This is a genomic window from Mesorhizobium helmanticense (assembly GCF_003034915.1).
GTDB classification, from domain to species: domain Bacteria; phylum Pseudomonadota; class Alphaproteobacteria; order Rhizobiales; family Rhizobiaceae; genus Mesorhizobium; species Mesorhizobium helmanticense.
In genome coordinates, this window is record NZ_PZJX01000017.1 from 1 (window position 1) to 57671 (window position 57671).

The 57671-nt window shown below is 61.0% G+C and carries 53 protein-coding genes and 1 pseudogene (1 of these 54 running past the window's edge); 46 read left to right on the forward strand and 8 right to left on the reverse strand.

The window, feature by feature from the left end; genetic code table 11:
- From C9427_RS07475 to C9427_RS07510, 8 genes are all read left to right on the forward strand, one after another.
- A partial coding sequence (locus C9427_RS07475) for a MurR/RpiR family transcriptional regulator (RefSeq protein ID WP_107648498.1) occupies positions 1-563 on the forward strand: 563 nt, incomplete at its 5' end.
- A complete protein-coding gene (locus tag C9427_RS07480; protein ID WP_107648499.1) occupies positions 547-1437 on the forward strand; it encodes an N-acetylmannosamine kinase in 891 nt (296 codons plus the stop codon). The genes C9427_RS07475 and C9427_RS07480, both read left to right, overlap by 17 nt.
- Positions 1438-1524: 87 nt before the next feature.
- A complete protein-coding gene (locus tag C9427_RS07485) occupies positions 1525-2241 on the forward strand; it encodes an N-acetylmannosamine-6-phosphate 2-epimerase (RefSeq protein WP_107648500.1) in 717 nt (238 codons plus the stop codon).
- Complete coding sequence (locus C9427_RS07490; protein WP_107648501.1) at positions 2238-3254, forward strand: Gfo/Idh/MocA family protein; 1017 nt, start codon at positions 2238-2240, stop codon at positions 3252-3254. Before C9427_RS07485 ends, C9427_RS07490 begins: the two co-directional genes overlap by 4 nt.
- A gap of 65 nt (positions 3255-3319) precedes the next feature.
- Positions 3320-4612, forward strand: coding sequence for an ABC transporter substrate-binding protein (locus tag C9427_RS07495; protein ID WP_107648543.1), 1293 nt, complete (start codon positions 3320-3322; stop codon positions 4610-4612).
- Positions 4613-4693: 81 nt separating this feature from the next.
- Entirely contained in the window at positions 4694-5566 is an 873-nt protein-coding gene (locus tag C9427_RS07500; protein WP_245437019.1) for a carbohydrate ABC transporter permease, read from the forward strand.
- Complete coding sequence (locus C9427_RS07505) at positions 5566-6378, forward strand: carbohydrate ABC transporter permease (protein ID WP_107648503.1); 813 nt, start codon at positions 5566-5568, stop codon at positions 6376-6378. The genes C9427_RS07500 and C9427_RS07505 overlap by 1 nt, the downstream gene beginning before the upstream one ends.
- A gap of 9 nt (positions 6379-6387) precedes the next feature.
- On the forward strand, positions 6388-7449 hold the full coding sequence (locus C9427_RS07510) for an ABC transporter ATP-binding protein (RefSeq protein ID WP_107648504.1): 1062 nt from the start codon (positions 6388-6390) through the stop codon (positions 7447-7449).
- Between the two features lie 292 nt (positions 7450-7741).
- On the opposite strand, the gene C9427_RS07515 is transcribed toward C9427_RS07510, so the two are convergent.
- The gene (locus C9427_RS07515; RefSeq protein ID WP_107648544.1) at positions 7742-9304 is read right to left on the reverse strand and encodes a GMC family oxidoreductase; all 1563 of its coding nucleotides are present in this window, start codon (positions 9302-9304) and stop codon (positions 7742-7744) included.
- A 156-nt stretch (positions 9305-9460) separates the two neighbouring features.
- Positions 9461-10069 (reverse strand): GntR family transcriptional regulator, encoded by a 609-nt coding sequence (locus C9427_RS07520; RefSeq protein ID WP_245437020.1) that lies wholly within the window; start codon positions 10067-10069, stop codon positions 9461-9463.
- A gap of 244 nt (positions 10070-10313) precedes the next feature.
- Here C9427_RS07520 and C9427_RS07525 point away from each other — a divergent pair, with 244 nt between their 5' ends.
- From C9427_RS07525 to C9427_RS07570, 10 genes are all read left to right on the forward strand, one after another.
- Positions 10314-11150, forward strand: coding sequence for an alpha/beta fold hydrolase (locus C9427_RS07525; RefSeq protein ID WP_107648545.1), 837 nt, complete (start codon positions 10314-10316; stop codon positions 11148-11150).
- Positions 11151-11191: 41 nt separating this feature from the next.
- A complete protein-coding gene (locus tag C9427_RS07530; RefSeq protein WP_107648506.1) occupies positions 11192-12331 on the forward strand; it encodes an FAD-dependent oxidoreductase in 1140 nt (379 codons plus the stop codon).
- A 67-nt stretch (positions 12332-12398) separates the two neighbouring features.
- Positions 12399-12992, forward strand: a complete 594-nt coding sequence (locus C9427_RS07535) for an amino acid synthesis family protein (RefSeq protein WP_107648546.1) — start codon at positions 12399-12401, stop codon at positions 12990-12992.
- A gap of 54 nt (positions 12993-13046) precedes the next feature.
- Positions 13047-13484, forward strand: a complete 438-nt coding sequence (locus tag C9427_RS07540) for a YbhB/YbcL family Raf kinase inhibitor-like protein (protein WP_245437021.1) — start codon at positions 13047-13049, stop codon at positions 13482-13484.
- Positions 13485-13554: 70 nt separating this feature from the next.
- A complete protein-coding gene (locus tag C9427_RS07545) occupies positions 13555-14277 on the forward strand; it encodes a class II aldolase/adducin family protein (RefSeq protein WP_107648547.1) in 723 nt (240 codons plus the stop codon).
- 114 nt (positions 14278-14391) lie between these two features.
- Entirely contained in the window at positions 14392-16020 is a 1629-nt protein-coding gene (locus C9427_RS07550) for a GMC family oxidoreductase (protein WP_107648548.1), read from the forward strand.
- On the forward strand, positions 16017-16946 hold the full coding sequence (gene fhmpcd1, locus C9427_RS07555) for a 5-formyl-3-hydroxy-2-methylpyridine 4-carboxylate 5-dehydrogenase (RefSeq protein ID WP_107648508.1): 930 nt from the start codon (positions 16017-16019) through the stop codon (positions 16944-16946). Before C9427_RS07550 ends, fhmpcd1 begins: the two co-directional genes overlap by 4 nt.
- A 130-nt stretch (positions 16947-17076) precedes the next feature.
- On the forward strand, positions 17077-17907 hold the full coding sequence (locus tag C9427_RS07560) for an ABC transporter ATP-binding protein (RefSeq protein ID WP_107648509.1): 831 nt from the start codon (positions 17077-17079) through the stop codon (positions 17905-17907).
- Entirely contained in the window at positions 17904-18719 is an 816-nt protein-coding gene (locus C9427_RS07565) for an ABC transporter permease (RefSeq protein ID WP_107648510.1), read from the forward strand. Before C9427_RS07560 ends, C9427_RS07565 begins: the two co-directional genes overlap by 4 nt.
- A 35-nt stretch (positions 18720-18754) precedes the next feature.
- Positions 18755-19765: an ABC transporter substrate-binding protein gene (locus tag C9427_RS07570; RefSeq protein WP_107648511.1), complete on the forward strand. Its 1011-nt coding sequence runs from the start codon at positions 18755-18757 to the stop codon at positions 19763-19765.
- A gap of 37 nt (positions 19766-19802) precedes the next feature.
- On the opposite strand, the gene C9427_RS07575 is transcribed toward C9427_RS07570, so the two are convergent.
- Positions 19803-20228, reverse strand: a complete 426-nt coding sequence (locus C9427_RS07575) for a hypothetical protein (RefSeq protein WP_107648512.1) — start codon at positions 20226-20228, stop codon at positions 19803-19805.
- Between the two features lie 117 nt (positions 20229-20345).
- On the opposite strand from C9427_RS07575, the gene C9427_RS07580 reads away from it, so the two are divergent.
- From C9427_RS07580 to pldH, 7 genes are all read left to right on the forward strand, one after another.
- Positions 20346-21350, forward strand: coding sequence for a putative B6 ABC transporter substrate-binding protein (locus C9427_RS07580; protein ID WP_245437022.1), 1005 nt, complete (start codon positions 20346-20348; stop codon positions 21348-21350).
- 76 nt (positions 21351-21426) lie between these two features.
- Positions 21427-22995 (forward strand): putative B6 ABC transporter ATP-binding protein, encoded by a 1569-nt coding sequence (locus C9427_RS07585; protein ID WP_107648514.1) that lies wholly within the window; start codon positions 21427-21429, stop codon positions 22993-22995.
- Positions 22992-24089 (forward strand): putative B6 ABC transporter permease subunit 2, encoded by a 1098-nt coding sequence (locus tag C9427_RS07590; protein WP_107648515.1) that lies wholly within the window; start codon positions 22992-22994, stop codon positions 24087-24089. The genes C9427_RS07585 and C9427_RS07590 overlap by 4 nt, the downstream gene beginning before the upstream one ends.
- 3 nt (positions 24090-24092) lie before the next feature.
- Positions 24093-25028: a putative B6 ABC transporter permease subunit 1 gene (locus C9427_RS07595; RefSeq protein ID WP_107648516.1), complete on the forward strand. Its 936-nt coding sequence runs from the start codon at positions 24093-24095 to the stop codon at positions 25026-25028.
- Between the two features lie 48 nt (positions 25029-25076).
- Positions 25077-25883: a 4-pyridoxolactonase gene (gene pldA / locus C9427_RS07600; RefSeq protein ID WP_107648517.1), complete on the forward strand. Its 807-nt coding sequence runs from the start codon at positions 25077-25079 to the stop codon at positions 25881-25883.
- A gap of 26 nt (positions 25884-25909) precedes the next feature.
- Positions 25910-27088, forward strand: a complete 1179-nt coding sequence (gene ppaT, locus C9427_RS07605) for a pyridoxamine--pyruvate transaminase (RefSeq protein WP_107648549.1) — start codon at positions 25910-25912, stop codon at positions 27086-27088.
- A 38-nt stretch (positions 27089-27126) separates the two neighbouring features.
- Positions 27127-27873 carry a pyridoxal 4-dehydrogenase, SDR-type gene (gene pldH / locus C9427_RS07610; protein ID WP_107648518.1) on the forward strand — a complete coding sequence of 249 codons (747 nt, stop codon included), beginning with the start codon at positions 27127-27129 and terminating at the stop codon, positions 27871-27873.
- Positions 27874-28012: 139 nt separating this feature from the next.
- On the opposite strand, the pseudogene C9427_RS07615 reads toward pldH, so the two are convergent.
- Positions 28013-28288 (reverse strand): annotated as a pseudogene (locus C9427_RS07615) (GntR family transcriptional regulator); the annotation flags it as partial.
- A gap of 97 nt (positions 28289-28385) precedes the next feature.
- On the opposite strand from C9427_RS07615, the gene C9427_RS33770 reads away from it, so the two are divergent.
- The 3 genes from C9427_RS33770 (at position 28386) to C9427_RS07625 (ending at position 30672) form a co-directional block, all read left to right on the forward strand.
- A complete protein-coding gene (locus C9427_RS33770) occupies positions 28386-28565 on the forward strand; it encodes a hypothetical protein (RefSeq protein ID WP_146172519.1) in 180 nt (59 codons plus the stop codon).
- A gap of 181 nt (positions 28566-28746) precedes the next feature.
- The gene (locus C9427_RS07620; RefSeq protein ID WP_146172520.1) at positions 28747-29562 is read left to right on the forward strand and encodes a porin family protein; all 816 of its coding nucleotides are present in this window, start codon (positions 28747-28749) and stop codon (positions 29560-29562) included.
- A gap of 99 nt (positions 29563-29661) precedes the next feature.
- Positions 29662-30672 carry an Lnb N-terminal periplasmic domain-containing protein gene (locus C9427_RS07625; RefSeq protein ID WP_107648520.1) on the forward strand — a complete coding sequence of 337 codons (1011 nt, stop codon included), beginning with the start codon at positions 29662-29664 and terminating at the stop codon, positions 30670-30672.
- 63 nt (positions 30673-30735) lie between these two features.
- Here the strand turns inward: C9427_RS07625 and C9427_RS07630 are convergent, their stop codons facing one another.
- Both C9427_RS07630 and C9427_RS07635 read right to left on the reverse strand, forming a co-directional pair.
- Positions 30736-31263: a hypothetical protein gene (locus tag C9427_RS07630; RefSeq protein WP_107648521.1), complete on the reverse strand. Its 528-nt coding sequence runs from the start codon at positions 31261-31263 to the stop codon at positions 30736-30738.
- A gap of 122 nt (positions 31264-31385) precedes the next feature.
- Positions 31386-33101 carry a hypothetical protein gene (locus C9427_RS07635; protein ID WP_107648522.1) on the reverse strand — a complete coding sequence of 572 codons (1716 nt, stop codon included), beginning with the start codon at positions 33099-33101 and terminating at the stop codon, positions 31386-31388.
- A 320-nt stretch (positions 33102-33421) separates the two neighbouring features.
- On the opposite strand from C9427_RS07635, the gene C9427_RS07640 reads away from it, so the two are divergent.
- From C9427_RS07640 to C9427_RS07725, 17 genes are all read left to right on the forward strand, one after another.
- Complete coding sequence (locus tag C9427_RS07640; protein WP_107648523.1) at positions 33422-33730, forward strand: hypothetical protein; 309 nt, start codon at positions 33422-33424, stop codon at positions 33728-33730.
- Positions 33731-33809: 79 nt separating this feature from the next.
- Positions 33810-34586 (forward strand): transporter, encoded by a 777-nt coding sequence (locus C9427_RS07645; protein ID WP_425351635.1) that lies wholly within the window; start codon positions 33810-33812, stop codon positions 34584-34586.
- An 89-nt stretch (positions 34587-34675) separates the two neighbouring features.
- Entirely contained in the window at positions 34676-35518 is an 843-nt protein-coding gene (locus tag C9427_RS07650; protein WP_245437025.1) for a DUF2092 domain-containing protein, read from the forward strand.
- A complete protein-coding gene (locus tag C9427_RS07655; protein ID WP_107648525.1) occupies positions 35515-35850 on the forward strand; it encodes a hypothetical protein in 336 nt (111 codons plus the stop codon). The genes C9427_RS07650 and C9427_RS07655 overlap by 4 nt, the downstream gene beginning before the upstream one ends.
- A gap of 471 nt (positions 35851-36321) precedes the next feature.
- Positions 36322-37614, forward strand: coding sequence for an alpha/beta hydrolase (locus C9427_RS07660; protein ID WP_107648526.1), 1293 nt, complete (start codon positions 36322-36324; stop codon positions 37612-37614).
- A gap of 479 nt (positions 37615-38093) precedes the next feature.
- Entirely contained in the window at positions 38094-40460 is a 2367-nt protein-coding gene (locus C9427_RS07665; protein ID WP_107648527.1) for an arylsulfatase, read from the forward strand.
- Positions 40461-40525: 65 nt separating this feature from the next.
- On the forward strand, positions 40526-42904 hold the full coding sequence (locus C9427_RS07670; protein WP_107648528.1) for an arylsulfatase: 2379 nt from the start codon (positions 40526-40528) through the stop codon (positions 42902-42904).
- Positions 42905-42978: 74 nt separating this feature from the next.
- The gene (locus C9427_RS07675; RefSeq protein ID WP_107648529.1) at positions 42979-43389 is read left to right on the forward strand and encodes a hypothetical protein; all 411 of its coding nucleotides are present in this window, start codon (positions 42979-42981) and stop codon (positions 43387-43389) included.
- Between the two features lie 62 nt (positions 43390-43451).
- The gene (locus tag C9427_RS07680; RefSeq protein ID WP_107648530.1) at positions 43452-43895 is read left to right on the forward strand and encodes a YidH family protein; all 444 of its coding nucleotides are present in this window, start codon (positions 43452-43454) and stop codon (positions 43893-43895) included.
- Between the two features lie 283 nt (positions 43896-44178).
- Entirely contained in the window at positions 44179-45681 is a 1503-nt protein-coding gene (locus tag C9427_RS07690; RefSeq protein WP_107648532.1) for an arylsulfatase, read from the forward strand.
- 238 nt (positions 45682-45919) lie between these two features.
- Positions 45920-46837, forward strand: coding sequence for a formylglycine-generating enzyme family protein (locus tag C9427_RS07695; protein ID WP_107648551.1), 918 nt, complete (start codon positions 45920-45922; stop codon positions 46835-46837).
- Positions 46837-47193 carry a DUF1622 domain-containing protein gene (locus C9427_RS07700; RefSeq protein WP_107648533.1) on the forward strand — a complete coding sequence of 119 codons (357 nt, stop codon included), beginning with the start codon at positions 46837-46839 and terminating at the stop codon, positions 47191-47193. The genes C9427_RS07695 and C9427_RS07700 overlap by 1 nt, the downstream gene beginning before the upstream one ends.
- A gap of 20 nt (positions 47194-47213) precedes the next feature.
- Positions 47214-49172, forward strand: coding sequence for a mechanosensitive ion channel family protein (locus C9427_RS07705; protein ID WP_167434276.1), 1959 nt, complete (start codon positions 47214-47216; stop codon positions 49170-49172).
- Between the two features lie 505 nt (positions 49173-49677).
- Positions 49678-50478: a DUF2092 domain-containing protein gene (locus tag C9427_RS07710; RefSeq protein WP_107648534.1), complete on the forward strand. Its 801-nt coding sequence runs from the start codon at positions 49678-49680 to the stop codon at positions 50476-50478.
- Positions 50475-50687: a hypothetical protein gene (locus C9427_RS34720; RefSeq protein WP_107648535.1), complete on the forward strand. Its 213-nt coding sequence runs from the start codon at positions 50475-50477 to the stop codon at positions 50685-50687. Before C9427_RS07710 ends, C9427_RS34720 begins: the two co-directional genes overlap by 4 nt.
- A gap of 121 nt (positions 50688-50808) precedes the next feature.
- Positions 50809-52251, forward strand: coding sequence for a DUF1254 domain-containing protein (locus tag C9427_RS07720; RefSeq protein WP_107648536.1), 1443 nt, complete (start codon positions 50809-50811; stop codon positions 52249-52251).
- Between the two features lie 45 nt (positions 52252-52296).
- Positions 52297-54738: an arylsulfatase gene (locus C9427_RS07725; RefSeq protein WP_167434277.1), complete on the forward strand. Its 2442-nt coding sequence runs from the start codon at positions 52297-52299 to the stop codon at positions 54736-54738.
- An 18-nt stretch (positions 54739-54756) separates the two neighbouring features.
- Here C9427_RS07725 and C9427_RS34055 read toward each other — a convergent pair whose 3' ends face one another.
- Entirely contained in the window at positions 54757-55074 is a 318-nt protein-coding gene (locus C9427_RS34055; RefSeq protein WP_167434278.1) for a hypothetical protein, read from the reverse strand.
- Positions 55075-55142: 68 nt separating this feature from the next.
- On the opposite strand from C9427_RS34055, the gene C9427_RS07735 reads away from it, so the two are divergent.
- Positions 55143-56315, forward strand: coding sequence for a hypothetical protein (locus tag C9427_RS07735; RefSeq protein WP_146172521.1), 1173 nt, complete (start codon positions 55143-55145; stop codon positions 56313-56315).
- Between the two features lie 119 nt (positions 56316-56434).
- On the opposite strand, the gene C9427_RS07745 is transcribed toward C9427_RS07735, so the two are convergent.
- Positions 56435-57671 carry the final stretch of a mechanosensitive ion channel family protein gene (locus C9427_RS07745; protein ID WP_245437026.1) on the reverse strand. Its footprint extends 1241 nt past the window's final position, so 1237 of the gene's 2478 nt are visible here — the last part of the coding sequence; its start codon lies beyond the right edge, outside the window; its stop codon occupies positions 56435-56437.

Below are 57671 nucleotides of genomic sequence, written 5' to 3' on the forward strand. Positions count from 1 at the left end.
CAGACGACATCCAGCGGCTGGTCGAAACCGCCATCATGTCGCTGCGCGAGACCGAGCAGTTGATCGTGCGGGAAGACATCGCCACCGCCTCGCGTAAGCTTCTCGGCGCGACTGCGGTCGAATGCTTCGGCATCGCCGCTTCCGCCGTGACGGCGCAGTACCTCGCCTACAAGATGACGCGCATCGGCAAGTTCAGCCGCGCGATGGGCGACGCGCATCTGGCGGTGATGGCGGCGGGAACCGCCCAGCCGGGCACTGTGCAAGTGGTGATCTCGAGCTCGGGCTCGACCATCGATGCCGTGCGCATCGCCGAGCTCGCGCGTTCCAAGGGTGCCTTCGTCATCGGCATCTCCAACCGTTCGAAGAGCCCGCTGATCGCCGCCTGCGATCTCGCGCTGATCGCTTCCTGGCCGGAGACGCCGCTCACCGGCGGAGCGTTCCCGTCGAAGATCAGCCAGTTGCTGATCGTCGATGCGCTGGTGGCCGAGATGATCAGGCAGGATCCGAAGCGGCTGGTCGAACTCAGCCGCACGGCGGAGGTCGTGAGTGACCGCAGCTTCTGATTTGCCGGTGCTCGCCATCGACATTGGCGGCACCAAGATCGCCACCGCCGAGGTGAGCGGCGGCAGCAGTATCGCCAACCGGCGCCAGGCGCCGACGCCGCGCACCGGCAGGGGCGACGATCTCATCGCAGCCATCGCCGAGCTGGCGCAGGACGGCGGCTTCGGCGCGGTCGCCGTCGCCACCACCGGCATCGTGCGCGACGGCGCGCTGACCGCGCTCAACCCTCAGACCCTGCCGATCGAGGACGGCTACCCGCTGGCTTCGGTGATCGAACGCGCCTTCGGCATGCCGCCGCTCGTCGTCAACGATGCGCAGGCGGCCGCCTGGGCCGAATACACGCTTGGCGCCGGTAAGGGTTTTCGCAACTTCGCCTTTTTCACCGTCTCCACCGGCATTGGCTGCGGCCTTGTCGTGGATGGCAGGCTGCAAAGCGGCGCCACCGGCCTCGCCGGCCATGTCGGGCATACGCGCTCCGAGCCTGGCGGCATTCTCTGCGGCTGCGGCCGGCGCGGCTGCCTGGAGACCGTCGCTTCCGGTACGGCGCTCGCACGGCTCGGCAGCGAACGCCTCGGCCGCAAGGTCGCGGCGCCCGATGTGTTCTCGGCGGCCGCGAAGGGCAACGGCGTTGCCACCAAGATCATTGCCGGCGCGGTCGATGCGCTGGTCAACGGCTTCGCCGACCTGACGGCTTCGGTCGATGTCGACTGCTTCGCCATTGGCGGCGGCGTTGGCCTCGCGCCTGGCTACATCGAAGCGTTGCGGGTGCGTTCGCTCGATCTGCCGCAAGTCTACCGGCGCCCCATCGTTGCAGCGCAGGCCGGCGCCGATGCTGGGCTGCTGGGCGCAGCCATGCTCGCCCGATTAAGAATATGACGGAAATTTTCATCTAAAATATCTTCTTGACAAAAACTTTCATCAACGTTTGATTGGCGGGGTAATGCTCTACCAGGAGATGCCCCGGTGCAGGCCAAGCAGGGCGATTTGCTCGCCACACTCGTCGGAACGATGGTCGTGTCCTGCCAGGCCGAGCCCGGCATGCCGCTCGACGCTCCCGGCCACATCGCGGCCATGGCATGCTCCGTCGTGCTGGGCGGCGCTTCTGGCATCCGTATCGAAGGCGCAGCGAACATCGCCGCTGTCCGCAAGATGGTGAAAGTTCCGGTCATCGGCCTGATCAAGGCGAAGCGCGACGACACCGAGGTCTACATCACGCCCTCGCTCGACGACGTCGCTGCGGTTGTCGAGGCCGGCGCCGACATCGTCGCCATCGACGCTACCAGCCGGCCGCGCCCGGCCGAGTTGAAGGATATGTTCGCCGCCGTCGCGGCAAGGGGGCGGCTCTCGATGGGCGATGTCGCCACGCTGGACGAAGGCCGGCGAGCGCTCGATTCCGGCGCCGACCTCGTCAGCACCACTATGGCCGGCTACACGGATTACTCCAGCGAGCAGCGCGGCCCCGCCTTCGACCTGATGGAAGAGTTCGCCCGCGCCGGCCTGCCCTTCGTCGCAGAAGGCCGCATCTGGAGCCCGCAGGAAGCCGTCCGCTGCTTCCAGCTCGGCGCCCGCTTCATCGTTGTCGGCGGTGCCATCACCCGGCCCGATGCCATCTCCCGCCGTTTCGCCAACGAAGTCGCCGCCTGGAGCGCCCGGCCGCAACTGAAAAGGAACCCCAAATGATCAAGCGCCGCCGCGTCGCTGTCATCGGTGCTGGCTTCATGGGTTCCATGCATGCCGGCATCTTCGCCAACATGGTGGGCTCCGAACTCGCGGCCATCGTCGACCCCAACCGCGCGCTTGCCGAGGCCGTGGCGGCGAAGGCACCCGGCTGCAAGATCTATGACAGCCATCAGGCGCTGCTCAGCACGGAGCGCGATCTCGATCTCGTCTCGATCTGCACGCCCGACAACCTGCATCTGGCGCCCGCCGTTGCGGTGGCAGAAGCCGGCATCAACGTCTTTGTCGAGAAGCCCATTTCCTCGAAAGTCGAGGACGCCAGGGCCATCATCGCCGCCTGCGAGGCGGCCAAGGTCAAGCTTGGCGTTGGCTATCTCTTGCGCTTCGACCCGCGCTACGCGGCTGCCAAGGACCTGATGATTTCGGGCCGGATCGGCGATCCGATCCACATCTATGCCCGGCGCAACAGCGCCCGCACCGAAGGCCCGAAGCGCTATGGCGGCAAGCTGCCGCTGGCGCTGCATGTCACCGTGCATGACGTCGACATGGTGTTGTGGATGCTCGAGGGCCAGCAGCCGGTCTCGGTCTATGCCCAACAGACCGACAGGCTGCTCGGCAGCTCCGGCACGCAGGACAGCATCGCCGCAATCGTTCGCTTTTCCGGCGGCACGGTGGTCAATTTCGAGAGTGCCTGGTCGCTGCCCTCCGGCGCGCGCCACATGATCGACGCGCGCATGGAACTCATCGGCACCGATGGATCCTTCGAGGTTCAGTGCGGCGACAGCGGGCTCTACTTCGCGAGCAACGAGGGGTCGCGCGAGATCGACACCCAGCACTGGCCTCTGCTCAACGGCCGCATCGACGGCGACCTCGCGCGTCAGCTCAGCGGCCTGATCGACTGGCTGGACGGCGCGGCGATGCCGATCGCCACCGGCCAGGAAGCCCTTCGTTCGCTCGAACTCACCCTTGCGATGATGCAATCGGCCGAGAGCGGCGAAATCGTGCGCCTCGGTTAATCTCAAGCAAACCGATGGCGCGAAACTGAACGAGGCCAAGCGGCCCAACAATGGGAGACGAAAACATGCTGAATAGACGCAATGTGTTGATGCTTACCGCGGCGGTGGCCGCACTTGTCACGGCCTTGCCGGCCGCGGCCGACGAGAAGACCTTTAACGGCGTGCAGATCTCGGTGCTGCTTGAGGGCCATCCGACCACCGACGCTATCCAGAAGATGCTGCCGGAATTCAAGGACAAGACCGGCATCGATGTGGCAATCGAAGTCGTTCCTGAGGCCGATATCACGGCGAAGGAGCTTTTGGAGTTCTCCTCCAAGTCCGGCCGCTACGACGTCGTCCAGAACAACATCATCTATCTGCCGGGTTTCGTGAAGTCCGGCTACATCGTGCCGCTCGATGATTTCCTGGCCAAGCACAAGGAGAATTTCGACAAGGCCGATTTCGTGCCCGGCTACTTCGACACCAACGTGCTCGACGGCAAAGTCTACGGCCTACCGGTCTATGGCGAGAGCACCTTCGTCATGTACCGCAAGGACCTGTTCGAAAAGTACGGGCTGGCGGCGCCCAAGACCTTCGAGGACATCGAGAACGCCGCAAAGACCCTCTCGGAGAAGACCAACAAGGAGATTGCCGGCATCACCATGCGCGGCCAGCAGGGCATCCAGGGCGTCTATGTCTGGGCGGCCTATCTGTGGGGCTTCGGCGGCTCCTTCCTTGGCGCAGACGGCAAGTCGGCGCTGGCGACACCGGAAGGCATCGCCGCGCTCGACGCCTTCACCAAAGTGCTGAAGGACTATGGCCCGGTCGGCGTCGCCAATTTCGGCTGGGAAGAGAACCGGCTGCTGTTCCAGCAGGGCAAGGCGGCAATCACGCTCGATGCCACCGTTAATGGCGCCTACAATGAGGATCCTGCGGTCTCGACCGTGGTCGGCAAGGTCGGCTACGTGCCGGTGCCGATGAAGTCTGCTTCGCCCAAGGGCGGCTCGTCCTCGCTGGCGGTGCATTCGATGTATGTCTCGGCCGAATCCAAGAACCAGGAGGCGGCAGCACTCTTCGCCGCCTGGGCGACCGCCAAGGAGCAGCAGCTGAAGTCGATCGAGACCGATCCGAATTCCGGCGTGACCTCGCTCTCGGCGCTCAACAGCGACAGTTTCGGCAAGCGCTACGGCGCCTTCAAGGAAGGCATGATCGCCGCCATCAACGGCGGCAATCCGCAATATCTGCCGACAGTGGAACAGGCGAACGAGATCATCAACAACACAGGCATCGCCGTCTCCAAGGCGCTCGCCGGAACCGCAAGCGCCGCCGATGCCTTGAAAGAAGCCGACGACGCCAACAACGCCGCGCTCGCCCGCTAAGGGGAAGAGGCGTGCCCTGCCGCGTGCGCTCCCTGTGCGCGGCAGGGCGAGATCAATGGCGAGGTTGATGGATTGAGCACCGTGGCCACAGCGTCGGATCCGACCAGGCATTTCTTCCAGCCGGTTATCGTCTGCCTCACCGTGGCTTCGGTGGCGCTGACGCTGTTCGTGATCTGGATATCGCTGCACGACCTCTCGCTGATGCGGGCAGGGCGGGAAAAATTCATCGGGCTGGACAACTATCTCCGCTTCCTCGGCGATCCACGGGCGATGGCCGCACTCTGGCGTACCGTGCTGTTCACGACGCTGGCCACGGTGATCGAGATCGCCCTCGGGCTTGCGGTGGTGCTTTTCCTCGACCGGGATTTCGCCATGAAGCGGCTGGTGCGGACGCTGCTTCTGGTTCCCATCATCATGACGCCGGTGGTGGTTGGCCTCACCTGGCGCTTCCTCTTCGACCCCGCCACCGGCATGGCGAACTACCTTTTGTCGCTGGTCGGCATCGCCCAGGTCGACTGGCTGGGCAGCCCACGGATCGCGCTGTTTGCGGTGCTGATCGCCGACATCTGGCAATGGACGCCTTTCGTCATCCTTCTGGTGATGGCGGCGCTTGAATCGGCACCGACCGATCCGCTCAACGCCGCCCGCGTCGACGGCGCCCGCGAATGGCAGGTCACCTGGTATGTGCTGCTGCCGATGCTGCGCCGGGCGCTCGCCATCGTCGCGCTGATCCGGGCGATCGACAGCATCAAGGCCTTCGACCTTTTCTACATCATGACCCGCGGCGGCCCGGCGCTGTCGACCGAGACGCTGAACTATTACGGCTACATTGTCGCCTTCACCAATTTCGACATTTCCTATTCGCTCGCCGTCGCCATCATCCTGACCATCTTCACCAACGTCGCGCTCTTGACCATGTACAGCGTGCTGTTCCCCAAGACGGGAGACCGCTGATGGCAAGGCGCGCGCTGTTCTATGTCGGGCTTGTCCTGCTTTTGCTGGCGGTGCTGTTCCCGCTCTATTGGGTGGTCGTCACCTCCTTCAAGACGACGCGCGATGCTTTCGCCATCCCGCCCGTCTGGCTGTTCAGCCCGACGCTCGACAACTACCGCACGGTGTTCGCCAATCGCGGTTTCCTCAGCGCTTTCGCCAACTCCTTCACCATCTCGATCCTCTCAAGCGCTCTTGCCGTGGCCATCGGCTCGATCGCCGCCTACGGGCTGGCGCAGCAGCCGGCCGAGCTGCGCCGCTCAAAGGAAAAATTCATCCTCAGCCTGCGCATTGCGCCGGCGCTGCTTTTCGTCATCCCGATTTACTATCTGGCGACCCGCATCGGCGCGCTGAACAAGCACTGGTTGCTGATCGCCGCCTATGCCTTCGTCAACGTGCCCTTCGCCATCTCGCTGCTGATCACCTTCTTCGACGACATTCCGAAGGAATTGCGCGATGCTGCCCGCGTCGACGGCGCGCGCGAGTTCAGGGTCTTCTGGCACATCTATTTGCCGGCGGCGCGGGGCGGCATCGTTGCCACGCTGATCCTGTGCGTGTTGTTCACCTGGAACGAGTTCTTCGTCGCTCTGGTGCTCACCGGCCGCGACACGCAGACGCTGCCGGTTTCGATAACCTCGTTCCTGACATTCCAGGGTATCCAGTGGGGCGCGCTGACCGCGGCCGCCACCCTCATCATGCTGCCGATGATCGTGCTCGGCGTCCTGGTGCAGGGGCAGATCGTACGCGGCATGACGCTTGGCAGCGTGAAGGGATAGGAAGTTTCGATGGCGCAACTCTCGATCAGGTCGGTATCGAAATCCTACGGCGCGGTTCAGGTTCTGGACGACGTCTCAGTCGAGGTGGAGGAGGGCTCGTTCGTCGTGCTGCTCGGCCCGTCCGGCTGCGGGAAGTCGACGCTGCTACATGCGATCGCCGGGCTCAACCCCATCGATTCGGGCACCATCGTCATCGGCGACCGCAACGTCACCAAGCTTCCCGCGCGAGACCGTGATGTCGCCATGGTGTTCCAGTCCTACGCACTCTATCCCACCATGACGGTGGCGCAGAACATCGCCTTTCCGCTGAAGATGCGTGGCCTCGACCGCAGAACTTCGGACGAGAAGGTGGCGGGTGTAGCGCGGCTGCTGCAGATTGAGCCGCTCATGTCACGGCTGCCGCGCGAGCTTTCCGGCGGCCAGCGCCAGCGCGTCGCCATCGGCCGGGCGCTGGTGCGCGATCCACGCCTGTTCCTGTTCGACGAGCCGCTCTCAAACCTCGACGCCGCCTTGCGCACCGAGCTCCGCGCCGAGATCAAGCGCCTGCACCAGTCGATCCGCCGCACCATGGTCTATGTCACGCATGACCAGACCGAGGCGTTGACGCTGGCCGACAAGATCGTCGTGCTGAAGGCAGGCAAGATCGAGCAGACCGGCACGCCGCTGTCGCTCTACGACGATCCAGACAATGCCTTCGTCGCCGGCTTCATCGGCACGCCACGCATGAATTTCCTCAAGGCGACGGTGGCGGATGACGGCAAGGCACTGCTCGCCGGCGAGGCGAGGGTGGACATAACGCATCTGGCAACGAGGCTGGAAAACGGCCGCGCCGTCACGCTCGGCATCAGGCCCGAACATCTCGACGAGAAGGATGGCGTGACTCTCTCGCTATCAGTTGACGTCACCGAACACTTGGGATCGACCTCCTACGTGCACGGCGCCCTGGCGAGCGGCGAGAGCGTGGTTGCCGAACGGCGCGAGGACCAGCCGGGTTTCGGCGAGACGATCACGCTGCGCTTTCAGTCGACCCGCGCGCGGGTGTTCGATGGAGAAGGAAGCCGCATTCGCTGACGCCCCACCCAGATTTGTGCACAGTAAGTTCGCAAGGGAGAGAGGGGCTTCGGTCTGATCGGCTTAACGTCCGCGCAGCTGCAAAATTTCCGTATCGCTCACCGACGTTGCCGAACCGCTCGCCGCGGCGATCGCGCTCACCGACCGCACGCTGGCCCGCAAGAGCCGCGCGCATCTGCCGTGCCTGCATGTCGGACTCAAAGCAATCTTGTCCCGAAGGACGAGCCTGCAACGGCCGCGATCTTCGCGAGGAATGATGAGATGAACCGGTCAAGAACATCAGCCCTTCGGGTCAAGATTGTAGGGTTTCCCGGTGCCATCGAGCGAAGGTCTCGGCGATCGCGAGGACCGCAGCATGAATCGGTCCTGCGGTTAGGTTGGGCATAATCGACGCATCCACGACATAAAGATTGTCGAGCGCCTTGAGTCGTAGATTTGCATCGACGACGGCGTCCGAGTCCTTACCCATCCTGCAAGTACCGCAGGGATGATGGTGTGTGATAACCGACCGCGCGATGAAGTTGTCCATCTTGGCCGCATTGTTCAGGGTGCCTGGCAGGAGTTCGCGCTCTCGCCAGCCGGCGAGTTCATCTCTATGCCCGATTGTCCGTGCTGCCTCGAGAGCTTGGCGAAACAGCTCGCGGTCCCGACCGGTTTGCAAGTATGCCGGGTCGATTAGCAATCGATCACCGAGCTCAGGCCCGCTTATACGCACGCTGCCGCGGCTCGTCGGATGGGTGATCCCGAACAGCAGCGTGTAGGCCGTGCCGGCGGCAGGCGCTTGGAAGCATTCGGACACGATCGGCGCGATGCCGCAACCAACGACTATTTCAGGCTGCCCGGCAGCGGTGAAGTTGTCAGCTCGCATATAGGCCATCGACTCCGAATGTTGGAGGCGCGATGGAGGAACCGGCTCGCGGGCCGCATAAAGGTTGCCGGCACCAAGCAGGTGGTCCTGAAGGTTTCGACCGATTTCAGGCATATCGATCAGGCAGCCAACGCCCGCGGCATCGAGCACATCGTGCGGACCGATACCCGAACGCATCAGCAAAGCCGGACTTTCCAGCGCTCCGGCACAAAGTACAATTTGATCCGCAAAGACTTCGACCGAACCCTGTCGCCCTACGACCTCGAGGCTGCGGACCTGATTGCCCTCCAAGTTGAGCCGCCGCACCCGGGACCCCGTAAGGATGGTTAGGTTCTTGCGACCTCGAACCGCCTTTGTGAGCCAGGCGTCCGCCGTCGTAACCCGCCGCCCGTCGCGAATGTTCAAGGAGTTCGGGGTGACACCGATCATCTCTCCGCTGTTGTGGCCCTCAAGGCGAGGCAGACCTAACGCTGCGCCTGCCTCGATGAAGGCACGAGCAAGCGGACTTACTTCGTCCGCCGGTAAATGGATCGGCAACGGCCCGCCCTTGCCGTGAATGCCGTCGCCACCAAGCGGGTGGTTTTCAATAGCCTGGAAAACAGACAGCAGTTCATCCCAACTCCATCGGCGATCCCCAGTCGTGTCGACCCAAGCCTGGAAGTCGGAAGGATGACCGCGCATGTAGCCCATCGCGTGCAGGCAACTCGAGCCGCCGATCAACCGCCCGCGCGCCCAGTGGTGCACCCGGCCTGCGGTGCCGGCTTGCGGCTCCGTGCGATAGTCCCAATCATAGCTGCGGCCCTGAAGCGCCGGCCAGGCAGCGGGGTTCCAGATGTCTGGGTCTGCCGCCTCCTCGCCTGCCTCGATCAGCAGAACGCGACTGTCCGGCTCTTCACTCAGTCGCGCGGCAAGCAACGTACCGGCCGACCCACCGCCGACGATGACGATATCGGAATTCGGTTTGCGCTCAGCATTGGCCCCGGTCATCAACACTCCATCTGCCACTTGCTGGCTTCGATAGCCGGCATGTCTGACACCGACATGGTGAAGACCCCGCGCACTGATCTGCGTTCGGCAGATACCCGATCCGAAACGTCATGAAGGACTTCGTGTCTCAGACGGAACTACAGTCTTTCGAAGAACTCAAAGCCCGCTGTCCATGGATATCTTCGCTGCCGCTTTCGCCTTCAAGACATGCTGTTTGGAGGCTTTGCGGGCGGCTTTCTCGTCGCCGGCGGCGATGGATTCGAATATCTCTCTCATCTCCGCCAGGCTGCTTTGTGCTCTGCCGTCCAATGACATCGATCGTCCTCGAAAGAAGCTTATCCTGGCCACCAGACCGCGATGCACTTCCTCCAGGATCGGATTCCCGCAATTCGCGAGTATGATTGAATAGAAGTCTGCGGCGGTCATGACCTGCGCCAGGCTGTCATTGCTGGATGCCGCCTCCTCGAACGCGGAAAGAGATTTCTCAAGTTCACGCAACTGTTCCGGGGAAATTCTCAACGCGCATCGTCCCGCTGCCTCGACTTCCAACAGCTCTCGAACCTCGTAGATGGCGGTTGCCACCTCCCACGAAAGTGCCGGTATCGATGGCCCGCGGTTGGGTACAATCTCGATCAGGCGCTCGGCCTCAAGACTGCGCAAAGCCTCCCTCAGCGAGGGGCGGCTGATGCCGAGTTGTGTGCACAGTTGACTTTCGACAAGGCGGCTTCCCGGCTGGAACAACCCGGAGAAGATGGCGAGCCGCAACTTGTCGACGGTCTCCCGTTGCACGGTCCGTGGCGAAATTCGCAAATTCAAATCTGGGGGCATCGATAACGTCTCATGGGCTTTTGAGTCGCAAGCTGAAGCAGCATACGCCACGCTGTCGAAATTTGACAGCAGGATAGCCAGATTGTCAAATCTGAAGATTGCAAGAATGTCAGACAATCGGCTTGACGCGACCCCGGCTTATATGATCCTTTTGCAAGAGACGGGCAGCGGAGGCGAGATCATGGACATGGCGGCAGACATACCTTCCGACCACTTCATCTCGCGACGCATCGACATTGGCCGCATCACCTTGAACGTGCGCGAGAAGGGCAACGGCCCATCGATGCTGTTCTTCCACGGCATCACCTCCAACTCTGCCGTCTTCGAGCCGTTGATGGCCCGACTCTCGGATCGGTTTACGACCATAGCGGTTGACCAGAGGGGGCACGGTCTCAGCGCCAAGCCCGAAAGCGGCTACGAAGCCGATGACTACGCGGACGACATTGCCGGCCTGTTACGGACTCTCGACCGGGGCCGCGCCATCCTGGTCGGACATTCGCTCGGTGCTAGAAATTCCGTCACGGCCGCAGCGAAATATCCGGACCTGGTACGGTCGGTCGTCGCGATCGACTTCACGCCGTACATCGAGACTGAAGTGTTCGACGCGCTGGAAGCGCGAGTAGTCGCGGGGGACCAGCTTTTCGATAATGTGGCGGCCGTCGAAGCGTATCTCGCCAGGCGCTATCCCAATATTCCCGCTGATGCCATCAAGATCAGGGCCCAAAGTGGCTATCAGACGGTCGAAGGGGGGCTGCGGCCACTAGCCTCCGCCGCGGCTATGGCTCAGACCGCCAGGGGCCTTCGATCGGACCTAGCGGCGGCCTTTCGGGAGGTCACGAAACCTGTTCTCATAGTTCGCGGCGAGGCCAGCAAGCTGGTCTCGGCGGCGGCGTTGGCGAAGACAAGTCGGCTGCGGCCTGATCTGCCTGTCGTCGTCGTTCCGGGCGCCGACCATTACGTCAACGAGGTCTCTCCCGAGATCACGTTGAAAGCCATCACGAACTTCATAGACGCCTGACGGCCAAGCGCCGTCTTCTTTTACGCAGCAGGATCCAGACAATGGCCAACGTAAACAAAACTTCGGGCAAAGCGCGTCGTGCCGAGGTCGCCGGTGGCGGCTTTGCCGGTCTGACAGCCGCCATCGCTCTCAGGCAGAACGGTTGGGATGTCAGGCTGCACGAAAAGAGCGCGGAGCTCCGGGCATTCGGAGCGGGCATCTATCTCTGGCACAATGGCCTGCGCGTGCTCGAAGGGCTGGGCGCCCTGGACGAGGTTCTCGAAGGCTCGCACACGCCTCCCACCTACGAGACCTGGATGCATAACAAATCCGTTTCCAAGGAAACGTTCAATGGTCTGCCCTGGCGGATCATGACGCGCAGTCACCTCCACGACGCTCTCGTCAATCGCGCCCGTGCCCTGGGTGTCGACATCCGCGTCAATTCCGAAGCAGTCGCCGCCAATCCGGACGGACGTGTAACCCTCCAGAACGGCGAGGTTCTCGAAGCAGACTTGATCGTCGGCGCCGATGGCGTTGGCTCCAAGGTCAGGGATTCCATCGGCTTCAAACAGGATCGATGGGTTTCAAAAGATGGTCTCATCCGACTGATTGTCCCGCGCATGAAGAAGGAGCTCGGTCATGGCGAGTGGGACAACACGATCGACATGTGGAATTTCTGGCCGCGCGTTCAGCGCATTCTCTACTCGCCCTGTAATGAGAATGAGCTCTATCTGGGCCTCATGGCTCCGGCCGCCGATCCTCGCGGATCAAGCGTTCCGATCGATCTCGAAGTCTGGATCGAGATGTTTCCTTTCCTGGAGCCATGCCTGATCGAAGCGGCGAAGCTGAAAACCGCCAGGTACGACAAGTACGAAACGACCAAGCTGGATAGCTGGACAAGAGGCAAGGTCGCCCTTGTTGGAGATGCCGCACATGCAATGTGCCCGGCTCTTGCCCAGGGCGCTGGTTGCGCGATGGTCAACGCCTTCAGTCTGTCGCAGGATCTGGAGGAAGGCTCTTCAGTCGAAGATGCGCTCGTCGGGTGGGAGAAGCGCGTTCGCCCGATCACGGATCGCTGCCAGGCCCTGTCTGGCGACTATGCGGCGAACCGCTCGCTCTCGAAGGGAAACATGTTCACGCCAGCGGCGCTGGAAGCTGCGCGCTACGATCCGCTGCGCCGCGTCTACTCATGGCCGCAATGATGCCGGGGAAGCCGGTGGCCAATCATTGGGCGTGCAGAAGCTGCGCGCTCCCCTTCAGGAGATGAAGATGCATTATTCCAGTCAAGTCGAACGAGATTATGATGTCCGGGGATGGTACTCCTCGGTCCAGGAATGCCGGCATGACGGCGGCGCGCCCGGCGAAACCCTCGTCAAGGTCGCGACCGGCGTTGTTATACGCAATCCGTTCGCCGGGAAGTTCGTCGCCGAATTGTCCGATCTGACCGACCCGAGTGCAGCGATCGGTCATGCGCTGGGAGAGCGGGCCGTCGCGCTGCTCGGCAACCGGCCTGTCGAAAGCTATGGCAAAGGTGGCATCGCAGGGACCGCCGGCGAGCAGGAACATGTCGTCGCCTGCATCACCACTGTGTTCGGCGATCCGCTGAGGCAGCAGGTGGGCGGTGGCAAAGCCTGGATCTCTTCGGTCAGCAAGGTGGCCGTTGCCGGGACCGCCATCGATATTCCGCTTGCCCACAAGGACGAGCTTTACATCCGCTCCCACTACGACGCGATCACCTTTTCCGTGCCGGATGGCCCGCGCCCGGACGAGCTTCTGATCTGCGTGGCTGTCGCATCGGGTGCGCGCGTGCATCAACGCGTCGGCGGCAAAACCGTCGCCGACCTCAAGGCAGCCGCCGTCTAGTTCGATCGAAATTGGTGAAAGGACGAAGTTTCCATGCCGCTTAATATCAAGGACTTGAAGATCACCTCGTCGGATTTCCAGCCGCTCGGGAAATTGCGCGACGAGCACGCCGGCGACAAAGGCAATGTATTGCCTAAGCTAAAGGTCAGCGGCGTCCCCGCAGGAACGAAAGAGCTCGCCGTCATCTGCCACGATCCGGACGCGCCATTGCCCAACGGTTTCACGCACTGGGTCGTCTACGGCATCGATCCGTCGACCTCTGATCTTTCGGACGCGCAGGAAAAGTTTCGCGTTGGCCCCAACGGCGCCGGCGGCATGCAATATTACGGGCCTCAGCCGCCCGCTGGCCATGGAGAACATCACTACTACTTCTGGGTCTATGCCCTGGACACGAAGGTCGAAGGGACGCCCACCAGGGAGGAGTTCCTCCAGAAATATGCCGGAAATGTCATCGAGCAAAATCGGATCGTCGGCATCTACGAAAACAAGTGAATTCCCGCATCGGCGATCAATAACAACAATAAATATGATCGCAGATGCCATGAAACGGGAGAATTTGAAAATGACAGAGAATAAATCCGCTCACGACAAGATTTTCGAGGAGCTGGTTACGGCCACGAAAATCCTCATAAACGAAGGGATCATGGATACATTCGGCCATATCAGTGCCCGTGTTCCGGAGGATCCTCAAAGCTTCTTCCTGGCGCAGAAGCTTGCTCCGAGCGTGATAACGGTCAATGACATCCAGCGCTTCAACCTTGACGGTGAGACGTCAGACAACCGCCCCTCCTATCTGGAGCGCTATATCCACAGCGAAATCTACAAGGCGCGTCCCGACGTTCAATGCGTGCTCCACACCCATTCTCCGGCTGTCCTGCCTTACTGCTTCGTCGATCAGCCGCTTCGGCCAGTCACCCATATGGGCGCTTTTCTCGGCGATGCCGTCCCCGTCTACGAGATCCGCGACAAGCACGGTGACGACACGGATCTCTTCGGCGGCAGCCCGAGCGTCTGCCGGGACATCGCCGAAAGCCTCGGAAGCTATCCTGTCGTTCTCATGGCGCGTCATGGCGTCGTTAATGTGGGCAATTCCGTCAGGGAGGTTGTCTTCCGAGCCTTCTATCTCGAGCAGGAAGCGGCAGCGCTTACGGCCGGCCTGCGGATCGGCACGATCAAGTATCTGTCGCCGGGCGAGATCAAGACGGCGGGAAAGCTTGTCGGCGCGCAGATCGATCGGGGATGGGATCACTGGTCGCAGCGTCTCAGGCAGGCCGGCCTGGCTTAGTGCCGCTGCCCTGAAGATTACCCCGAGCGTCCTGGTCTTTTGCCAGGATTTTCCAGGCTCGGTTTCAATAGTTCCCTGACGCAGGAGCGCCAGACGAAGGCAATGAAACACACCATGCCGCACGCGGAAAGTTACGATTACATTATCGTTGGGGCCGGATCAGCCGGTTGCGTGCTCGCCAACCGGCTGAGTGCCGACCCGAGATGTTCGGTGCTGTTGCTGGAGGCCGGCGGCTGGGACCGCGATCCCATGATCCATATACCGCTTGGATGGGGTAAGATCCTGACCGAGCGGCGCCATGACTGGATGTATTTCTGCGAGCCGGAAGACAATGTGGGCGGACGCAGGGTCGAGTGTGCGCGCGGGAAGGTTGTCGGCGGATCATCGTCTACCAATGCCATGGCCTATGTGCGGGGAAATCGCGGGGACTACGATCGTTGGGCAGCGACTGGGCTCAGCGACTGGTCGTATGACAAGGTGCTGCCGTATTTCCGCAAGCAGGAAAGCTGGGAAGGGGGCGAGAACCAGTATCGTGGCGGCAACGGCCCGGTCAGCACCCAGTTCTGCCGCTACAGGGACACGCTGATCGACGCCTTTGCGCAAGCCAGCGTGCAGGCCGGCTATGCGCAGACGAACGACTACAATGGCGAGCGGCAGGAAGGGTTTGGCCGTCTCCAGATGACGATTTCAAAAGGCCGGCGTTCCTCGACAGCGTCAGCCTATCTGCGGCCGGTGTTGAAGCGGCCCAACTTGACCGTTCTGACGGAAGCGAGCGCAACGAAGATCGTGCTGGAGGGCGCGCGCGCCACCGGCGTCGCCATCAACCATCGCGGAGGCGAACGCACGGTCGTCGCCCGTAAGGAAGTGCTGCTTGCCAGCGGTGTGATAAACACGCCGCAACTCATGATGCTGTCGGGCATAGGGGCGCAGGATGAACTTGCTGCGCACGGTATCCAGACGCGGGTCAATCTGCCGGCGGTCGGCAAGAACCTGCAGGATCACGTCTCGGTCATCCTGATGTACCGGCGCCGGACCCCGGGTCCGTTCATGCGGAACATGCGCGCCGACCGTATCGGATTGGACTTCCTCAAGACTTACCTTACCGGCCGAGGTTTTTCGGCGGACGTGCCCGGCGGGGTCGTCGCCTTCCTGAAGAGTGGTCCGACACGGCCCTTGCCGGATGTGCAGCTCTTGTTCACGGCCGCTCCGCTAGCCGCATGGCCCTATTTCAAGCCATTCAAGGCGCCGTTCCAGGATGGCTTCGCGACGCGGGTGGTGGCCACGCAGCCTGAAAGCCGCGGGACCGTCAAACTCGCGTCGGCCGACCCGACGGCGGCGCCGCTGATCCATCAGAATTTCCTCGCCTCGTCGAAGGATTGGGAGTCTCTCAGGGCCGGCTTCCGGGTGGCGCGCGATCTCGCGGCACAGCCGTCCATGCAGCCTTTCATCGAGGCGGAGTTCTTCCCCGGCCCGAAGTGCCAGAGCGACGATGAGATCGACGAGCATATCCGCAAGACCTCCATCACAGTGCACCATCCGGCCGGCACCTGCCGCATGGGGGCCGATGCGGCCTCTGTCGTGGACCCGGAATTGCGGGTTCGCGGCGTCGCCGGCCTGAGAGTGGTCGACGCATCCGTCATGCCCGACCTCGTCTGCGGGAATATCAATGCGGCGGTGATCATGATTGCAGAGAAAGCCGCCGACCTGATCGTCAGCTCAAGAGAAAGCGGGAAACTGCAATGATCCAGCGTATCGCCATCATCGGTTTGGGTACGATGGGACCGGGCATGGCCGCCCGGCTCGCCAGGGGCGGCCTGCAGGTGGCTGCCTACGATGTTGCACCCGTGGCCATTGAGCGCGCGCGATCCATGCTGGGCGTGGCGGACTCGGTTCTCGACGCGTTGGGCATCGCGCCTCCCCAGGCCGGCGTTGGAACCGTCCGCTTCACGGACGACCTCGGCGATGCGGTTTCCGGGGCCGACCTCATCATCGAGAACGTGCCTGAAAACATCTCCGTCAAGGCCGATGTCTACCGCGCGATCGACAGCCTGATAGCATCCGACACGATCGTCGCTTCCGACACGTCGGGAATCCCGATCACAAAACTGCAGGAGCACATATCGCATCCCGAGCGGATGGTCGGCATGCACTGGTCGAACCCGCCGCACATCATCCCGATGATCGAGGTGATCGCCGGCGAGAAGACCGCGCCGCAAACCGTGACGACGATCCGCGACCTGATCCGCTCCATCGGCCTGCTGCCGGTCGTGGTGAAGAAGGACGTTCCCGGCTTCGTCGAAAACCGTGTGCTCTATGCGCTGCTGCGTGAGGCGGTCGACCTTGTCGAGCGCGGCGTCATCGATCCTGAAGATCTGGATACCTGCGTGTCATGGGGCATCGGCTACAAGATCGCCGTGATCGGTCCGATGGCGCTGCTCGATATGGCGGGCCTCGACATCTACAAGTCCGTCTCCTCCTTCCTTAACGCGGATCTCTCCAATCGGGACGATGTCGCGCCCATGGTGCTGGAAAAGACGAACGCGTCGAAGTTCGGCATCAAGTCGGGCGAGGGCATGTTTTCCTATACCCCCGAGCAGACCAAGGCGCTGCAAGGCGAACGGGCGCGCAAACTCGTCGCGGTGCGGCGTATCCTCGAAGGCCGGGGGTAGCCAATGGTTCATCGTGATCACAAGGCCGGCTGGGTTGGGGAGTTCGTAACGGCGGCTGTTAGTGCCAAGCGCGCCCTCACGGACCGGACGGTGCGGCCACGGTTGACGACAGCGCATGGGGTGGCAAGCCATGCGCGTTGAAACCATTCGAGCAGCCGGCGGCCGGCCGGCCCATATCCGCCATGACGACCTGATCTCCGCCAAGGGCGTTTCGGTGGTCATGGCCAGGCAGCTGGTTCTGCAGAATATCGATCTTTCGGTACCGAAGGGGTCGTTTGTCTCCCTTATTGGTCCTTCCGGTTGCGGCAAGAGCACCTTACTCAAGGTTCTGGCCGGGCTTGTAAATCCGACGAGCGGCAGCGTTTCGATCGCCGGGCTTTCGCCGGTCGAGGCGGCGCGCAAGCGAATGATCGGCCTCGTTTTCCAGGACGCCAATCTGCTTCCCTGGAAGAATGCCGTCGACAACGCATCGATGCTGCTTGGCATCGCCGACAAGTCGCTCTCGCGCGCGGATTTGCGGGCGCGCGGGCAGGAGATGCTGGAACTGGTGGGGTTGGGCGACAGCGCCCACAAGCGCCCCCATGAATTGTCCGGCGGCATGCGCCAGCGCGTCGCTATCGCGCGGGCCCTGGCGCTCGATCCGGCCGTGCTGCTGATGGACGAGCCGTTCGGCGCGCTCGACGCCATTACCCGCGATTCGATGGGCCAGTCGCTGCTGGAGATCTGGCAGCGCACCGGCAAGACCATCGTGCTCGTCACCCATTCGATAGACGAGGCCATTCATCTGTCGCGCCATGTCCACGTGATGGGGATCAAGCCTGGGCGCATCACCGAGAGCCTCGACATTGGTCTGCCCTATCCGCGCGATCTGTCGGTGGCGGAAAATCCGGAGTTCGTCAGGCTGGCGGTTCAGCTGCGGACTATGCTGCGCGCCAGCCATCAACCGGGAGGTGCGTCGTGAGCGATCAAACTGTCGCCAATTCCTCCGGGTCGCGGCTTGTATCAAGCTGGGGTGCCGCAACACGCAGCTGGCTTCCAGCGGTCATTCTTCTGCTGGCGACGATCGTGATATGGGAAGCCGTGGTGCGGATTTTCGCCATATCCGCCTTCATCATTCCCGCCCCGTCCGAGATCGCGCGATCGCTGGTCGCGCAATGGGGAACGCTGATGCAGGCGACACTGGTGACGGCGGGTGAGATCCTGTTTGGATTCCTTGTCTCTGTCGTGGTTGGCATTGCCATTGCGCTGGTCATCGTGCGCTTCGACTGGCTGGGACGAGCGCTTTATCCGCTGGTGGTGCTGTTCCAGAACGTGCCCAAGGTGGCACTGGCGCCGATCTTCATCCTCTGGTTCGGCTACGGGCTCGCACCCAAGATCGGCCTCATCCTGGTCATCGCCTTTTTCCCGGTGACATTGTCGATGCTGGCGGGCATGCAGTCGGTCGATCGCTCGCTGTTGTCGCTGATGAATTCGGTCGGCGCCAGCCCGACGCAGATCCTGTTCAGGATTCGCGTTCCGCATTCGCTGCCGAACCTGATGGCTGGAACCAAGATCGCCGCGACGCTCAGTGTCATCGGCGCCATCGTCGGCGAATTCGCCGGCGCCTCGGATGGGCTCGGCTACGTCATCCAGTTCGCCTCGACCCAACTCGACACCGCGCTGGTCTTCGCGGCCCTGCTCCTCGTCTCGGTGCTGGGCATCGCCTTTTACTACGCAGCCGAAATTCTCGAACGCATCGTGGTGCCATGGGCACCGAAATTCAGCCAGTCCTAGTTTCCGGGACGGTCAAGTCAGGAAGGAACGATCAAATGCTGAGACGCTCACTAATCAAGGCAGCCACGCTTGTAGCCTTCGCCGGCACTGTCGGCCTGTCCGGCGTCGCCTTTGCGGCGGACAAGGTCAACGTCCAGCTCGACTGGGTGGTGCGCGGCAACCACGCCATGTTCTTCGTCGGCAAGGAAAAGGGCTTCTTCGCCAAGAACGACATCGACGTCGCCGAGATCCGCAAGGGATCCGGTTCTCCGGACGCCATGCGCCTGGTGGGTAACGGGAACGCCGATTTCGGCTTCGGCGATCTTCCCACGCTCGCCGTCGCACGATCGCAGAATGTGCCGGTCGTGGCGCTGGCCGCCGTCAACCAGCATTCGCCGCTGGCGATCATCTCGCTCGCCAAGACCATGAAGCTTACGAAGCCGGCCGATCTCAAGGGTCTCACCATCGGAATTCATCCCGCGGGATCGACCTATATCTTCTTCAAGGGTTTCCTTGCCGCGAACGGCCTGACCGAAAAGGACATGACGCTGAACAGCGTCTCTCCACCCTACGAAAGCTACCTGCTTCTGGGCCGCGTGCAGACCGTGGTCGGCTATGTCGACGCCGAGGTTCCGGAACTGGAAGCCAAGGCCGGCGGTCCCGGTTCGCTCAGCATCATGATGGGCGCCGATCACGGCTGGAAGGCTTACGGCTCAGGCCTGTTCACCTCGCAGACGATGATCAAGGACAAGCCTGAAATCGTCGCCCGCTTCGTCAGGGCATACAGGGAGGCATTCGACTATGTCGTGGCCCACCCCGAAGAGGCCGCCGAGATCACGGCCAAGGCCGCACCCGGCTACGCCGACAAGAAGGATGTGCTGCTGGCGCAGATCAACGCCGATATCGCGTCGACCTTCAACAGCCCGGACACCAAGGAACACGGCCTCGGCTGGATGACGAAGACGCAGTGGGAGGAAACGCTGAAGACGTTGACCGATCAGGGCGTGCTCAAGACGGCTCTCTCGGCCGACGATGTCTTCACCGATAAATTCCTGGCCAAGGAGTAGGTCGCGCAATGGCGCGGGCCAACGAATCGATGAGCGCCTACCGGCAGACCAGACTGTCCTGCCCCATGACGCAGGACACGGCGCGTTCGCCTTTCGCCGCGTCGGTGCGGTCGAGCGTGATCTGCACGCGAGTGGCATATGCGCGACCCGCCAGGCCGCACCACAGTCGCTCGACGGGCAGGTTCTCGCGCTTGTCGTTGAGGATCGTGAACGTGCCCGTCTTGGGGTCGAACCAGAGTTCGAGGCGAGCGCTCTTGCCCGGCTCGACCGTCGCGATCCCGGCCGAATACCAGTGGGCGAAGTCGGCATTGCAGGACAGCCCTTCATTGCCTGCGTTCGAAATCGTCAACGGCACCATGTTGAGCCCGTCGGTGCCCTTTCGGACAATGACATGGTGCAACTCAACCGCGCTGGCGAAGGATGTGAACGCCAGCGCCACAGGGAAAACATAACGAATCTTCACTTTGCCTGAGCTCCAATTTTCTCAGGCAGTCTACCTCGCATGTGCGCAATAACAACAAGAATATTGATTGGTAAATCAAACAGAGAGGGTAACATGTTAAAGATCCTGAAGAGTAGTGTGAGTGCAGCTATACTGAGCGGCGTCTTGCTGGGCAGCGCGCTTGCCGGCGAAGTCAAGTCGATCGCCATCCTGACACCTGAAGAAGGCACCGATTTCGGCTGGAACCAGCAGGGCATCGATGCCGCCAAGGCGGCGGGCAAGGCCGCCGGCGTCGAAGTGGTCGTGGCCCAGGGCCTCGGCTATGGCGATGTTCGTCCGACGCTGCGGGAACTCGCGTCCGACGGCGCCAGCTTGCTGATCGCCCACGCCAGCGGTTACAACACCTCGGCACCTGAAATCGCCAAGGAATTGAAGGTTCCGGTGGCGATCGTCGATACACCGACCGGCCTGGAGAAAGGCCTCGTCGCCGACTACACGCTGAGCGGTCACCAGGGCGCCTATCTAGCCGGCCGTCTTGCCGCCAAGATGTCGCGCTCCAAGTCGGTCGGCATCGTCGTTTCGGGCGAGCCGCCCTCGTGGAACTCTCAGTCGGCGGCGTTCGCGCAGGGCGTGAAGGCCGAGAACCCGGATGTCAAGATCACCTATGCGGTGATCGGTCCCGCCGCCTATAGCGACGCAGCAGGCGGCAAGCGCGTCACCGAAAGCGTGATCGCGTCGGGGGCCGACATCATCTTCGGCCAGGGCAACGGCTCGAGCTTCGGCATGCTGCAGGCGGTCGAGACGACCAAGGCCGGCGACGGCGGCAAGGTCTATTTCATCGACGTCATCGGCGACAAGACGCCGATCGACAAGGGCTTCCTGCTGTCGTCGGTGGTCTGGAACATCGAGCCGGTCTATGCGGCGATGATCGCCGACCTGAAGGCCGACACGTTCGGCACCAAGAGCTACTCAATCGGCCTCAAGGACGATTCGGTCAAGCTTCTGAAGACCGCTGCGATCCCGGACAATGTCTGGACCGAGATCCAGGCGCTGCGCGATGACGTCATTTCTGGCAAGATTCCGGTCGAGCCGGTCTATGATGCAGCGGCCGTCAGGGCGCTGATGACAAGCGTCGCCCAGTAGGGCGATCAAGGTCGGCCGCCGGAGGGGTGATCCGTTCATCCCTCCGGACGATTCCCATTTTTTGTGCTGGGCTTTCATGAGCAGTCTTTCTTCATCGTCCGTTGCCGCGCGCGACATCGTCGCGCTTGAAGGCGTGACCAAACGGTTTCCCGGCATCGTCGCCAATGACAGCATCGACCTGTCGATCCGTCCCGGCGAGGTGCATGTGCTGCTCGGCGAGAATGGCGCGGGAAAATCCACCTTGATCGGCATGCTGTCTGGCCTGCTGCAGCCCGACGAGGGACGCATACTGGTCGACGGCAAACCGACACCGATCACCTCGCCACGCCATGCGCTGGCGCTCGGTATTGGAACCGTCTTCCAGCACATGATGCTGGTGCCGGCCCTGACCGTGGCCGAGAACCTTTTGCTTGGCGGGCCCTGGTGGCAGCGCCCCAGGACCGGGGAGCTTGAGGCGCGCGTCGCCGAGATCACCCGCAGCCTCGGCATCACGGTGAAGCTGCATGCCAAGGTGTCGGAGCTTTCGCTTGGCGAGCAGCAGCAGGTGGAGATCCTGCGCGCCATGGTGCGCAACAGCCGGCTACTGATCCTCGATGAATCCACCTCCATGCTGACGCCGAAGGGCATCGACGAACTGGGCGCGCTGATGCGCCGCCTCGTCGAGCAGGGACTGGCGATTGTCTTCATCACCCACAAGCTCAAGGAGGCGGCGGCCTTCGGCGACCGCATCTCGGTGCTGAAGCTCGGCCGCAAGGTCGGCGAGATTCCGCCCGAGCGGTTCCGCGCGCTGGGCGAACAGGCGATCATCTCGGAGATCGTGGAATTGATGTTCGGCAAGCAGAAGGACGATCCGGAAGCGGTCGAGCGCCCCATCCGCACAGTCCGCGCCGAAGCCGCTCCGCTGCTTCAGGTCGCGGATCTCGCGGTCGCGCCGACGGACAACGCGCCGGGCCTGTCGTCGATCTCCTTTGACATTCGTCCAGGCGAGATCCTTGGCATCGCCGGCATCGATGGCAACGGCCAGAAGCAGCTGGCGGAGGCGCTGGCCGGCCAGCGCGCGGCGACTGGCGGTTCGGTGCGGCTGGAGGGCGTTGCCATAGAGGCACTGAGCGTCGGCGAACGCCGTCGGCGCGGTCTACGCTACCTGACCGACGACCGGCTGGGCGAAGGCACCGTCGGAACCTTCCCGGTCTCGATAAACTTCTTCCTCAAGCAGGTGGGCGCCGCTCCGTTCTGGCGCAACGGCTTCGAACAGCGCGCCGAGATCGACAAGCGCGCCGCCCAGCTCGTGCGTGAATACGACGTGCGGACGCCAAGCCTGAAGACGCCGGTCGCGCGGCTTTCCGGCGGCAATATCCAGAAGGTGCTGCTGGCGCGCGAACTGGCCGAAGGCGCCAAGGTGGTGATCTTCAACAAGCCGACCTATGGGCTCGACCTCGCCAACACGCTGGCGTCGCGCCAGCGTATCCGCGACACGGCGGCACGCGGCCTTGCCGTGCTCTTGATCTCCACCGACCTCGAGGAATTGTTGAGCATATGCGACCGCATAGCCGTCATCGCCAACGGAGCGCTGGTCGGCACCGTCGAGAACGTAGACGACGCCCGCACCAAGGTCGGTCGCCTGATGATCGGACTTGCCGCATGAGCATCGACACCGCACCCACCGTCAGCGCCACCGCACTCGATGCCACGAGCGGAGCGGCGACGCGCCGCGACATCCTGCACAGGCTGCTGATGACGCTCGGCCCGATCCTCGCCGCACTGGTCATCGCCGGTTGCATCCTGCTTGCCGTCGGCGTCGACCCGCTCGCCTATTATGGCTATGTGCTGGAAAAAGGCCTGTTCTCGCCGCTTGGCATCCAGCAGACGCTGACGCGCATGGCGCCGCTGCTGTTTCTTGCCGCCGGCCTGATCGTGGCCTTTCGCGCCGGCATGTGGAATCTGGGCGGCGACGGCCAGTTCCTGCTTGGTGCCGTCACGGCGGCCGCCAGCGCCCCGGTGTTCGTCCAGTTGATGCCGGCCTGGCTGGCTCTCATCTGTTCGTTCCTGATTGCCGCGGTCGTAGCGATGATCTGGTCGCTGGTGCCGGCGCTGCTGCGGGCCTATCAGGGCGTCAACGAGATCATCACCACGCTGATGATGACATTCCTGGGCACCTCGCTCGCCAATGTTCTGGTCAAGCTTGTGTTTCGCGATCCTGGCACGACCGTCCCCCAGACGCGCACGCTACCGGTGGAAGACCGGCTGCCGCGCCTGTTCGATACGACCATCACCAGCGGCCTGCTGCTCGGCCTGGCAGCAATCATCATCGTGCATCTGGTGATGACGCGCACGGCGTTCGGGCTGAAATTGCGGATCGTCGGCGCCAATCCACGAGCGGCGGTTCATGCGGGGCTGGGCGTGCCTGGCCTGACGATTGCCGTCTTCGCCATTTCCGCCGGGCTCGCGGGCCTTGCCGGCGCCGTCGACATCATCGGCGTGCAGGGCAATGTCCGCGCCGACTGGAATCCCGCTTACGGGCTGGCGGTCATTCCGGCCGTGTTCCTCGCCCGCATGAACGGTTTTGCCGCGATAGGTTTCGTGTTCCTGCTTTCGGTGCTGTCGATCGGCGGCGAAAGCGCTGCACGGCGGCTTGGCGTGCCCAATCATTTCACGCTGGTGCTGGTCTCCATCGTGCTGATCGTGCTCGCTCTCGCCGAGTATATCGACCATCGTTACAACCAGTCGCGAAAGGCTTAGGGCATGACCGGGCTGTTCAGCGAAGTCTTTCTCAGCGCGCTCCTGTTCGGCGCCGTCACCGCGGCTCTCCCGCTGCTGCTTGCCGGACTTGGCGAGCAGATGTCGGAAAAGGCGGGCGTGCTCAATATCGGCATCGAAGGCATGATGCTGGCCGGTGCCTATCTTGGCTTCGTCGGCGCCTTCTATTCCGGGTCGCTATGGCTGGGGTTCCTCACAGGGGCCGCCGGCGGCGTCGCGGTGGCGCTGATCATGGCGCTGCTCTGCGTGCGCATCGGGCTGAACCAGATCGTCATCGGCATCGCGCTGACGCTCGGTCTCGAAGGCCTGACGGCGCTGCTTCATCATTTCCAATTCTCACGCAGCTATCCCCGTCTGCCCGCGGCGGACGCCACCGTCATTCCGCTGCTGTCGGATATTCCTGTCATCGGGCCCGCCTTCTTCAAGCATCACCTGATCGTCTATCTGGCGGTCGCGTTGGTGTTCGGCATGGGCTACCTCTATCGGCGCACGCAGCTCGGCCTCAACCTGCAGGCAGCGGGCGACAAGCCGGCCGCGCTCGACGTCGCCGGTATCGACGTCATCAAGACCCGGACCATTGCGGTGCTGACGACCGGCGCGCTGGCCGGGCTCGGCGGCGCCTATCTCGCCAATGTCGGGGCGGGCCTGTTCATTCCGTTCATCACCAACGGCGCCGGCTTTCTCGGCATCGTGCTGGCCATGCTGGCGCGCGGCCGGCCGGTCTGGGTGCTGTTCGGCGCCCTTTTGTTTGGCGTCTGCCTGTCGCTGACGACGGCCATGCAGGTGGCGGGCATCAACATACCGACCGACGTCATCCAGATGCTGCCGTTCCTGGCGGTGATGATCATGCTGGTGTTGTTCGGCCGGCGGGCCAGTCTGCCGGCGGCACTTGGCATTCCATACGAGCGCGGTGCGCGCTGACAACAATCAGATGCGCGGAAGGGACCCGCGCCAAAACAGGAGGCAAAAATGTCGGATACCAAGGTCTACCTGCTCGACGGCGGCTCGCTCGTTCTCGACGGCTATCACGTGTTCTGGAATCGCGGCCCTGGCGGCGAAGTGCGCTTTCCGGTCTATTCGATCCTGATCGAGCATGCCGAGGGCCGGTTTCTGGTCGACACCGGCTACGACTACGATCACGTCATGAAGGTGCTGCCCTTCGAGAAGCCGATCCAGGAAAAGCACCAGACCATTCCCGGCGCGCTTGCCTTGCTCGGGCTCGAGCCGAAGGACATCGACGTCGTTGTCAATTCGCATTTTCACTTCGACCATTGCGGCGGCAACAAGTATTTTCCGCATGCCAAGAAGATCTGTCACCGGAGCGAGGTGCCGCAGGCCTGCAATCCCCAGCCTTTCGAACATCTTGGCTATTCCGACCTGAGCTTCTCGGCTGAAGCGGCGGAGGCGCGTGGCGCGACGGCGCAATTGCTGGAGGGCACGACGCGCGCCAACTCGACCTTCGAGGGCGTCGACGGCGACATCGACCTCGCCAGGGGCGTCAAGCTGATCGCGACGCCCGGTCATTCGATCGGCCACTACAGCCTGCTGGTGGAGTTCCCCAAACGCAAGCCGATCATGTTCACCATCGATGCCGCCTACACCCAGAAGAGCCTTGAAACGCTGTGCCAGGCATCCTTTCACATCGATCCGGTGGCGGGCGTCAATTCGATGCGCAGGGTGAAGAAGCTCGCCGAGGACCATGGCGCCGAACTGATTTATTCGCACGACATGGACAACTTCAAGACCTACAGGACAGGCACGCAATTCTACGGCTGATGCCTCGCCAATCCGGAGACAAGATGATGCGCTATCCCGAACACGCCGATCCGGTCATCACCCTGACCGCGGGGCCGGTGAACGCTTATGCCGAAGTGCTGCGCGGCCTCGGTCGCACCGTGCTCTACGACTACGACCCGGCGTTCCAGCTCTTCTACGAGAAAGTAGTCGACAAGGCGCAGAAAGCGATGCGGCTGTCGAACAAGCCGGTCATCCTGCATGGCGAGCCGGTACTCGGCCTCGAGGCGGCGGCGGCGTCGCTGATCACGTCCGACGACGTCGTGCTCAACCTTGCCTCCGGCGTCTACGGGAAAGGCTTTGGCTACTGGGCAAAACGCTATTCGCCGCATCTGCTGGAGATCGAAGTGCCCTACAACGAGGCGATCGATCCGCAGGCGGTCGCCGATATGCTGAAGGCACATCCCGAAATCACCATCGTCTCCGTCTGCCATCACGACACGCCGTCGGGCACGATCAACCCGATCGACGCCATCGGCGCCCTGGTCTCGGCGCATGGCGGTTATCTCATCGTCGATGCCGTCTCTTCCTTTGGCGGCATGAAGACGCATCCCGAGGATTGCAAGGCCGATATCTATGTCACCGGCCCCAACAAATGCCTGGGCGCCCCTCCCGGCCTCACCATGATGGGCGTCAGCGAGCGGGCCTGGGTCAAGATGAAGGCAAACGGGGCAGCGCCACGCGCGTCGATGCTGAGCATCGTCGACTGGGAAGATGCCTGGTCGAGGGACAAGCCGTTCCCGTTCACGCCATCGGTTTCGGAGATCAACGGGCTTGATGCCGCGCTCGACCTCTACCTCAATGAGGGGCCGGAGGCGGTGTGGGCGCGCCACGCGCTCACCGCCAAGGCCATGCGCGCGGGCGTCACCGCGATGGGCCTGTCGATCTGGGCCGCCAGCGACAGCATCGCATCGCCAACCGCGACCGCCGTTCGCACCCCCGAAGGTGTCGACGAGAAGGCGCTTCGCCAGGCTGCGCGCGCCCGCTACGGCGTGGTGTTTTCGTCGGGCCGTGGCGAGACATTGGGGAAGCTGACGCGCATCGGCCATATGGGACCGACCGCCCAGCCGATCTATGCGATCGCGGCGCTGACGGCACTTGGCGGGGCCATGAACGCGGCCGGCCAGAAACTGGCGATAGGCAAAGGCATCGAGGCGGCGTTGGCCGTTATCGACACCGACGCCTGAACAGACACCATTGGATCACGGATCGAGGGAGCATTTTCATGACTGAACGACTCGCGGGAAAGACGGCCCTGGTTACTGGCGCCGCGCAGGGTATCGGCAAGGCGATCGCGGCGCGGCTTGCCGCCGACGGTGCGACCGTCATCGTTAGCGACATCAACGCCGAAGGCGCCAAGGCAGCGGCCGCGAAGATAGGCGGAAAGGCGAAGGCGATCGCTGCCGACATTTCCGATCCGGCATCCGTCAAAGCGCTCTTCGCTGAAATCCAGGCCCTGACCGGTGGCGTCGATATCCTGGTCAATAATGCCAGCATTGTGCCTTTCGTCGCCTGGGACGACGTCGATCTCGACCATTGGCGCAAGATCATCGACGTCAATCTGACAGGGACCTTCATTGTCACCCGCGCCGGCACGGACCAGATGCGGGCGGCAGGCAAGGCCGGGCGGGTGATCAGCATCGCCTCCAACACCTTCTTTGCCGGCACGCCGAACATGGCGGCCTATGTCGCGGCCAAGGGCGGCGTCATTGGCTTCACCCGGGCGCTGGCCACGGAGCTTGGCAAATACAACATCACGGCGAATGCGGTGACACCCGGCCTGATCGAGAGCGATGGCGTCAAGGCGAGCCCACACAACGAGGCGTTCGGCTTCGTCGAGATGCTGCAGGCGATGAAGGGTAAGGGCCAGCCCGAACACATCGCCGATGTCGTATCGTTCCTGGCGAGCGAGGACGCCCGCTGGATCACCGGCCAGACACTGAATGTCGACGCCGGGATGGTCAGGCACTAGGGCCAATCGCGCTTTAAGTCATTGTTTATGCATGTCGTTGTCTCAAAACCGTCGCCCCTTTTGAGCGACACGCTCCAGCATTGCTGGATCGGATCAGAAGCGTGTTCGCTTGCGTGCGCGTGAGATAATTGTGGCCCCGCTACTCGACCCGCGTTAGGTAACCGGCGGTCACACTCGGGCCTGGAATGATCGCGACGATTTTCATCTGGGCAATCATCCGTTTCATCGCGGCGTCGAGATGTGTTTCCAGCATCGCGGCCGCGGCTGTCACTGCACCGCGGATGAGAAGCTCCACAATCAGACGCAGTTCGGTGATGACCGTCGGATCGCCGGGAAGCCCGAGCTTGCGCAGCAGCCGCTCGGACGCGCCGACGGGAAGCAGGTTGTTGCGGATAAGCTCGCGCAGCTGCTCGTTCGCGATACTGCTTTGACCTGAGTTGCAGTGGGCACTGACCCTACGACCGGCGTGGAGGCGACGCGACGCCGGGATCAAGACCTTTGAGGAGACCGCAATGCGATCGCTGTTAATTCAATTGACGCTGGCAGTCGCGATGCTGAGCACGACTTTTTCGGTGGAACCGAATCGCCTGTTCTCGGTCGACGTGGGATCAGAGATGCCGGTCGATCCCGCCAACCCGAAGGCGGCAGACAATCGTCGGGTTCAATTGCTCAATATCGGACTGGTCAAATAGGTCGGATTTGGGAGGAGCCTTTCAAGGCCGCTGCCCTGAAGGCACCGTGATGCGATGTCCGCACGAAGATCTATTTGGCTGCCATATTGGCTAAGCTGCGAATACGTATATGTTGTGACTGCCGTTCAAGACGATCGCATCGGATAAGAAGTTAAAAAGCGGCAGGAGAGGGGACTTCGATATGGGAATCTTCCGAGCTTTCGTGTCGGCCTTGGCAGGGATGGCGGCAGTGCTGATTGCGGCGCCAGCGATCGCGGCGGACGCTGGGACGCAACTTCCTGAAGCCGCACCCGCCCCTGCTGAAGCTGCGCCCGCTCCGGTCTGGACCTTCACGGCGGAGCCTTATTTCTGGATGGCAGGCATGACCGGCAGGGTCGGCGTCAGGGGCCTGCCGCCGGCGGATATCGATGTCGATTTCAGCCAGATTTTTGACCACATCGACTGGTCTCCCCCGCCGGTCATGTTTGCCGGCGAGGCGCGCAATGGCCGCTACGCTCTTTTCACCGACTTCATCTACCTCGGACTCGAGGCCGATGGATCGTCGCCCGGCCCGTTGCCTCTTTCGGCCAATGCGGACATGAACACGGTGGTGTGGACCTTCGGCGGCTCCTATCGGGTCGTCGATACTGGCACCGCGACCTTGGACGTTCTGGCCGGCGGACGGCTCTGGTACCTGGACACGGATTTGACCGTTACTGGCCCTCTCGCCGTAAGGCAGGCCAGCGGCAGCAAGACGTGGGTCGATCCTCTGGTTGGTATTGCCGGCAATGTTGCTCTCGGCAACGGATTAAGCCTCCACGGCGAGGCGGATGTCGGTGGCTTCGGCGTTGGCGCCGACATCGATTGGCAAGTGCTGGGCACCCTTCAATACCGGTATAGTGACTCGGTCACGCTGGAAGCGGGCTATCGCTACCTTGCCGTAGACTACGAGGACGATGGATTTGTGTTTGACATAGCAATGCAAGGACCAATCATCGGCGCCAGATTTCGGTTCTGATCGGATCTCTGCCTGCCACCAGACAGACTTCCCGCAAGACCTGTCATCGTAGACCACGCGCATCCGCAGGAACGTTGCCGTCCGGCTGAAGGAGAATGAATGCGTCGGGTCGCGCGAATCTCACTTGCCGTCATCCTTTCATTGGCCGTTGCAATCTTGACTGCCTGGGCCGGACTTGCCTTGTGGTACCGCCTGCCTGTGGAACAGCTTGGTCGGGCTGCAGCCGGTGCCCTTTTCGTCCTGTTCGGCTGCGGCATCGTCGTCGCGCTATTCAGCCATTTTCGTATCAAGGCGTTTGTGCTGTTCCTGGCCGCGTTTGCCGCGATTCTGGTTTGGTGGAGCACGATCAAGCCTTCGGGCGAAGCCGACTGGGCGCCGGATGTCGCCCGTCAGGTTACGGGCAAGCGCGACGGAAATCTGTTGACGATAAAAGACGTGCGCGCCTTCGAATGGCGTAGCGATACTGACTTCACCGAAATCTGGACAACGAGGACCTACGATCTCTCCAGCGTCCAGAGCGTCGACCTCTTCATGTCTTATTGGTCCGGACCCAAAATCGCTCATGTCATCATGAGCTTCGGCTTTGCAGGAGGTGACTATCTTGCTTGGTCCATCGAGGTGCGGCGAAGTAACGGTGGCAAGTTTTCGCCCATGGCGGACCTGTTCAAGAGCAATCCTCTGGTCATTATCGCGGCCGATGAGCGAGACGTGATCGGCGTCAGGTCGAATGTCCGGGGAGAGGACGTGCAGATCTATCGACTAAAGGCGTCGCCGGATGCAGCCCGGACGCTCCTTCTGGAATATCTCTCCGACGCAAATGCGCTTTCCGCGACTCCAGAATTCTACAATTCCATCACCACCAACTGCACGACCACGATCGTCAAGATGATGAGAGCGGTTGGTGACGTGATCCCTCTCGACTGGCGCCTCATCGTCAACGGCTATCTTCCCGACTACGCGTATGCACAAGGTGCGCTCGACACTCGCTTGCCATTGTCGGACCTGAGGGCGCTGGCCCACATCGACGGCCGTGTGCGAAAGTCAGGCATTTCGGCCGATTTTTCGCAATTGATCCGAATTGGCGTACCGTCTCCGGACCGGAGTGAGTAGGGGACAGGCGTTATTGCCGCACGACGGTTACAATTGTCCTCGGCGCAGCGGCCGGGCGGTCGGTCATTGCTTGAGGCACTTGCGGCCCATTGCCATTGCCTTGTAAGTGCCCTTCAGATCGACGACAAAGGCCCCCTTGGTTTCCGGAAACACGATCATTGTATATTTCTTCGCCACGTCGCGCTTGAATTTCGGGTCGTCTGTCAAGATGTAGCCGCCAGAATACCCGCCCTTGAGTTCGCCGCTCAAGCTAGTGGCCACACCCTCATAGAGATGGCCGTCGATGGAGACGAAGATTTGTGACTGGTTCCCGTTCTGAAGGCCGATATCCACCTTCGTGAACACGCCAAGATACCCGACCTCCTGATTTGTGGTAACGCCCATTTGCACCGAACTTGGCCCGTCTTGGCGCACGATCAAGCAATCTCCGCGGGTTTGATTCGCATAGACCGTCCAGCCCTCGATGTCGTCCCCGTATCGGACAAGCACGTCGCTGGCCTTGGGAAGGGGATTTTGATTTTGTGCGTAGGCTGCCGTCGCGGACGACATTGCTACTGACGTTGCCGCGATGAGTGTCATGAAATTTCGCATGAATATTCCCCTCTCGTGTGCAGGCTGGGCCCGTGTGGGTGATTAGAATTTTGGCGCCCACTCAAACTGCTGCCATTCCGTTCTTTGGGGAAGGTAACTAACCGTATGCTACCCGTATTAAATCAATCGGTGATTTCCAGCCCAGCTTTCCTCAGGGACCCCAGGAAGAATTCGACATCTTGCGGCCGTCCCAAACGCTTCGAGACTTCCTTGCGAAGGTTTTTTACCAGGTCTGGACTATTCTGCTCCAGCCAGATGCGCTCCCGGTTGGCTTCGGTTGCGTTTCCGGCTTCACCGAGCACAGCAGCTCTGACCAAATGATAGAGAGGGTGTGAGAGAGATGGAGATTTCGCCAGCCACGCAGCTGCTTGCTGTTGATCGCCGGCGAAATACGAGCAAAGCGCCAGATCCGTCTCATAGTAAGCCGTGGCCCCGGGATTCTGTTGGCGCGCCTCCGTGACTAGCGCACATCCGTCGTGCCAATTTCCGGAAAGAGCTAGGCGCTCTCCATATTCGCTTATGAACTCAGTGTCATTGGGATTGATTTCCAGGCTTTGCTTGCCGAGCTTCAATGCCGCGTCGATATCCTTGTTGAAATAGAGCGCAAGCATCTTGGCTTGGCGCGCCCGTATGTTTGAGGGGTCAAGTGCCATCCCTTGGCTTGCTGCGTCCAAGGCACGCTGGAGCGTTGCTGATGACGACGCAGGATCGGCTGCAAACTCGAAACGATAGTCGTCTATGTAAATCAACGAGAGAAGGCCCCATGCAGTCGCGTAAGCCGGAAATCGGTCCACGGTCTTCTCGAGACAAGCCCGCACCGATGAACGGCGTTGCGCATCGACTTCTATCCGATATTCAAAAAAGGAAAGGGTGCAGGCGTAGGCGGTCCAATCGTCTGGGGCGTTGTTAACGTCGAGATTCTGGTCCGCCTGGAAGATTATGCCATAAGTTTGAGCCAGGTTCCTGGATACGTTGCGCGCAATCTCGGCTTGGGCATCCACAAACGCCGTGACTTGCAACGGACCATTGTAGCTGTCTGCCCATAGAATTGAATTATCGGCGCGATTGATCAATCTGACCCGAAGCAAAAAGTCATCGGGCGAGAGGACAACACTTCCGGCAACCACAAATCGTGGTGGCGGTATCGAGGTATCGCCGGCCTTTGCGGCGGACTCCATCACCAGGATGTCTCCAAACTTGGAAAGCTGTTGGACAATCTCCTCCTTCAATCCAACAGCCACCGCGCGTGCGCCATCGGTGCCGGCCGGATTGTCAAACGCTTCCACCAGCACTCTAGGCCTTTCTGGTGCAACCGATCTATCGAATGTCCACCACCAGGCCGCTGATGCAGCGACTGCAAGAAGCACCACAAGGACAGCTGCCATCAGCAATCGCGATTTTGTCCACCGGACGGCATGCTCCGTGACTTGGCGCGAAACGACCGGGGCCGGAAGTTCCGCCAGGGCGGTCCGCTCGCGGTACGAGAAGACAGGCACGTAGCCGCCCTTTGGTATCGTGATGAGAATAGGGTCGGCTTGTCCGGAGGTCAGGTAATAGCGCTCGATCGCCCGACGAAGGTGACCGGCCTCGATGCGCACGATCGGATCCGACTGAGGGTCGAAGGACTGACCGCGACCGAACACTTCGACCGCAATCGAATAGGCCTTGATACGATCGCCCCGTCCAGCCAGCGTTTCTTCCACGACGTAGCTAAAAAATCGATGTTCTCGGCCTGTAGCGTCGAAATCTGTACTATTGAGAATGCGGGCAAGCTGGATGCGGCAATCTCCCAAAAAGAGATCTTGCTCTCTGGCTGTGGCTGTCCCCGGTTGTATCACGTTTCCCCGCGTGCCCAGACGCCCGTTTATCGGGCTTTTCCTTGGACAACATACTCCTCAAAGTAATTTACACCTCGCGGATAGATCGTGACAACATAATTCGGCGGATCGATAAATGAAGGCAATCCGAGAGCGGCTATCCCCAAGAAATGAGATATTTTTCTCTCGCTATGGTTGTCCACGGTTGTGGCGCCGGATGTCTGCCATGCCGCGCGCTTTTTTGCCGGCTTTTCCGCGGGCGATTACACACTTCTCCACGTAACTTACATTCCGCAGCTGGCTCCCGCCAATATAATTCGGCCAGATCATTGAATTGTGCCATGGCCACACAAAACGGACAGCCCAGAAAACATAGTGCGGCCTCGGCGGCGGTGCGTCGATTTCCGCGGTTCGAACTGACGATTCATCGTTTGATGGATCGCAACGAAAGCTTTCGCGAGATGTGCGAGGAACTCGCGGAGGCAGAGCTTGCACTGTCAAGGGTAGATCTGGTCGCGCCGGAATTGCGCGAAGCCAGGCGAATTGAATGGCAGGAACTGGTGGACCGGTTGATCGGTGAAGTCGGTGCCGTCGTCCTGGAATCAGAGGCTGCCCGACGAGCTGGCTTCAATCCCGGTTCGCGGCGTTGATCGGCTGCGATCACCTTTGTCGAACGGAGGGTTGGCTTTGAAAGTTCTGTCCAGCGATCGGCAGCTGAAAATGGCCGCGATGCTGCTCTCTGCGCTGCTCGTCGGCACGGCCGCCCGGGCCGACGATACCCAGGACCTTGCCAAGAAGCTGTCCAACCCGATTGCCTCGCTGATCAGCATTCCGATCCAGTTCAATTACGACAGTGGCTACGGCCCGAACGATGGCGACAAGGCCTATGTCAATGTCCAGCCGGTCATCCCGTTCACGCTCAACGACGACTGGAACCTGATTTCGCGCACCATCGTGCCGATCGCCTGGCAAAATGACATTGCGGGACCATCCGGCGAGCAGTTCGGTCTCGGTGACATCTCCGAAAGCCTGTTCCTCTCGCCTTCCAAGCCCACCGCCAGCGGGATCATCTGGGGTATCGGTCCGGTGTTTCTTTTGCCAACGGCGACGGATGCGTTGCTTGGCGGTCAAAAATGGGGAGCGGGACCGACTGCCGTCGTCTTGAAGCAGTTCGATGGATGGACGGTTGGCATGTTGGCCAACCACATCTGGTCGTTTGCCGGCGACAGCGATCGCAGCGACATCAACTCCACATTCCTGCAGCCGTTTGTCTCTTACACGACGACGGACGCCTGGACGTTCACGCTGAACACCGAGAGCACCTACAATTGGGAGGCGCATCAGTGGTCAGTCCCGGTCAACTTCCAGATCTCGAAACTGGTCGTGATCGACAAGCAGCCGATCAGCCTGACTGCGGGCGTGCGCTATTGGGCGGAAAGCCCTGACAGCGGTCCTGACGGTTTCGGCTTCCGCACCGCGATCACGTTCCTTTTTCCGAAGAAATGAGCTCGGAGGCGAACGGTTGGTCAAGAAGGATGAAGGGTACCTGTGCCGGCCTCAAAGCCTGCTTGGGAGTAGTTCGGGAGACGCATGCAGTGGCAATCGCAAAGTGGGTGAAGACGATGAACAGGACCAAATTGAGTTCCAGCTTGGTATCGAGACTTCAGCCTAGCGGCAGAAGCCTGCTGGCGGCGTCTGTCGGATTGGCGCTGTCCTGCGCTCCGGCCTGGAGCGAGAACGCGATAGACAAGGACGCGAACGAGATCCTTGCCGCCTCGATGACCTACTTGAAAGGTCTGAAGACCTTCAGCGTCGACTATGACACCGACCACGAGATCGTCGACAAGGCCGGTCAGAAGATCCAGTACAGCGCCTCGGGCTCCCTTACGGCCTCGCGTGGCGGAGGGTTCCGAATGACCCGGAAGGGTCCCTATGCCGATGTCGAAGTAACCTTCGATGGCAAGGTCATCTCGCTCTATGGCAAAGCCATAAATGCCTTTGCCCAGATTGACAGCCCCGGTCCGAGCATCGACGAGGCGGTCGAGGAATTCAGGGTGTCGACCGGGCTGGATGCTGCCGGCGCGGACCTGATGTCATCGGACCCCTATTCGGTCCTCACCGAGGGCGCCACGGAAGGCAAGTTGGTCGGCGAGGCCGTCATCGGCGGCGAGATCTGCGATCATCTGGCGTTCCGCACGGAAGACGTCGATTGGCAGATCTGGATCCGCAAGGGCGACCAACCGCTGCCGCTCAAATACGTCATCACCACCAAGTGGGTGACCGGAGCGCCACAATACGCACTAAGGCTGAGCAACTGGAACGTCGCCCCCAAAATCGACGCCAAGCTGTTTTCTTTCACGCCGCCGGCAGATGCCAAAAAGCTTGAAAATATCTATTCGGATGAGATCGGCGAACTTTCCCTGGAGGACGCAAAATGAAACCCTTGGCACAATATCGGAGATTCGCATTGGCCTTGGGCTTCGTCGTGGGATTCCTTGTTGCTGATGGTCTGCTGGACAGTCGGTTTGTTTCCCTCGGTTCGTTCGTTTCCAACGCCGAAGCGCGGGTTGGCAGACCGATGACGCCGGGAAGTGTCGCCGGCGTTGCCCGTCGCACGACACGCCGCGTGGTTCGACGGTCGACCGTTTACGTAGCCGCACTGCCGCCAGCCTGCGTAACAGTGACTATAAATGGCATGAGGCTGTCGCAATGCGGTGGGGCTTACTACCAGCCCTACGGCGGTCGCTACGTCGTCGTCTACGTCGATTGACGACTACACTCTTCAACCAATGAAGCTGGCACTGCGAGCCGAACCCATGGTTGGTGCAGGCGTGCCAATGTCGACTGGGAAGTCGCAGCCGCGCTTTGGTTACAGGTTCAACGACCGATGGCTTTGTCTTCGGTGTCGTGCAGCAGGGGCCCGATGGTAGGTCTGGTCATGCGCTTTGGAGTGGCTGTTGGCGCTGACCTAAAGACGGCCGGCTGAAAGCCAGATTTGCACCAGCCGCTGCGGCTCAGCCCGTAGCATACAGTTAGTTACCTTCCTTATGGGAAGGCACTTCTCCAGTTTCACCCCAGGGCAATGCTGGGAAGCAGCAATGCCGGGAAGACCGGCACACGCCGGTGCATGTCCAAGGCTAGGAGAAGAGTATGGACACTCGATTCCGTCGGTGTCTGCGGAAAGAGACAGGCCGCCTGCCGGATACGGACGGCAATGTCAAATCCGTGGAGCCAGCCTGATATGCGTCGTTTTGATTTGGGGATTGGTTTGTTGGCGAGATGCTTCCTCGTCTCTGCACTGTTGTTCTCGATCGCTGGATGTGCGTCCCGACCAACCAACGTGCTGCTGCCAGTGGCCGATACGTCGCCTTCGTCCAGTAGGGTCGAGATGTTGGTGGCGACGACCCGCAGTCGTTCCTCCAATCCGGCCGAGATGTATACGGGTGAGCGCGGATTGGCCCCGTCGTTTGCGGATATTACGGTGTCGATCCCTCAGGCATCGGCGCGCAAGATCGGCGAGGTCGCGTGGCCCAAGAAGCTGCCATCGAACCCGGCTAAGGATTTCGCGGTTCTGAAAGCCCAGGAATTATCGGTGGAGGGCGCGAAGGCGTGGTTACATGCCTCGGTGAGAAAGAGCCCGGACCACAGCGTCCTGGTCTTCATCCATGGCTTCAACAACCGCTTCGAAGACTCCCTATATCGTTTTGCCCAGATCGCCCACGATACGGGCACCGACAGCGCTCCGATCTTGGTCACATGGCCTTCCCGAGGCAGTACGCTGGCCTATGGCTACGATCGCGAAAGCACCAACTACACGCGAAATGCGCTCGAGACGCTGTTCCAGTACCTGGCTCGCGATCCTGACATAAAGGAGGTTTCGATCCTCGCCCATTCAATGGGCAACTGGCTTGCGCTGGAAGCCTTGCGCCAGATGGCAATCCGCAATGGCGGCCTGCCGGCGAAGTTCAAGAACGTCATGCTGGCAGCACCTGACGTCGACGTCGACGTGTTTCGCACGCAGATTGCGGACATGGGCAAGCAGCACCCGCAGTTCACCCTTTTTGTTTCACAGGATGACCGCGCGCTGGCGGTTTCAAAACGGGTCTGGGGCGATATCCCGCGGCTCGGATCGATCAACCCGGAGCAGCCTCCCTACAAAGAGGAATTCGCGACAAACAATGTAACCGTCATCGACCTGACCAAAGTCAAATCCGGAGACAAGCTAAACCATGGCAAGTTCGCCGAGTCACCGCAGATCGTGCAATTGATAGGGGCGCGGATGGCCAGCGGCCAGAATCTCACCGACAGTAGGGTTGGCCTGGGCGACACGATCATTCAGGCAACCACCGGAGCAGCAGCTGCAGCTGGCAGCGCAGCAGGGCTGGTGATTTCGGCGCCCGTTGCGGTGGTCGATCAGAATACGCGCGACAACTATGGCAAGCACGTTGAGTCACTGGCCGGCTCCAACAAGTCAAAACCCGCAGCCGGTATTGCCTGTGACAGTCGCAAGGCGAAGGCGCCTCAATGCAAGTAGTGACGCCCGGCGTTGAGATCAAAACCAACTGGACCAACCGACGCGGCGTCCCCAATGACCCTTTCCATGCCGAACGGTCGGATGCCTTCAAAGCCCTGCATGAGGAAGAGCCCAAGCTGTTTCCGGCGGATACGCCTGGGTCGACGCGTCACGGAGCGGGTTGGTCAAGTGGTTGTTTTCCATGTCTATCAATACGTTCAGGCCATCTGCCTGCCGCGCTTACACTTTCCACCACGTAACTTACGTTCCGCCGCTCTCCCCAAGCAATATTCTGGCCCCGCCAAATAGGCACAAACAAGATGCCACTTAGAAAGTTGCCTGCCACAGGCCCGCTAGCCACGACCGACGTTTAGCGCAGGCGATTTATCGGCTGCGGGGAGTGGAATTGTACGCCGAAGTTCACGGATGGGCAGCATTGATCCAACGCCGCCGCTCAATTCCGCCGCCAGGGTACCAAGCATCGGAGAGGAGAACGACCTATGAGCGACGAGAAAGACACGATCAACCGCGGCATCCTTCCGATACCGGACCCGCAATATGTCGGACTGACAACTTACGATGCGAAGGACCCGGATACTAAATTTCCACCGATCGAGCCGTTGCGGCCGCCGAAAGGGGCGCCCAACGTACTCATCGTGCTCCTCGATGACGTTGGCTTTGCCGCGTCGAGCGCGTTTGGCGGTCCGATCCACACGCCAACCGCCGAACGCCTCGCCAAGAACGGCCTCAAGTTCAACCGCTTCCACACTACGGCGCTGTGCTCGCCGACGCGATCCGCGCTGCTGACGGGCCGCAACCATCACTCGGTGAACATGGGTGGCGTCACCGAGATCGCCACCTCGGCGCCCGGCTACAGCTCGATCTGGCCGAAGGAGAAGGCACCGATCGCCATGACGCTCAAGCTCAATGGCTATTCGACGGCACAGTTCGGCAAGTGTCATGAAGTGCCGGTGTGGCAGACGAGTCCGATGGGACCGTTCGACCAGTGGCCCACGGGAGGTGGGGGCTTCGAGTATTTCTACGGATTCATCGGCGGCGAGACCAACCAGTGGTACCCGGCGATCTACGAAGGAACCACGCCGATCGAGCCGGAGAAAACGCCCGAGGAAGGCTACCACTTCACCGAGGACATGGCGAACAAGGCAATCAAGTGGGTGCGCCAGCAGAAGGCGCTGATGCCCGACAAGCCGTTCTTCATGTATTTCGCGCCCGGTGCCACCCATGCGCCGCACCACGTGCCGAAAGAATGGGCCGACAAGTACAAGGGCAAGTTCGACCAGGGCTGGGATAAGCTGCGCGAGGAAATCTTCGCCCGACAGAAGCAGCTCGGGGTCATCCCGGCGAATGCCGAACTGACGAAGAGGCCGGCCGAAATCGTTGCCTGGGACGAGACGCCGGAGGGAATGCGCCCCATCTTCGCGCGCGAGATGGAGGTGTACGCCGGGTTCCTCGAGCATACCGACCACCACGTCGGGCGCCTGGTCGACGCGCTGAAGGAACTGGAGGTGCTCGGCGACACGCTGATCTACTACATCATCGGCGACAACGGCGCCTCGGCCGAGGGCACGCCGAACGGCTGCTTCAACGAGATGGCTGTGCTGAATGGCATGGGGACCCTCGAGACGACGGAGTTCCTGACGTCGAAGATCGATGAGTTTGGTGGGCCAAATGCCTACAACCATTATGCAGTGGGCTGGGCGCACGCCATGGACACGCCCTACCAGTGGACCAAGCAGGTCGCCTCACACTGGGGCGGCACGCGCAACGGCACGATCGTGCATTGGCCGAACGGCATCAAGTCGAAAGGCGAGGTCCGCAGCCAGTTTCACCACGTGATCGACATTGCGCCCACCATCCTGGAAGTGGCCAAGATCCCCCCCCCGATGATCGTCAACAGCGTGCAGCAGGCGCCGGTCGAGGGCGTCAGCATGCTCTACGCATTCAACGACACCAAGGCGGCGGAGCGGCGCGAAACCCAGTACTTCGAGATGTTCTGCAACCGCGGCATCTACCACAAGGGCTGGACTGCGGTGACGCGGCACGGCGTCCCCTGGGTGGGAGCGTACAAGCGCAGCTTCGACGAGGACGTCTGGGAACTGTACGACACGAGCAAGGACTGGACACAGGCGCACGATCTCGCCAAGGAGAACCCTACGAAACTCGCCGAGCTGCAGCGGCTCTTCCTCATCGAAGCCTGCAAATACCACGCGCTGCCGCTCGATGATCGGACCTTTGAACGGTTCAATGCCGACCTCGCTGGCCGTCCCCAGTTGATCAAGGGCAAGTCCCAGATCCTCTTCGGCGGCATGGGTCGGCTTTCCGAGAACTCGGTTGTCTCGACCAAGAACAAGTCCTACTCGGTCACCGCTGATGTCGAGGTACCGAAATCGGGCGCCGAAGGCGTCATCATCGCGCAGGGTGGCAACACGAACGGCTGGAGCCTCTACGCGAAAGGCGGCAAGCTCAAATACTGCTACAACTTCTTCGGCATCAAGCTCACCTTCATCGAGTCGACGCAGTCCATCCCTGCGGGCCACCATCAGCTGCGCGTAGAGTTCAAGTATGACGGCGGCGGCCTCGCCAAGGGCGGCGACATCACGCTCTACGTCGATGGCAAGCAGGTGGGTCAGGGCCGTCTCGAGCAGACGGTGCCGATGGTCTACTCGGCCGACGAGACCTGCGACGTAGGCAAGGAAGGCGGCTCGCCGGTGTCGCCGGACTACGGGCCGACAGGCAACGAGTTCAGCGGCGAAGTGAACTGGGTGCAGATCGATCTCGAAAAGGACGATCACGACCACATGATCTCGCCGGAGGAGCGCTTCAAGGTCGCGATGGCGCGGCAGTAAGGCAACGCCAGCAGCCCGCAATGGCGACGTTGTTCGCGTTGCGCATGCATCAGAGGAGAACAACCATGAGCAATGAGAACGACAAGATCAACCGTACCGCCCTGCCGATCCCGTCGCGGGCGCGAACGGGCCTCGTCACTTACGACGCCAAGGACCCGGACACCAAATTCCCGCCTATCGAGCAGTTGCGTCCGCCTGAGGGGGCGCCCAATGTCATCGTAGTCTTGCTCGATGATGTCGGCTTCGGCGCCTCCAGCGCCTTCGGCGGACCGTGCAACACGCCGAACGCCGAGCGCCTCGCAGCACGGGGCCTGAAGTACAATCGCTTCCACACGACGGCGCTGTGCTCGCCGACGCGCCAGGCGCTGCTCACCGGCCGCAACCATCACTCGGTCGGCATGGGCGGCATCACGGAGATCGCGAGCGGCTCGCCCGGTTACTGTTCCGTGTTGCCCAACACCATGGCCCCGCTCGCCAAGACGTTGAAGCTGAACGGCTATGGCACTGCGCAATTCGGCAAATGCCATGAAGTGCCAGTTTGGGAGACGAGCCCCGCCGGCCCGTACACAGCATGGCCGACCGGCGGTGGCGGCTTCGAGTATTTCTATGGCTTCATCGGCGGCGAGGCACACCAGTGGTATCCGTCACTCTACGAAGGCACGACGCCGATCGAGGTGAAGAAGACACCCGAAGAGGGCTATCACTTCATGGAGGATATGACCGACAAGGCGATCGGGTGGATCGGCCAGCAGAAGGCGCTGATGCCCGACAGGCCCTTCTTCATCTATTTCGCGCCGGGCGCCACCCATGCACCGCATCATGTGCCGAAGGAATGGGCCGACAAGTACAAGGGCAAGTTTGACCAGGGCTGGGACGAGGTGCGCAAGGAGACCTTCGCGCGCCAGAAGAAGCTGGGCGTCATCCCCAAGGACTGCGAGCTGACCGCTCGGCACGAGCAGATTCCCTCCTGGGACAGCATGGACGAGAAGATGAAGCCCGTGCTGCGCCGCCAGATGGAAGTCTATGCCGGCTTCCTCGAATATGCCGACCATCATGTCGGCCGCCTGTTGGACACGCTCGACCAGCTCAAAATCGCCGACGACACACTGATCTACTACATTATTGGCGACAACGGCGCCTCGGCCGAAGGCACGCTGATCGGTTGCTACAACGAGATGGCGAACTTCAACGGCCTCGCCGCGCTCGAAACGCCGGAATTCCTGATGGAGCGTCTCGACAAGCTGGGCGGTCCGGAATCCTACAACCACTTCGCGGTCGGCTGGGCGCACGCGATGAACACGCCCTACCAATGGACCAAGCAGGTCGCTTCCCACTGGGGCGGTACGCGTAACGGCACGATCGTGAGCTGGCCGAACGGCATCAAGGCCAAAGGCGAGATTCGCTCGCAATTCCACCACGTGATCGACGTTGCGCCGACCATTCTCGAGGCGGCGGGCCTGCCGCATCCGGTGTCGGTCGAGGGCATCCAGCAGGCGCCGATCGAGGGCGTCAGCATGGTTTACTCGATGAATGACGCGAAGGCACCGGACCGTCACGAGACGCAATATTTCGAGATGTTCGGCAATCGCGGCATCTATCACAAGGGCTGGACGGCGGTGACGCGGCACAAGACGCCGTGGCTGCTGCACGGCGAAAACGTGCCGGCCTTCGACGATGATGTCTGGGAGCTCTATGACACCAGCAAGGACTGGAGCCAGGCGAAGAACCTCGCAAAGGAGATGCCGCAGAAGCTGCACGAACTGCAGCGGCTCTGGCTGATCGAAGCGACACGCTACAATGTGCTCCCGCTCGACGATCGGGTGGCGGAGCGTATGAACTCCGACATGGCCGGCCGGCCGGTGCTGATCAAGGGCAACACCCAGATCCTGTTCGGCGGGATGGGGCGTCTATCGGAGAATTCCGTCCTCAACATGAAGAACAAGTCGCACTCGGTGTCGGCGGAGATCGACGTGCCCGAAGGCGGGGCGGAGGGCGTCATCATCGCACAGGGCGGCAATATTGGCGGCTGGACGCTCTACGTGAAGGACGGCAAGCTGAAATATTGCTACAATCTGATCGGCGTGAAGCACTTCTTCGCCGAGTCGAACGGCAAGATCCCCTCGGGTTCGCACCAGATCCGCATGGAGTTCGACTACGACGGCGGCGGCGTCGCCAAAGGCGGCAAGGCGAACCTGTTCATCGACGGCAAGAAAGTCGGCGAAGGGCGGGTAGATGCCACGGCGCCGACCGTCTTCTCCGCCGATGACGGCACCGACGTCGGTTGCGACACCGGCGCGCCGGTCTCGCCCGATTACGGTCCGCGCGGCAACGAGTTCAACGGCAAGATCCGCGGTATCCAGCTCGCGATCGGCGGTGACGCCAATCACCCCGACCACCAGGTCTCGCCGGAAGAAGCTCTCCGCGTCGCGATGGCTCGGCAGTAGAGGAAGGACGGGCGGTGCAGGCAGACGCACCGCCCGTCCCCAAGCATATGGGTTCTCCAGTAGGACTGAAGAAAATGGTAATCGCCGATATCCTGCAACGCTTCTGGGAGAATCTTCTCGAGCGCCCCAGTGGACCCTTGGCACTCAGGTTCCTGCTTCAGCCTGCAATGGCAACGCTTTTTGCAATACGCGACGGCATCAAGGACGCGCGCGAAGGGCGATCGCCGTATTTCTGGACGGTCCTGTCCAAGCCTGACGAACGCCGCCAGCGGCTGAGCGAAGGCGTGAAGTCGACAGGCAAGATCATGGTGCTCGCGCTGATCCTGGACGCGGCCTATCAGCTTATCAAACTCGGCACCTTCTATCCGTTCGAGGCCGTCTTCGTCGCGATCGTTCTCGCCTTCGTTCCCTATCTGCTGATCCGGGGTCCGGCGGCGCGCATTGCCCGTTGGTGGAGCGGACGCGTTGAGGACCGCCGATCGTGACTGACCGAAAAGACTCATCTGGGGAAGGGCGAACGAGCCAATCGACAGAGAAAGGTATCAGAATGGCGAGCCAGCCTGTGGAAGATAATCAAGCGAGGTTCGCGGTCCATGTCACGGCGGAAAGCCATTTCTCCTGGCTGCGTACACGTCTCAGCGTCGAGCGCACGATGATGGCCTGGATTCGCACGTCGATTGCTTGCATCGGCTTCGGCTTCACGATCGTTCAGTTCTTCGATCGTCTTGATTCCATGCAAGGAGTCGCCGAGGCGCTTCGCCCCCAAGCTCCACGATACGTCGGGCTCGCCCTCATAGCCGCGGGGATATTGGCACTGGCGATCTCGCTCATCCAGTATCGCTGGGGCGTCCGCTATCTGTGGAGCGCACCGTATCGCCCCATCGCAGGAGCTCAGGCCCACGAGATGCGAACGCCGATCCTCGCATTGGCGGTCATATTGATGCTTACCGGGCTGCTTGCTTTTGGCGTGGTGCTCTTCCGCGTAGCTTAGGCAGTCAAGGAGCTAAAGGATGAACTCCATCGGCACGAAATTCGACTTCAGCATCGCGGACGGCAGTGGTTGCGACAATACTGAGGTGTTTCCATGAATGGCTCTGTTGGCACCAACTGCGACCGAGATTTCGCGCCAGCGCCTTTTGAAAACATGGTTTGGGTTCCCGGTGGCAATTTCCAGATGGGGTCGGATCACCATGTCATCGCCTACAACCAGGGCATGAAGGCAAGGATGGCGCGGCATCCGAGTGGCAACACGAAAATATAGGGAGGAGACGAAAATGGCAGACAAGAAACCGAACATTCTCATCATGTGGGGCGACGACATCGGTCAGTCGAACCTCAGCTGCTATACCAAAGGCATGATGGGCTACCGGACGCCCAACATTGACCGCATCGCCAACGAAGGCATGATCTTCACCGACTCCTATGCGGAGCAGAGCTGCACCGCTGGCCGCGCGTCGTTCATCACCGGCCAGTGCGGGCTGCGCACTGGCTGCACCAAGGTGGGCCTTCCCGGCGCCGAGCTTGGCCTCAAGGCCGAGGACATCACCATCGCCGAAGCGCTTAAGCCGCTGGGCTATCGCACTGGTCAGTTCGGTAAGAACCACCTCGGTGACCGCGACGAGCATCTGCCGACGATGCACGGCTTCGACGAGTTCTTCGGCAATCTGTATCACCTGAACGCCGAGGAGGAACCCGAGGAAGTTGATTATCCAAATGCGAAGGACTTCCCTAACTTCAAGAAGAAGTTCGGGCCCCGTGGCGTGCTCCACTGTTGGGCCGATGGGAAGGGTGGCCAGAAGATCGAGAACACCGGTCCTCTGACCAAGAAGCGGATGGAGACGTGCGACGATGAATTCATGGCGGCCGCCAAGAAGTTCATCCAGAGCGCCCACGACGCCGGCGAGCCGTTCTTCGTGTGGTTTAACACGACGCATATGCACGCATGGACGCACGTGAAGCCGGAAAGCCGTGGCCAGTCCGGCCGTTGGCAATCCGAGTACCACGACGTGATGATCGACCACGACAAGTGTATCGGCGAGATGCTCGACTTCCTCGACGAACTCGGCATCGCAGATGATACGTTCGTGCAGTACAGCACCGACAACGGGCCGCACATGAACACCTGGCCGGATGCCGGAAACACTCCCTTCCGCAACGAGAAGAACTCGAGTTGGGAGGGCGCCTATCGCGTGCCCTGCATGGTCCGCTTCCCCGGCAAGATCAAGGCCGGCTCGGAATCAAATGAGATCGTTAGCCACCTGGACTGGTTCCCGACCATACTGGCGGTGGCCGGCGACTCCGACATCGCCGCGAAGCTGAAGACTGGCCACAAGGTCGGCAACAAGACCTTCAAGGTGCATCTCGACGGCTACAACCTGCTGCCTTACCTCACGGGCAAGGAGAAAAAGAGCCCCCGCGAGCTTTTCATCTACTTCACCGACGATGGCGATGTCGCAGCGCTCCGCTACGACAATTGGAAGATCCTTTTCATGGAGCAGCGCGTCCAGGGCACGCTCAAGATCTGGCAAGATCCGTTCGTGACGCTGCGGGCGCCATACATCTTCAATCTGCGGATGGATCCTTACGAGCGCGCGCAGATCACGTCGAACACCTACTACGATTGGATGTTCCGACACATCTACCTGCTGGTGCCCGCACAGGTCCTCGTCGGAGAGTTCCTGGCGACCTTTAAGGAGTTTCCGCCGCGACAGAAGGCGGCAAGCTTCAGTCTTGACGAGGTGATCGCGAAGATGGCGGAAGCGTCGAAAGGCGGGTAGCGAACGCGGTGAACGTGCGGACCGCGGCGGTCGACCGCTTAGGTTCGAGAATGGGGTGCGCCGACGATGAAGGAGTGGCTAACGCCATGACAGAGCATGCGGTCGTCATCATCAACGCCATGGCGTTGATGATGATCGCCTTCGGCAGTTGGGACGACACAAAAGGTGCTATGTTGTGAATGACTCTGTTGATCTGACCACGCTCGATCGAAACAACGGCGTGCCGCCTTTCGAAGGCATGGCGTGGATTCCTGGCGGTACGTTCCTCATGGGCTCGGACGACCATTACCCGGAAGAGGCGCCGGCTCACCGTGTCAAGGTGAACGGCTTCTGGATGGACTGCCACACGGTAACCAATCGCGAATTCGAACGTTTCGTGGCAGAGACCGGCTATGTGACGCTGGCTGAACGTCCGGCAGATCCCGCAGACTACCCCGGAGCGATACCAGAACTTCTGGTGCCGTCCTCCTCCATGTTCAAGAAGCCGGCTCAGAAGGTCGATATCCGGAACTCCTACAACTGGTGGGTCTATGTAGGCGGCGCCAATTGGCGCCATCCGCGCGGCCCAGCGAGCTCCATCAGGAAGCTGGGCGACCACCCAGTGGTCCATATCGCGTTCGAGGATGCCGAAGCCTATGCGAAATGGGCGGGCAAGGAACTGCCGACCGAAGCCGAATGGGAGTTCGCCGCCCGCGGTGGACTAGACGGCGCCGAATTTGTCTGGGGTAACGAACTGACGCCAGGCGGCACACATTTGGCCAACACCTGGCAAGGCGAGTTTCCCTACGAAAACAGCAACGAGGATGGCTACGAGTGGACGGCTCCGGTCGGTTCGTTCCCGGCCAATGGCTTCGGGCTCTTTGACATGGCAGGCAATGTCTGGCAGTGGACCAAGGATTGGTATCAGGAGCATTCGCGGATCGACAGCCCGTGCTGTACGATCGACAATCCGCGGGGCGGCCAGCGCGAAGCTAGTTTTGACCCTCATACCCCTGAGATCACGATCCCGCGCAAGGTAACCAAAGGCGGCTCTTATCTATGCGCGCCCAATTACTGTCGGCGATATCGGCCTGCAGCGCGGATGTCGCAGCCGGTCGATACATCGACCTGCCATCTCGGCTTGCGCTGCATCGTTCGTTCACTCGTGAGGGAGTGATGCAAGAGGGCTTCGTCGTCATCACCGGGTATGCCGTCCTGCTTATCGATGCAATCGCCCTCGTTGCAATCGTGTATGGAACAATCGAGGCATTCGTCGGCGCCATTCGCGCCGTGCTTTTCCCTTCGACGCGCACGCAGGGACCCGTCGTCTGGCTTCGCTATGCACGTTGGCTGGTGGCGGGCCTGACTTTCCAGCTTGCGGCCGACATCATCCAGACCTCGATCGAACCAACTTGGGACGAGATTGGACGCCTGGCGTCGATTGCGGTGATCCGAACGTTCCTCAACTATTTCCTTGAGCGGGATATGTTGGAGGTCCGCGAAGATCCAGGCGCTCGAGAGAAGACATCTTAACATAAAATGGGACGAGCAACGTGAGCGACAATCCAACGGCGGGTGCGGACGTCACCTCATTCACCACGGCACTGGAGGAAGTTTCAGGACGCTTCGTGGAGGGCGTGCATGCGCGATACCTGGCTTGGTTCGAGGCGCCAGCCGAATTCGATAGCTTGCGGAGCTCGCTCGCCGCAGCGTCGACATCGTTTATTGGCCTTTGCTTACAAATCATTCTGGTTTCAGGGATCGTCGCCGGCACATTCGTACTGATAAGCCGGCAGGCGAAGCCGGAGAGTGCCGAGGGCAGCAGATGGCGCCGCTTTCTATACCGTTCGGCTGCGGCTGTCGCGGCTTTGGTGGTCGGCCTGCTCGTCGCACAGCTGCTCGCCGGTCCGGGCCTGCCTCTGCGGACGTTGCGGCTCTGGACAGTCTTGATCGTTGCGGCATGCATCATGATCTTCGCCGTGCAGGCCGTCATCCTCGCAAAAGTCCGCCCTGAATTTCGCGACCGTCCAATCCATCTCGCGACCCAGGCGAGGGATCTGACGTTCGCGCTCATATGGGCGCTTGGCGGCCTTTCGGTGGTTGCCACACTGCGAATGTGGAGCGCGGGACCAGGCATAACGGATTTGATTGGAACGTCTCTGGTGACCATCCCGACCCTGGTCCTGCTGATCAGGGCGGTTTGGCGCAATCGGCGAACCATGGCTGGATCGGTAGCGGGCCATCGCCCCAGAGGCCGGTGGCGGGCGGGATTCGCGCGCATATGGCCTGCAATCGTGATTGGCATTCTGCTTTTCATCGCGGCTAACGCCCAGATCGCGCGTACTTTGGGTGTGGCGCTTCCAGGTTTGGCGGTGCTGTCGAGCGCACTGATGGTTGTTGCCATTCCGCATCTGGACGCCATCGTTTGGGCTTGGGCCCAGCGCGGTTTGGAATCCCGGAGCACCTCGACCGCCGCTGTGGCTTCGCGCCAGACCGCCAGATTGGCGCTGGTTATCGTGATGGTTGCTTTGCTTGGGACGATATGGGCGACGCCTTTGGCGGTCGGCTTCGGCATCGATCTCAGATCGGTCGCCCGCGAGGCTTTTGGGGTCGCGTTGATCGCGCTGATGGCCGCTTTCCTGTGGAATCTCATCTCAACGGCGATCGACAGGATTTCGCGCATTGACGGCCTACCCAATCCAAGCGGCCTACCCAATCCAAACATGCCGCGCTCGAGGCTTGGAACACTGGTTCCCCTGTTGGGAGCGATCGGCAAGTCGAGCGTTCTCGTCATGGCTGCGCTTTCGATCCTGGTTTCGATTGGCGTCAACGTATGGCCATTGATAACCGGGCTTAGCGTCTTTGGGCTGGCGATCGGATTTGGTTCTCAGACCTTGGTCAAGGATATCGTTTCCGGTCTGTTTTTCCTGATCGACGATGCGTTTCGGGCTGGCGAATACATCGAAACAACTGGTGCCAAGGGTACTGTGGAGAAAATCTCCGTTCGATCCATGACGCTGCGCGGCACCCGAGGCTCCCTGGCGACAATACCTTATGGTCAAATGGGCAAAATCGAGAACTTCAGCCGTGACTGGGTTACCGACAAATTCAACATCACCGTTGGCTATGACACCGATATCGACTTCGTTCGCAAGCTGATCAAGCGAGTCGGCCTCGAACTGGCGGAAGATCCGGAGTTCAAGCCTTGGGTGCTCGAGCCGATCAAGATGCAGGGCGTACAGGAGTTCGGCGAGTACGGTATCGTATTGAGGGTCAAGGCCACAACCCGACCCGGAGGCGCCTTCGCTATGAAACGCCAATTCTATGTACGCATCCGCCAAGTCTTCAAGGAGCAGGGCATCGAACTCCCATTTCCGACCGTCCACATCGAGGGGCTGCAGAACCCGCATGAGGCAGAGAATGAGCCGTTGGAGATCACACCCGAGCTAAAATTGGCCGTCGCCCAGTCGCACACCAATCGGCGCAGAAAAAAAGCTAGCACAACGGAGTAGGAAAGCTGTGACACCTGCCGGTAACCTTACGCCGGATCGGCGAACTCCATGCCGTCGAAGCCGACGTTCGCGGTCAATCGCCCGCGCATCGGGTTTCACCTCGGCGCAGCCGCCCGAAAACAACTGTCGACGCCATGCGGGTCTGGCTCGAAGCGCAACCGCCGCTGTTGCCGGGACATAGCACGCAGCAGGCCATATATTTTCGTCAGATCTGGCGTTTTGCTTCGGCCGTTCAACCGCTCTGGACAGATCGCCAATTTCCATCGCTGACGCCCCAGCGGCATCGATCAGAAACGGCATTCTGTCGACTCACGAAGGTGAATTACCTAACCCCCACGTAACTTACATTCCTCCGTTCGTCCCCTCAGGGTAGGCTTTTGCAACGGTAAGGCACATCGCGGGCCGCAATTATAACCGGCATGGCAGGCGATTGCGTGACCTACGAACGCCAGCCCTGCCGGCACAGGTCGCCAAGGTGGGTGCGGCCTCAACGGAGGAATTCCAAATGAAGAAGAAATCGGTCGGGTTCGCCAGGGCAGCGATGTCCGCCACGGCTCTGGTTCTCCTGCTCGGCCTGGGAGCGCCCACCGCCGCACGGGCCGACGAGACTCACGCCAAGACCATGCTGAAAGCCATGTCAGATTATCTCGCAGCGCAGCAGATGATTTCGTTCGGCTACGACACGAACCTTGAGGTGGTCACCAAGGATCAGCAGAAGCTTCTGTTTGCGAGTTCGGGCACCGCAGCCCTCAGCCGCCCCGACAAGATTCGCGCCACACGCGAAGGCGGCTTCGCCAGTGTCGAGATGATCTTCGACGGAAAGACGCTCACCCTGCTGGGCAAGAATGCCAACCTCTACACCCAGGCCGAAGTGCCCGGCGACCTTGATCATCTGGTCGATGAGCTGCGAGATAAGTTCCATAGGCCCGTTCCGGGTGCCGATCTGCTTACGTCCAATGTCTACGACGTGCTCATGGACGGCGTCACCGACGTAAAGGATCTCGGCAGCGGCGTGATCGGTGGCACCGAATGCGATCACCTGGCATTTCGCGCCAAGGAGGTCGACTGGCAAATCTGGATTGCGCAAGGCGCGAGTCCCTATCCCTGCCGCTATGTGATCACCTCCAAGGAGGTTGATCAGGGTCCGCAATACAGCGTCCAGGTCAGGGACTGGAAGGCCGGGAGCGAGGTCGCGGCCGACGACTTTGCTTTCAAGAACACGACCAATGCCAAGAAGGTCGATGCAACTGAGCTCAAAGATACGGATGAATTGCCGGATCAGTTTGCTCCAGGAGGAAACCAATGACCATGACAATCAAGCTGAGACTCATTCTCCTCGCCGCAGCGGTCGGAGTTTTCGGGATCGGAGGCTCGGAACGGCTTACGGTCCCCGGTTCGTATGGGTTCGTCTCGAGCGCCGAGGCCAGGGTAGGGCGCCCGCTCACGCCAGTCAGTGTCGCCGGAGTGGCGCGGCGCACGGTGCGGCGCTGCGCGGTCGGCGTCTATTATTGCTAGAAGTGAGGCCGGGCAGCTTCCGCTATGCCGGTTTCGCCGGGCGCTCGTTCCGATGTCTGGTTCTCTAGCCGCAGCCAACGCCTTTCTACACTCCCCCAACCCGTCCAAAGGAGAGAGCATCATGTCCGTTTCGCGTCGCACCGTTTGTCTCGGAGGCGCCGGCCTGCTAGCCGCGACCTCGCTCAACACGACGACCGCATTCGCCGAAGGCCTGATCTCCGACCTGATGGAAGGCTCGGACGAATTCGGCCTCGCCGTCGAGGCCTACACCTATGGCTATCCTCTCGTCACAATGGAGATGACCCGTCGTGTCATCACAAATGTCGTTGAGCCCAAGGGGACGAAAGGTCCGATGGGCCACCTCATAAAGGTGCGTGAATATCCGAATGCGGCGTTCCGGGACGTGACCGCGCCGAATGCGGACACGCTTTATACAACGGCTTTTCTCGATGTCGGCAAGGAGCCCTGGGTCGTCAGCCTGCCGGATCTGCACGACCGCTATGCCCTGTTCCCGATGCTCGACGGCTGGACGACTGTCTTCGACGTTCCGGGAAAACGGACCACCGGCACCGGCGCGCAGACCTTCGTCGTCACCGGCCCAGGCTGGGAAGGCACATTGCCGGAAGGCGTCAAGCAATACAAATCGCCGACCAGCATCGTCTGGCTGCTCGGCCGCATTTACTGCACCGGCACGCCCGAGGATTATGCTGCGGTTCACAAAATCCAGGATGAGGTAAAGCTCTATCCGCTCAGCGCCTATGGCAAGGAATGGACGCCGCCCCCGGGCAAGGTGGACCCCTCGATCGACATGAAGACCGCGGTACGCGAGCAGGTCAACAAGATGGACGCGGTCGAATATTTTTCGCTGCTCGCCGAACTTCTGAAGACCAACCCGCCGGCCGAGGCCGACGCGCCGATGGTCGAAAAACTGGCCCAGATCGGCATCGTGCCGGGGCAGGATTTCGACACGACGAAGTTCGATCCCGCTTTCGCCAAGCGTGTCCCGCAAATCGCCTTCGCCCGCATCATGCTACATTTCAAGTTCAGTGGCGGCGACGTCCAGGATATTGACGGCTGGGGCTTCACGACCAAGACGGGTCTCTACGGCACCAATTATATCCAGCGCGCCCTCGTCACCGCCATCGGACTTGGCGCTAACCGGCCGCAGGACGCGATCTATCCGACGTCGATGAAGTCCGACAGCGGCCTCATAAAGCGAGCCTACAACGGTTCGGAAAAATACGTCCTGACCTTCAAGAAGGGCCTGACGCCGCCCGTCTCAGGTTTCTGGTCGCTGACCATGTATGACGAGAACTACTTCTTCGTCGACAATCCTCTGAACCGCTATTCGATCAGCGCCCGCCAGCCGCTCAAGGCCAATGCGGATGGTTCCATCGACCTCCTGATCCAGAACGAATCCCCGGGTGCCGACAAGGAATCCAATTGGCTGCCGGCGCCAAAGGGCAAGTTCGTGCTGATGATGCGGCTCTATTGGCCCAATGAGAGCAATCCATCGATCATCGACGAGACGTGGAAGATACCGCCTGTGAAGAAGGTAGGCTGATTATCTGCAGGATACCGACCCTGTAGAAAAGGGAGTAGACGAACAATGATGAAGCTTCAGAATTTCCTTCGGCAGGGAGCCTCGTTCGGCCTGCTAGGCGCGGTGTTGGCGATCTCGCCTATAACCGCTATCGCCCAGGAAGTGACGGGTACGCTGGGTTCGCCCGGCGCCACCGCGCCGATCGACGGCAAACAGCTTCCGCCGCCGCCGCCACCTTTCGGCGGGGTGATCAAGGAAAAAGCGTCCGAGTCGACGCCCTGGTGGGCGCCCCGCGTCGTGCCGCCCAAGGGCGCCCCCAACGTGCTTCTCATCATGACGGATGACCAGGGTTTCGGCGCACCAAGCACTTTTGGTGGTGTCGTACCCACTCCGGCCATGGATCGTATCGCGAATCAGGGACTGCGTTTCACCAATTTCCACTCGACGTCGCTGTGCTCGCCCACACGGGCGGCGTTGATCACGGGACGCAACCATCACTCGGTCGGTTTCGGCGTGGTCGGCGAGATATCGACGGGATTCCCAGGTTACGATTCGATCATACCGGTCGACAAAGGCACGATCGGCACAATTCTGAGGGACAACGGTTACGCCACGTCCTGGTTCGGCAAGGACCACAACACGCCCTCGTTTGAGTCGAGCCAGGCCGGACCATTCAACCAATGGCCGACGGGTATGGGGTTCGAATATTTTTACGGCTTCGTCGGTGGCGATGCCAGCCAGTGGGAGCCCAACCTCTACCGCAATACGACGGCCATCTACCCGTTCGAGGGCAATCCGGGCTGGAACCTGACCACGGCGATGGCCGATGACGCCATCCAGCATATGAGGCAGTTGAAGGAGCTCGCTCCCGACAAGCCTTTCTTCGTCTACTACGTTCCGGGCGGCACCCACGCCCCGCACCATCCGACCCCGGAATGGGTGAAGAAGATCGGCGACATGCACCTCTTCGACGAGGGTTGGAACAAGGTTCGCGAGACCATCTTCGCCAATCAGCAACGGCTGGGCATCATGCCCGAGAACGCCAAACTGACACCCTGGCCGAAAGACCTTCCGGAGTGGGAGTCGCTGAGCCTGGAGCAGAAGAAACTCTACATCAAGCAGGCGGACGTCTACGGCGCCTATCTCGCCTACACCGACAACGAAATTGGACGAGTCATTCAGGCGGTCGAAGATCTTGACGAACTCGACAACACACTCATCATCTACATTGGTGGCGACAACGGCGCCAGCGCCGAAGGCATGCTGGATGGGACGCCGAATGAGTTCACCACTTTCAACGGCATCCCTGTGCCGGTGAAGGACCAGTTCCTCTGGTATCCGTTCTGGGGATCGGGACGTACGTTTCCGCACTTTGCGGCCGGTTGGGCGTGGGCGATGGATACGCCGTTCAAGTGGGTCAAGCAGGTGCCGTCGCATTTCGGCGGAACGGCGCAGGGCGTCGCCATGTCCTGGCCCGGCCACATCACCGATTTGGGCGGCATCCGGCGTCAGTTCCACCATGTGATCGACATCGTTCCCACCATCCTGGAATCGACTGGCATACTGCAGCCGGATGCGATCAACGGCGTCAAACAAAGCCCGGTCGAAGGCGTGAGCATGATGTACGCATGGGACAAGGCGAACGCCGACGCGCCGTCAGCCCGCAAGACCCAGTATTTCGAGATGCTCGGCAACCGCGCCATCTATAACGATGGATGGGTGGCGGCCACGACGCCAGCGACGACTCCGTGGAAGCTAAGCACTGCTGCACCCCCGGACGTCATCACCGGCTACAACTGGGAACTTTACAACGTAAAGGACGATCCTACCCAGTTCGACGACCTCGCGGCTAAGATGCCGGACAAGCTCAAGGAAATGCAGGCGATCTTCTATTCGGAGGCTGCAAAATACAACGTGCTGCCGCTCGACAACTCGACGCTGGCGCGCTGGAACACGCCGCGTCCGGATCTCACGGCAGGACGCACCGAATTCAACTATTCTGGGGAACTCAGCGGTGTGCCGAAAAGCGCCGCGCCGAGCATCTTGAACAAGTCCTACACGATCACTGCCGAAGTCGAGATCCCGGACGGCGGCGCAGAGGGCATGGTCGTCACCGAGGGTGGGCGCTTCGGCGGCTACGGCCTGTTCCTGAGCAAGGGTGAATTCGGCTTCGGCAAAGGCAAGGTCGTGTTCCTCTACAACCTGCTCGACCTCAAGCGCACGGTTTGGGAGGGACCGGAACTGGAGCCGGGCAAGCACACCATTGTCTTCGACTACAAGTCGGAAGGTCCGGGTCTGGGCAAGGGCGGCACTGGCGTGTTGTCGGTGGACGGCAAAGAAGTGGCTACCAATTCGCTTGAACACGGCACTCCGATCACATTCCCGGAAGACGAGAGTTTTGACGTCGGCCTGGACACCCGCACCGGCGTAGCACTGGTCGAGTATCGCTACGACGCTCCATTCAAGTTCACCGGCAAGATCGACAAGCTGACTTTCGAGCTGAAATAGGAGCGAGGAGTGAATATGTCAGCGACCGTGCTGCTGCGCGTTGAAGCGGCGATAGAGGGCATTACCAGTATCGCCCTTATCGTTGTCCCCGGCATCGTCGCCTGGTTGCTCTTTGGCGTCGAACTCCCGGCAATAGCCGTGGTCGTGGCGCGGGTGGCAGGGGTCGCACTGTTGGCGCTGAGCTTTGGTTGCTGGGTTGCGGGGCGAGGTTCCGGCACTGTCCCGATGTTTGTTGCGATGCTGCTCTACAACGTTCTCGTGGCAGTCTACTTCGCATTTCTGGGCCTTCAGGGTGAGTTCGCAGGGCAGCTCCTGTGGCCAGCGGTTGCGATCCATGTCGTCATGACCGTGCTCCTCGGTGTCGCGCGGTCGCGGTCCCGACCGTCTAGCGCTAGGCCGCAAACGTGATTGAAACTCAGCACGCAAGCGACGCAATATTTGAGAATGGTCCACCTGTACGTATTCAGCGTCGCCTCGGTTTGATGATGGATGGCCAACTCAACGTTGGCCGCCGCGCGCTGATCGTCGCTGCGGTAGGCTGGGCCCCCCTTGTCGTCTTGGCCGGTATTCAAAGCGCCATGCGCTCCGACGGAGTCTTGTCGCTGCTTTGGGAACTGGGTGCGCACGCGCGGTACCTGATCGCCGCGCCACTTCTGATCTTAGCCGAAGCGCAATGTGCGCCAAGGCTCAACGCCATCGTGCGGCACTTTGCCGATGCCGGACTTGTAACCGATAAGGACCGTGGGCGATATGATGCCGCCGTGGCATCAACCCGCGCTCTTCTCAGTTCGAACACCGCAGAGATTGTTGTAATCGCTCTTGCCTACCTTTGCGTCTCCGCGGCGGCTTTTTCGCTGTCGTTCGACCAATTTCCGGCATGGCACAAGACTGGCGCCTTGGCTCCTGCCTTCTCGCCAGCCGGCTGGTGGCACGTGCTGGTGAGCCTCCCTCTGCTCCTGACTCTACTCTTTGGCTGGGCGTGGAGGTTTGCCCTATGGGCGCACCTCCTGTGGCGGATCGCCAGGATCGACCTCCGCCTTTTGGCATCCCATCCGGATGGTGCAGCCGGCCTTGCGGTTCTCGGATATTCTTTGCGGGCGTTTTCCCTTGTTGCGATGGCGCCTGCCACGATTGTCGCCGGGCGTTCGGCGCAGATTGTCCTGGTCCATGGGGCGCTGTCGAAAGACACGACGATTTTCAGTGCCGGTCTCTTGCTGGCCGTTGGCGCCCTGTTTGCCGTCCCGTTGTTCTTTTTCACGCCGGTTCTGATGCGGGCGTTGCAGCGCGGTTCGTTCGAGTACGGAGCGCTTGCCAATCAAGTTGGGTTCGCCTTTGAAGAGCAGTGGGTTGGCCGCAACCGACTTGCCGACAATTCCGCCTTGGAGAGACCAGACTTCTCGGCGACTACCGACTTGTACGCGATCGTCGCAAATGTCTATTCGCTGCGGTTAGTCCCGGTCGACCTCAAGAGTATCGCAAGCCTCGGTGTCGCATTGCTGCTTCCATTCGTCCCGGTCGTGTTCATGGCGCTGCCAGCCGAGCAAATCTTGGCAGATCTAAAGAACCTGCTCTTTTAGAGCAATTCCAGGAAAAGTGTGAAACGGTTTTCCGTTCGGAATTGCGCAGAAACAATGAGACAGAGCGGTTCGGCGTTTCCGTGAAACGATGAACCGCTCTAGGCGAGGCGTTCGAACTCCTACTCTGTTGTGCCAGCTTTTCTTCTGCGCCGATTGGTGTGCGACTGGGCGACGGCCAATTTCAGCTCGGGTGTGATCTCCAACGGCGCATTCGCTGCCTCATGCGGGTTCTGCAGCCCTTGGACATGGACGGTCGGAAATGGGAGCTCGATACCCTGCTCCTTGAAGACTTGGCGCAGGCGTATATAGAATTTGCGTTTCATGCCGAAGGCGCCCCCCGGCCTGGTTGTGGCTTTGACCCTCAAGACGATGCCGTACTCGCCGAACTCCTGTACGCCCTGCATCTTGATCGGTTCGAGCACCCAGTGTTTGAACTCGGGATCTTCCGCCAGTTCGAGGCCGATCCGCTTGATCAGCTTGCGGGCGAAGTCGATATCGGTGTCATAGCCGACGGTGATGTTGAATTTATCGATAACCCAGTCACGGCTCTGGTTCTGGACTGCCCCGAGTTCACCGAACGGTATCGTGAACAACGGACCACGGTGGTGGCGCAGCTTCACCGAGCGCAGCGAAAAGCTCTCCACCGTACCCTTGTAATTGCCCGACGAAATGTATTCGCCGACACGAAACGCATCATCGAGCAGAAAAAACACCCCTGAAATGACGTCCTTGACGACCGTTTGCGCGCCAAAGCCGACGGCGACGCCGACGACGCCAGCGCCAGCGATCAGTGGGCCGATCTGGATACCCATGGAGGCGAGCATCATCAGCACCGCCATCACGACGATCAATGCGAGCAGCATGTTCTGGAGGATCGGCAAGAGCGTGTGCAGCCGCGCCTGCTGTGGATCGAGGATCGGGACCTCCTCCTCGCTGATCACAGGGTGCGGTACTTCGATGCCCAGCTTTCGTTCGATCAAAGCCTTGATGATCGACCAGCCGAAATCGGCTGCGAGGGCAATGACCACGACATTGATCAAGCCGCGCAATATGAACGTCGTCGTCGTATCGCTGTCCCGCATGGATTGCATGTCCAGCCCCCAGACACGCGCGAGAAAGTAAGCCGCAGCCAGGATCAAAATCATCCGGATTGCGCGATCGATGACAGCGATCGTCACCGCCGGGATCGTAGGCCGGCCGGCGTCTTCCGAACCTGGCCGCAGGACGAAATTAACCCCGCGCTGCGTCAGCACGATTGCCAAAGGCAGGAAGAATGCGGCGAAGGTAAACCAGAAGTATATATAAGAGCCGGCGACACGCTGCAGGAACAGGACGACAAAATAAGCAGTCAATAGC

What these genes read in the sequence shown, in the direction of transcription:
- C9427_RS07620 (WP_146172520.1), top strand. Translation starts at nt 28,747, where the DNA reads ATGGGAATCTTCCGAGCTTTCGTGTCGGCCTTGGCAGGGATGGCGGCA.
- C9427_RS07570 (WP_107648511.1), top strand. Translation starts at nt 18,755, where the DNA reads ATGCTGAGACGCTCACTAATCAAGGCAGCCACGCTTGTAGCCTTCGCC.
- C9427_RS07695 (WP_107648551.1), top strand. Translation starts at nt 45,920, where the DNA reads ATGGCGTGGATTCCTGGCGGTACGTTCCTCATGGGCTCGGACGACCAT.
- C9427_RS07590 (WP_107648515.1), top strand. Translation starts at nt 22,992, where the DNA reads ATGAGCATCGACACCGCACCCACCGTCAGCGCCACCGCACTCGATGCC.
- pldH (WP_107648518.1), top strand. Translation starts at nt 27,127, where the DNA reads ATGACTGAACGACTCGCGGGAAAGACGGCCCTGGTTACTGGCGCCGCG.
- ppaT (WP_107648549.1), top strand. Translation starts at nt 25,910, where the DNA reads ATGCGCTATCCCGAACACGCCGATCCGGTCATCACCCTGACCGCGGGG.
- C9427_RS07725 (WP_167434277.1), top strand. Translation starts at nt 52,297, where the DNA reads ATGATGAAGCTTCAGAATTTCCTTCGGCAGGGAGCCTCGTTCGGCCTG.
- C9427_RS07525 (WP_107648545.1), top strand. Translation starts at nt 10,314, where the DNA reads ATGGACATGGCGGCAGACATACCTTCCGACCACTTCATCTCGCGACGC.
- C9427_RS07530 (WP_107648506.1), top strand. Translation starts at nt 11,192, where the DNA reads ATGGCCAACGTAAACAAAACTTCGGGCAAAGCGCGTCGTGCCGAGGTC.
- C9427_RS07595 (WP_107648516.1), top strand. Translation starts at nt 24,093, where the DNA reads ATGACCGGGCTGTTCAGCGAAGTCTTTCTCAGCGCGCTCCTGTTCGGC.
- C9427_RS07655 (WP_107648525.1), top strand. Translation starts at nt 35,515, where the DNA reads ATGAAACCCTTGGCACAATATCGGAGATTCGCATTGGCCTTGGGCTTC.
- C9427_RS34720 (WP_107648535.1), top strand. Translation starts at nt 50,475, where the DNA reads ATGACCATGACAATCAAGCTGAGACTCATTCTCCTCGCCGCAGCGGTC.
- C9427_RS07640 (WP_107648523.1), top strand. Translation starts at nt 33,422, where the DNA reads ATGGCCACACAAAACGGACAGCCCAGAAAACATAGTGCGGCCTCGGCG.
- C9427_RS07680 (WP_107648530.1), top strand. Translation starts at nt 43,452, where the DNA reads ATGGCGAGCCAGCCTGTGGAAGATAATCAAGCGAGGTTCGCGGTCCAT.
- C9427_RS07710 (WP_107648534.1), top strand. Translation starts at nt 49,678, where the DNA reads ATGAAGAAGAAATCGGTCGGGTTCGCCAGGGCAGCGATGTCCGCCACG.
- C9427_RS07505 (WP_107648503.1), top strand. Translation starts at nt 5,566, where the DNA reads ATGGCAAGGCGCGCGCTGTTCTATGTCGGGCTTGTCCTGCTTTTGCTG.
- C9427_RS07690 (WP_107648532.1), top strand. Translation starts at nt 44,179, where the DNA reads ATGGCAGACAAGAAACCGAACATTCTCATCATGTGGGGCGACGACATC.
- C9427_RS07550 (WP_107648548.1), top strand. Translation starts at nt 14,392, where the DNA reads ATGCCGCACGCGGAAAGTTACGATTACATTATCGTTGGGGCCGGATCA.
- C9427_RS07545 (WP_107648547.1), top strand. Translation starts at nt 13,555, where the DNA reads ATGACAGAGAATAAATCCGCTCACGACAAGATTTTCGAGGAGCTGGTT.
- C9427_RS07560 (WP_107648509.1), top strand. Translation starts at nt 17,077, where the DNA reads ATGCGCGTTGAAACCATTCGAGCAGCCGGCGGCCGGCCGGCCCATATC.
- C9427_RS07700 (WP_107648533.1), top strand. Translation starts at nt 46,837, where the DNA reads ATGCAAGAGGGCTTCGTCGTCATCACCGGGTATGCCGTCCTGCTTATC.
- C9427_RS07665 (WP_107648527.1), top strand. Translation starts at nt 38,094, where the DNA reads ATGAGCGACGAGAAAGACACGATCAACCGCGGCATCCTTCCGATACCG.
- C9427_RS07670 (WP_107648528.1), top strand. Translation starts at nt 40,526, where the DNA reads ATGAGCAATGAGAACGACAAGATCAACCGTACCGCCCTGCCGATCCCG.
- C9427_RS07490 (WP_107648501.1), top strand. Translation starts at nt 2,238, where the DNA reads ATGATCAAGCGCCGCCGCGTCGCTGTCATCGGTGCTGGCTTCATGGGT.
- fhmpcd1 (WP_107648508.1), top strand. Translation starts at nt 16,017, where the DNA reads ATGATCCAGCGTATCGCCATCATCGGTTTGGGTACGATGGGACCGGGC.
- C9427_RS07660 (WP_107648526.1), top strand. Translation starts at nt 36,322, where the DNA reads ATGCGTCGTTTTGATTTGGGGATTGGTTTGTTGGCGAGATGCTTCCTC.
- C9427_RS07645 (WP_425351635.1), top strand. Translation starts at nt 33,810, where the DNA reads ATGCTGCTCTCTGCGCTGCTCGTCGGCACGGCCGCCCGGGCCGACGAT.
- C9427_RS07515 (WP_107648544.1), bottom strand. Translation starts at nt 9,304, where the DNA reads ATGACCGGGGCCAATGCTGAGCGCAAACCGAATTCCGATATCGTCATC.
- C9427_RS07585 (WP_107648514.1), top strand. Translation starts at nt 21,427, where the DNA reads ATGAGCAGTCTTTCTTCATCGTCCGTTGCCGCGCGCGACATCGTCGCG.
- C9427_RS07720 (WP_107648536.1), top strand. Translation starts at nt 50,809, where the DNA reads ATGTCCGTTTCGCGTCGCACCGTTTGTCTCGGAGGCGCCGGCCTGCTA.
- C9427_RS33770 (WP_146172519.1), top strand. Translation starts at nt 28,386, where the DNA reads ATGCGATCGCTGTTAATTCAATTGACGCTGGCAGTCGCGATGCTGAGC.
- C9427_RS07535 (WP_107648546.1), top strand. Translation starts at nt 12,399, where the DNA reads ATGCATTATTCCAGTCAAGTCGAACGAGATTATGATGTCCGGGGATGG.
- C9427_RS07510 (WP_107648504.1), top strand. Translation starts at nt 6,388, where the DNA reads ATGGCGCAACTCTCGATCAGGTCGGTATCGAAATCCTACGGCGCGGTT.
- C9427_RS07630 (WP_107648521.1), bottom strand. Translation starts at nt 31,263, where the DNA reads ATGCGAAATTTCATGACACTCATCGCGGCAACGTCAGTAGCAATGTCG.
- C9427_RS07495 (WP_107648543.1), top strand. Translation starts at nt 3,320, where the DNA reads ATGCTGAATAGACGCAATGTGTTGATGCTTACCGCGGCGGTGGCCGCA.
- C9427_RS07625 (WP_107648520.1), top strand. Translation starts at nt 29,662, where the DNA reads ATGCGTCGGGTCGCGCGAATCTCACTTGCCGTCATCCTTTCATTGGCC.
- C9427_RS34055 (WP_167434278.1), bottom strand. Translation starts at nt 55,074, where the DNA reads ATGGATCGCAACCGCTGGCCACAGGAGCTGCCCTGCGAACTCACCCTG.
- pldA (WP_107648517.1), top strand. Translation starts at nt 25,077, where the DNA reads ATGTCGGATACCAAGGTCTACCTGCTCGACGGCGGCTCGCTCGTTCTC.
- C9427_RS07675 (WP_107648529.1), top strand. Translation starts at nt 42,979, where the DNA reads ATGGTAATCGCCGATATCCTGCAACGCTTCTGGGAGAATCTTCTCGAG.